Below are 46316 nucleotides of genomic sequence, written 5' to 3'. Positions count from 1 at the left end.
CCACAGTGGAGGTCAGCATGTCGCGGTTTTTGACGTGGGCCAGCTCGTGGGCGATCACGCCCGCCAGCTCGTCTTTGTCGAGCGTGTTCATAATGCCCTTCGTAACCGCCACCACGGCATTGTCGGGGTTGCGGCCCGTGGCGAAGGCGTTGGGCTGGTCCTGCGGGATGATGCACACCTTCGGCATCGGCAGGCCGGCCCGCTGGCGCAGGCGGTCGACGAGGTCGTACAGCTCCGGAGCCTCGGCCCGGCTCACCTCCTCGGCGCCGTACATCCGTAAGACGATCGAGCTGCTATACCAGTAGCTCACGCCGTTCATGCCCACAGCAATGAGGAAGGCGATCAGCATGCCGCCCGTGCCCCCAAGCGCCTGCCCAATGAGGGCAAAGAGCACGAGCATAGCCGCCATGAGAGCAGTGGTGCGAAAAGTGTTCATGGTGGGTGGCTATGAACCGTGTGAGACAAGTTTGATTGCACTCTTTAATATGCACAAGGCGCGTGCCGCGGTCCCTGAGCCTGTCGGGATGTCAGACGTTCTTGTAATGCGTATTACGTATTTTGTATTGCGGTGCCAGTTTCGGCATTGCACACGCAATACGCACTACGAAATACGCGCTACCCCAGCATCTCCGTCACCACCATCACGTCGTAGAGGGCGTGCGTCCAGGCGGCGACCCCAAAGCCGCGCCCAAGGAAGAGGGCGTTGAGGGCAAGGCCGAAGAGGAAGCGGAACGTGAACGAGGGCAGTGCAAACGGATCGCCGAGGGGGCCCACGTAGTGCACAAGGCTGAAGAGGGCGGCCCCCAGGAGCGCGGCGAGGAGATAGGCCCGGGTAGAGGTCTCCAGCAGCGCGCGGAATAGGAGGAACAGGCCGCCGACGAGCAGCACGCGGAAGACCAGTTCCTCGTAGAGCCCGGCCCCGATGGAGAGGGCCAACTGTGTCCACAGCGCGCCCTCGGGCGGCGGGGCGGCGGCAAAGAGGGCTCCAACCAGCGACGACACGACGCCTGCCACCCCAACCGCATAGACAGCGCTCTCCCCAACGAGACCGATGAAATAGCGCGGCCGCAGTGGAACGGTGCGGTGTCGGTCCAGCAGGTAGGCTGTAACGCCTCCGCCCACCACGAGGAGCGCGAGGATGAGTCCCCCGGAGGCGCCCGTCATCGCTAGCAGGTCCTTGAGCAGGACCCCCGCCCCCACCCGTACCGTCCGGATGGCGTCGAGGTTGACGAGCACGATCATCGTTTCGTAGAGCGCGAAGAGCGGCAGGGCACTCAGGAAGCCGTATGTGGCCGAGCGGGTGGCCCGGTGGTAGTTTCGCCAGCCGGTAGTAGAGCGAGGCATGGACGAAAGGAAGGAGAAAGAAATGCCGAGGTCGCAAAATTTGAACGAGTGATGCGTGAGGAGTGATACGTGAGTTGTCCCCCTCACGTCGCAGGTCAAGCTTCACGTCTCACGCTTCACGTCTCACGCTTCATTCCGGCCGCCCCTCTATCCAAACAATCCGCAGCGCCACCGTCGGCGTCGCGTTGGGATCGATGCTGAGTTGCTCCGCCACCGCCGCCGACACGTCAAGCAGCACGCCGTCCTCGAGCGGACCCCGGTCGATGACACGGGCGAAGGTATGCCGGTCCGCGTCCGGCCTGGATAGGAGGACCACGGAGCCGTAGGGCAGGGACGGATGGCTCACCACAAGCTCGTCGGGATCGTACGGCGTTCCGCTCGCGGTCAAACGCCCGGCGTACGGATCGGGAAACGCGGCGACGGGTCCACTCGAGTCTGGGGACGCCCACTCCCCAGGCGAGGGCACAGAAGGGGCAGCACGACCAGGCAACCGAAGTCGCTGCCCGGGCGTGATCGACGTAGTGTCGAGGTCGTTGGTCGCCCGAAGGGCCCGCACACTCACGCCATACTTGCCGGCGATGTCGTAGAGGGTTTCTCCAGACTCTACAACGTGAGTCGGAGGGGCGAAGCGCTTGGGTAGTCGAAGCGTGCGTCCTGCAGACAAAGGGGCTGCGACACCGTCGTTCAGGGCGTAGAGGGTGTCGGCCGTGGTGCCGAGTCGAAGAGCAAGATTCACGAACGAGTCGCCCGCCTCGGCTTCGTGGCGTCCGTAGAGCGGAGGATCCTCGGCGGCGCCAGTGTCGGGCTTGACCGGCTCGTCGGAGGGGGACGGGCGGTTGGGAGGGGAGGGCTCGGGGGCGTCGTCCTGCTGGGGAGGGCGAACGCGAAGCGTCTGCCCCACCTGCAGCGACGGTCCTTCCAGGTCGTTCCAACGCTGCAGGGCCTCTACCGACACGCCAAACCGCTGAGCGATGCTGTAGAGCGTGTCGCCGGACCGGACCACGTAGGTCGAATCCGGCTGGGCCTGAGCGTGGCCCGTGTGCGGGAGGGCTCCCACCATCAGAACCGTGCCGAGGAGAAGAGCGGCGACGCGCATCGGAGTGTCAGAACGGTCAGTCGAACCCGATTCCCTCAGCCTTCAGCTTCGCGTCCTGGAGCTCAGAAAGCGCTTTTTGTTCGCTCTGCTCGCGGGCCACCTCAATGCCCTGCTCGTACGTCTGAAGGGCCTCCTCCTTGCGGCCGCGGCGCTCGTACAGTTTTCCGAGGTGGTAGTAGGTCCCCACGTAGTCGGGATGGGTTTCCACCAGCCCCTCGAACAGCACGAGGGCCCGCGCCGGATTGTCCTGCTTCAGATGCTCTTGCGCGAGAGCGTACTGCGTAAACGGGTCTTCCGGGTCCTCCTCGTGGAATTCTTGGAGCTGGGCCAGCCGGGTGTCGCTCATGTCGAAACGGGAACGGTCACAATTCGCTCCTCGAACGCAGGGGCCTCGTCCCGTCAGGGCAAAGTTCGCAGGGGGGAGGAGAAACAAAAGCGTCTTTCAGGGAGGCCTGTGCTGCCCTACGGCTGAGCGTTTCGGGAGTTGCGGGCGAGACGCGCACTCGAAGGGCGAAGGAAAGCGATGGGCCAGACGTGATCCTGGATCCCCGAGAATCAACGGCTGGGGATGATCCTCCCGCCGGGGATTTCAGTCGGAGGAGTCACTGCTCGAAGCGAACCAGGAGGTGAACATTCTCTGCCGCCCGCTCGACGTGGCTCTCCGTCTGAAATGCGAGCACCACGACGCCGCTGTACGCCACCACGCGGTCGAAGAAGTATTCGGCGGTCGTTGGGAGGGCCCTCTCGTCTGCGACGTCGGGCGTGTCTGCGTGAGAGTGCGTGAAGAGGGCATCGGCGGAATCGAAGTAGAGCAGCGCCGACTCCTCGGCCGCGTGGTCGAAGGCTTTCCGCAACGCATTCTGCGTTTGCATCCGCCGCTCGGCCAGCAGCGAGGGCACCCGAAACTGGTGCACATTGGCGGTGGTGTGGCGGGTGAGCGTGGCGAGGGCCTGCTGGCGCATCTCGCGGGTGCCTCCATGGAACAGAATCCGCGTTCCTGATTGCTCCTCATCATCGACCAGGAGCTGGCGAAGGCTCTGGTCGAAGGCCTCCGTCCCGTACCGGACGAGAGACGAGACGTCTGCGTCGTCGAGGGAATCGAGAGGAGGCATGATGGGCCGGAAGCGGTGGGAAGACGAGTGGACTGTTTGTAAATTGTGAAAAGCAGGCTTGTTCCTCGCTCGAAGCGTACGTCGGTGGGGAAAAAGCCTGGTCTCTCCACTCCCGCGCTCCCACGCCCCTCCGCTCCAACTAACCGGTGCTCTGCATGGCCGCAGCAACCCCGTTGATGCTCAAGAAGATCGCATCGCGGAGAGCATCCTGCTCCGCCGGATCCTCGCTCGCCCGATAGCGCTTCATCAGTTCGATCTGGAGAAGGTTGAGGACGTCGGTGTAGGGGTTTCGGAGCCGAATGGACTTCTTGAGAACGGGGCTGTTGTCGAAGAGCGCGTCCTGACCGGTGATCTGGAGAATGGCGGATCGGGCCTGCTCGTAGTCGTCCGCGATTGCGTCGTGGAACGACACGTCCATGTCGGTGAGGGCATCGTACCGCTCGGCCACGTCGAGGCGGGCGCGGGCCATCTCGCGCTGAGCACTGTCGAGAACGGTCGCGAAGAAGGGCCAGCGGCGGTACAGGGTGCGGAACGTGTCGAGGGCCTCGGGCTCCTCCTCGATGAGCGTGGCGAGGGCCTGCCCGGTGCCGTACCATCCCGGTACGATGTAGCGCGTCTGGATCCAGGCAAACACCCAGGGAATGGCGCGAAGGCTTCCGAAGTCGACCTCGTTGCCAGAGGCGCGCGAGACGGGCCGCGAGGCAATGGGCAGGCGGCTGATGTGCTCGATGGGGGTGGCCTCAGTGTACCACCGCCACCCATCGGGATCGTCGATGAGGGCCCGGTAGGCCGACATGGCACGGTCGGCCAGGCGATCCATCAGGGCCGCCACGTCCGAGTCCGTCGAAACCTTGTTGGCCAGCGGGGAGGAGTTTGACTGGGACGTCTGGGCCTCAGCCGTGGCCGTCACGGTCGCGTTGACGACTTGCTCGAGGTGCCGCCGCGCAATCTCGGGCAAGGCGTAGCGGAACGAGATGATCTCGCCCTGCTCGGTCATCCGGATGCGACCGTTGTGGGCGACGGGCGGAAGCGCTTGGATGGCCTGGGAGGTGCGCCCGCCCCCCCGGCCCACCGTGCCCCCCCGGCCGTGAAAGAGACGCAGGTCCACGTCGTAGTCGTCGCAGGTTTTCCCGAGCGCGTGGATGGCCTTGTGGAGGGCCCAGTTGGCCATCCAGTAGCCCCCGTCTTTGTTGCTGTCGGAATAGCCCAGCATGATCTCCTGAAAGTCGTCGCGGCCCTCCAGATGGGCCGCGTAGACGGGATGTGTGAACAGCGTCTCCATCCGGTCGGCGGCGGCGCCGAGGTCGTCGATCGTTTCGAAGAGAGGCACCATGTCGAGCGGACACCGGTAGGTATCCTCTACCATGCCCCCGAGGCCCGCCTCCTTCGCGAGGAGCATTGGCTCCAGCAAATCGCTCACGGTGTGCGTCATGCTCACGACGTAGCTGCCCACCGCGTCCGGGTCGACGGCGTGAATGGCCCGAATCACCTCAAAGACCTCCATCATCTCGGCGGCGTCCTCGGGCAGCGCCTCGTGGTCCCCGGTGAGCGGACGGGGATTCTGGAGCTCGCTCGCCAGCACGTCCAGCTTGTCGTCCTCCGAGAGGGCCGCGTAGTCGTCCACGACGCCCCCGACCTCGAGCAGGGCCGCCACGGTCGCCTCATGAACGCTGCTGTGCTGGCGCACGTCAAGGGCGGCGAGGTGAAAGCCGAACGTCTTGACGAGTGTCCGTAGGCGGTGCAAGGGGCCGCTGTGCCCCGCATCCGCGAGGCCGTTTTCCCGAAGGCCGTCGGCAATCAGGTCGAGGTCGGCAAGCAGATCGTCGGCCGTGTACGCGCCCTCCATGCGCTCCACGTCGGTGTCGTCGATCTGGCCGAGGAGGGCGCGCAGTCGGGCCTCTACGTAGCACAGCTTGAGGCGGTACGGCTCGTGGCGATACTGGCGACGCTGGCCGTCGGCCAGATCCGTCTCCTGAGCGTCCACCTCCAGGGAGCGCTCCAGCGCGTCGGAAACGGATACCTGGCGAGTCGAGAGGCTCAGGTCGTCCCGAAGCTGGTCGAGTTCGTCGAGGTAATGCTCCAGGGTCGTTCGCCGCTGGCGGGCAAACGTCCACCGCGTGACGTCGGCCGTCACGTTCGGGTTGCCGTCCCGGTCGCTCCCGATCCAGGACCGGTACTTCAAGAAGGCGGGCAGGTCGACGGTCGTGTCGTAGTGACGCCGCAACGCCTGCTGCACGTCCCGGTGGATGGTGGGGATGGTGTCCCAGATGGACCCGTGCAGGAAGTAGTGTCCCTGCTCCACCTCTTCCTGGACGGTTGGGCGCTCCGGACGCACCTCGTCCGTCCCGAGGAGAAACGCGATCTGGCTGTAGAGGTGGTCCAGGGTCTCGGCCCGCTCATCGGGGGTGGCGTCCGAGTGGCGGAGGGTAGAGAGAAGATCGGCGATGTGCTGCTGCTTGCGAAGCACCGTCCGGCGCCGGGCCTCTGTCGGGTGGGCCGTGAGGGTGGGTTGGATGTCGAGCTGCTCGAACAGGGCGACCACGTCATCAAGCGAGTGGCCCTCGTCCTTCAGGGTCGCCACCGCCGCGTTGATCGACTCGGGGCGCGGCTGGGCCTCAGGGCGGCCGTTGCCCGAACCTGGACCAAGGGGCCAGTCGGCCGGGCCGGACCGTCGGGCCCGCTCGCGGTTGATACGGATGATCTCCTGGCGCTCGGCCTGGTTGACGAGGTGGAAGAAGGTCGTGTACACGTGCAGCAGCCGTTCGAGCGTCGATCGATCGAGGCGCGAGATGCGACGGGCGGCCTCCTCCCGCGGGGCCGGATCGTTCCCCTGCTCAGCCTCCTTGCAGAGCGTGCGGAGGGTTTCGACGTGGTCGAAGAGGGCGTTCCCGTCCTGCGCCTTCGCGGCCTCCCCGAGCATGGCGCCCAGGAGGTTGACCTGTCGGCTCAGGGGCTCAGAAATGCCGGTGCCCTCCGTTTCTAAATCGAGTCCATCCCAACGAACCATGACGACTTGGAGAACGGGGAAAAAGCGATGCATTCCCCAAGGTAGAGATGCAAAGAGAGGGGCACAAGCGGAGGGCGCTCCGGACGAACACTACCAGAGTGGGTCGGACCACGAAATGAAGTAGCCGAGCGTGAAGACGGGCCCCGCCGGAAAGTTGCGCCCGTGCAGGGGGATACGGGCCCCGACCTCGACCGCCCCGGGACCCACCTTCCACCCGAGAGTGGGAATCAGCTGCGTCAGTTCGCGCTTCTCGTTTTCGAGGACCAGATTGAAGTCGGTCCGGACCGGTGGTTGGCCGAAGAGCCCGTCGACCGCGAGTTTCCACCGGAACCGTCCCAGCGCTCCCCCCGCGGCGGCGAAAAATAGCCACTCGTCCCCCGGCTTTCGTTGAATCGTCTGGTTGGGCTCGCGCCAGCGATAACCGACCCAGCCCATCACGTACACCGGCCACGGATAGAGACTCTTGCCGGCCTCCAGGAGCAATTCCCAGTCCCGCTGTCCCTCCGACAGCGGAATTTGCTGCGCGCTCACGGCAAAGTCCCCGACCGGAAACTTCGTTCCTCCCCGAACCGCAACGGCGAAGGGAAGGTCATCGGCGCCGACGAGCGAGGGCCCGACCCGAACGAACAAGCGCGGGTCGCTGATGCCGTTGCGCTGGCGGTCGCGAACCGAGTCGTTGAATTCGAGTCGCCGATACGGAACGTCGGCCCAGACGTCGATTCCCCGCCATACGCCGAGGGCTCCCGTAAGTCGGACGGTCGTGGTGATGGAACGGGCTTGATCATCGAGCTTGAGCGACCTCCGGTTCCCGTTGTTTCCGAACTTCGTGTCGGTGTTCTGGTGGGTGACCTGAAGTTTGACCCATCCCGTGCCCGGCGATTCTACCCACTGCCCCGCCGCTGGACCTGCGGAGAGGCCCGTGAGCAAGAGAATGGTGGAGACGGTTCGAAGAGCACTGCGCACGACGAATCACCCGGAAGAGTTGGTCCACAATCTCGTCTCAGGCTGAAACCCGGCCCACGCGAACCAGAACGCCACGTAGGCCCTGTCGACCGGATCGAGCTGATCGCCCGCACGCGGCCCCTCGATTGCGCGTCCGTCGACGGTCCATACGCTGCCAGTGGCGTCGTCGACGATGCGGCCGTCCTCAACGGAGAACGTAGACGATGTTTCGAAGGCCATCGCGCCGCGGGCCTTGCGGCTCCAGAACACTGTCATCTGCGTACCGCCGGCCGTCACGGGTACGACGCGCACCGCCGAGCCGTCGTCGAGCGCGCCGAACGGCAGGGCGACGCCCCCATCGTCCCCGACCGGAATGCCCAGCACGCGTTCCTTCGGGGGACGGCGGTCGTCGACGGGCATCTGGAACAGAGGATCGCTGTTCAGGCGCTCGTAACCCCCGTAGGGATACGCTGACGGCCTGTAATCTCGGGCGTAGCCGGTCTGGCTGGATACGACCTTCGTGTCCGGGTGTAGGCTCCGCCAGCGACTCCACCGCATCTCGACGACCGGTATCGTCTCGAGCGTGGTACCGGTTGCAACCCCACAGTTGGCCTGGCGGTTCATCTGAGGCCAGAGCGACTCCTTGTTCCGCCGGTCGTACATCACAAGGTTGTTGTTGAACAGGAGGCCGGAGACGCCAAACTCGGCCCCGTCTACGCCTTCCCGGTCGAAGGCAAGGCTGGATCCGGTCAGCGGACAGTACGTGACCGCGAAGGTGCGGCCCAGCCGGTCGTTGAAGTTTATGATCTCGTGGTGCCACAGAATGTTGTGGGGCACGGCCAGGGACGTGTCGCCTACCAGAAGACCGATGACTCGACTCGTGTCGGCGAGGTACTGGGCCGTCCCGGCACTGGGATCAACGAGCGGGGGATTGGTGAGGGCGGGAATGCCGTCCTTCCCGACGCCTCCGTCGACAAGACGGTCGGCAGGAATCGTACAGTTTTCGAGGTTGAACCCACTGTCAGAATCTTGTTCTTGGGGGCCCGAAGGACCGGAATCGCAGCCCCCAAGCACCAGGCTACCGAGTATGAGGAGGCAGACGAGCAGCCGAGAATTCACCGCTGAGGCTTTCATAACGCTAACAGGAAAATGAAACGCAGTGCGAAGGGAGAACTCGGTCCAACGTGACGATCCTAGGAGGGGGGAGTCCAAAGTCGCGTGTCGGGATGGAAGGCAGCCCAGGCGAACCAGAAGGCCACGTAGGCGTCGTTGACCGGTTCGAGACGGTCTCCCTTTCTGAAGCCCACGACCGCCCGTCCATCGACGGTCCACACGCTGCCCGTGGCGTCGTCGACGATGCGGCCGTCTTCCACAGAAAAGGAGGTGGATGTCTCGTACGCCATGGCCCCTTGCGCCTTGCGACTCCAGAACACAGTCATCGCCGTACTGTCGACCGTCACCGTCACGACGCGCACGGCCGACCCATCGTCGAGCGCGCCGAACGGCAGAGCAAGGCTTCGGCCGTGTTTTTCACCCGACTCGACTGGGATGCCCAGGACCCGTTCCTTCGGGGGGCGGCGGTCGTCGATCGGCGTGCCTTCAAAGAGGAGCCGTTCGTTCTGGGGGGCTCTGTAATTGCCGTACGGGTAGGAGACCTCATCGAAGTCCTCGAGGGGAAGTACTCGTGTATCGGGGTGCAGGGCCTTCCAGCGTCCCCACGTCATCTCGATGGAGGGGAGCATCGAGAGCTCGGTGCCGGTCGCGGCACCACAGCCGGCCTGACGGTTCATCTGGGGCCAAAGCGACTCTTCGGCCCGCCGGTCGTACATCACGAGGTTGTTGTCGAACAGGAGGCCGGAGACGCCAAACTCGGCCCCGTCCACCGCGTCACGGTCAAGGACGAGGCTGGAGCCGGTGAGGGGACAGTGGGTGACCGCGAAGGACTCTCCTCCCCAGTCGTCGAAGTTAGCGATCTCATGGTACCAGAGGAGAGGAAGCGGAACGGCAAGCGGTTTGTCGCCAAAGAGAAGTCCGATCACGCGGCTTGAGTCAGCAAGGTATTCGGCACTCTCGGCTTCCGACTCGACAAGCGATGGTTGGTCGAGGGAGCGAATGCCGTCTCGACCTACCCCCCCGCTGATGAGGCGATCAGTCGGCAAGGCGCAATTCTCGATGTCGAAATCGCTGAGGTTGAGCGAGTCTGCGGACCGGTTCCCCTGAGTGGAGTTGACGTCACAGGCCGAGAGGAGCAGTCCCCCAACGAGTAGAAAACCGAGGACATGCCCGGATAAAGCGCCACGGAATGCCATGACGTGCGTGAGAGAGTGTAAGTGTTTGGGTAACAAGGGAGGCGTGCCTGCCAAGCTAAAATATGCTTCAGGTCACATCCTGAAAACCGGTGCCGCAAGACCGTCGGAGAACGAGCAGCGACGCCCGCTAAGACGCGCCGCCGTAGAGGGCAGTTCCGGGGCGGAATGCAAACCAGGCGAACGCAAAATAATTGCCATACTGGACCTGCTCGAGCTGGGCCCCCTCCAACGGACCATCGACGGCCGTTCCGGTGACTGTCCAGGTGCTTCCGGTCTCCTGGTCGCGGAAGTGACCGTCGCCTACGTAGGAAAAAGTCAGGGTCTTCCCCTCCACTCGGCGATCGAACACACCAGTCGACCCGACCTCTTTCGACTCTGCAATCTCGGCCGCGTCAAGGGCCGAGACCGCTCCCGGCGCGTGGAACACGACCAGCGGGCGCCCAGCGACGCTGTCGTGAATCACTCGCTTCTCCTCCGTCGTCGAGTGGGGATAGGCTTTGTGGGCGTCCCCCACGCTCACCGCCACGACCTTCTCCATGGGCGGGAGGCGGTCGTCGACGGGGCCGTCGAAGGCAAAGGGACGCTTGTCCACGTCGTCGTAGCCGGCGTACGGGTTGCGACCGTAGGGCCGATTGTAGCCGGTGTCACGCGAGAGAACCCTTCCGCCCGGGTACGTTTCGGCAAACTGCTTGAAGGAGATAATCTGCGAGGGCAGCTGCTCGAGGGTTGCACCCGTCCGGGTTCCCACGATTGCGTTTCCGGTAAACTGCTGCCAGAGGGTCTCGGACTTGCGGTCGTACATCACGAGGTCGGAGTTCCGGAGCAGGCCGGAGACCCCAAACTCGACGGCCTCTCCGTCGAGCGTTCGCTTGAACACGAGGGCGCTGTAGCAGAGGGGACAGAAGGTCACGGCCACTGGCGTGCCCGCGATCTTGTCGTTGACGATTTCGTGGTGGGTGAGGATCTGCAGAGGATAGGCCCTGGCGACGCCCTTGTGTTGGAGAGCGATGACCGGCTCGTCCGGATGAATCCAGTCGCTCGCTTCGTTGACCCGGACGAAGGAGGGATTGTCGATTGACGGAATGCCGTCCTTCGGTGGACCCCCCGCCTTCAGCGTCGAGAGGTCGATACTGCGCTTCGAGTAGTCCGTGTCAAACTGCTTGAGGGCCGAAGGGGCATCCGCGGGGAGGGGCGATTGGGCCTTCGCTATCGGGCTTCCAAGGAGAACTCCGATCCCCACCAGACCTAGAAAAAACCGCGACCAACGCTGCACTGGACGAAGGAGGCGTTTTGACAAAGGTTGCGAAAGCGGAGTGCGACTCGCGGATTTTACACGACGTTCTTTGGGGGCGCTGGACTGGAAAGCGTTACGCACCGGATTCTGTTGCGGGGCCGCGGCTTCCTACAACTGGTGACGCGTCGACCCTGAGTCGACATGCCGTCACCGAGGGGCAGGCCAGGCGGCACCAGGGTTTGATGACTCGGAGCTGCGCCGGGCGAGGGGGGCGGGACAAGCGCGTCCCCACGGTTTTCTGCACTCGTCTCCTCGGAATTCTTCGTTTCCCCTTCAGGACGGCACTCCCGAGACGTATATCCGTGTACGTGCTTGTCTGTAACGTTGCCGGGCGTGCTCCGACCACTGGCAGGGCCTGCCTGCTTCTGATTCCTGGTGGGCCGCCTGTTTCTGTACTGATGCTCGAGGCCGTCGCTCCGCTCCATGATTAATGCCCTTGCCCGCTACGCCAACTGGCTTCACCTGCAGTGGCCCGCCGGCAAGCCCGAGAAGCTGCCGAAGGTCGACGATCACTTCCGCACCAACCTCGACGGCGTCTACGTCGTGGGCGACCTCGCGGGCGTTCCGCTGCTCAAGTTCTCGGTCGACGGCGGCGCCCGGGCCGTGCAGGACATCGTCACCCGGGGGCTCGACCCTGTGGAGCCGACCGGGGAGAACGGCCCGTACGACATCGTCATCATCGGGGCGGGCGCCAGCGGCATGGCCGCAGCCCGCAAGGCAAAGACGAACGGCCTCTCCTACTGCGTCCTGGAATCGCAGCGGCGATTTGCCACGATCAAGGACTTCCAGCCGGGGAAGCCGATCTACACCTACCCGAAGGAGATGACCCCGGAGAGCGACCTGGAAATTACGGCGGACGTGAAGGAGGCGCTCGTGGACGAATTGGAGGCGCAGACCCACGACATCCCCGTGCGCCACGCCGAGGCCCATCGCATTGAGCCGGACGGAGATGGCCACGCGGTGGTCACGGAGGAGGACACCCGAATCCGTGGGCAGCGCGTGATCGTGGCCATCGGGCGCAGTGGCAACTTCCGCAGCCTCGATGTGCCGGGGGAGGAGAAAGATCACGTTCACCACCGCCTGCACGACCCGACCCGATGCTGCCGCGACCAGGCGGTGGTGGTCGGCGGCGGGGACTCCGCCGCGGAGACGGCCACTGCGCTGGTGGAGGAGGGGGCCGACGTCACCCTCTCCTACCGGCGCGACGAGTTCGTGCGGCCGAAGGAGGAAAACGTGGACCGGCTCTACGAACTGGCCACCTACCACGAGGGGGAGGGCTCTCTCACCCTCAAGATGCCGACCGACGTGGAGGAGATTCGGGACGACGAGGTGGTCCTCTCCGACGAAACGGGCGAGACGGAGACGGTCGGGGCCAGCCACGTCTTCGCAATGATCGGGCGGGAGGCGCCGCTCGACTTCTTCCGCCGCTCCGGCATCGAGCTGCGCAACGACTGGGGCGAGGTGCCCGATTCCCTTCGGGAGGCGATGTCGGGCCTGTCCTGGCTCAAAGATCTCCGCTGGGACCGGATTGCGGCGTTTGCGGCCTTCTTTCTGTTCATGGCGGCCGTCTACAGTTGGAAGGACGGCGGAGTGCTGAACCGCCTGGCCCGGGCGGCGGAGATCTTCCCGTTCGGCTGGAACCCAGAGACGAAAGGCACCGGGCTCGGGGAGGTCCTGCTCGGGTCCATGACGAAGCCTTCCTTCTACTACACGCTGGCCTACTCGGCGATCGTCGTCATCTTCGGAATTCGGCGCATCCGGCGGCGGAAAACGCCCTACATCAAGGTGCAGACCCTCACCCTGATGAGCATACAGGTCCTGCCCCTCTTCATCCTCCCGGAAATTATCCTTCCTTTCCTGGGGCAAAACGGCCTGCTCCCGACGCCCGTTCTCGACGCGCTTTTCCCGACCAGTGAGTACGCCGTCCACGGCCGGGAGTATTGGCGGGCCTACGGCTTCATCCTCGCCTGGCCGCTCATGGTGTACAACGTGTTTACGCCGGATCCGCTCTGGTGGTGGCTCGCGATCTGCTTCGTACAGACGTTCGTGCTCATCCCGGGCATGATCTACTTCTGGGGGAAGGGGGCCTACTGCGGCTGGATCTGCTCCTGCGGGGCCCTCGCCGAGACGCTTGGCGACCAGCACCGCGAGAAGATGCCGCACGGGCCGGGGTGGAACAAGCTGAACCTAGCCGGGCAGGTCATCATGGTGATCGCCTTTGTGCTTCTGTTCCTGCGCATCGGAGGCTGGGTTTGGCCGGGCAGTTGGGCAGACGCGGCCTTCCAGGCGGGCCTGAACGGAAATTGGGTGGGGCTGGGGCTCAACTACAGCTGGATGGTGGACACGGTGCTGGCCGGCATGGTGGGGTACGGCGTATACTTCTGGCTCAGCGGGCGCTTCTGGTGCCGCTTCTTCTGCCCGCTGGCGGCGCTGATGCACATCTATCACCGGTTCAGCCGCTTCCGCATCCTGGCGGACAAAAAGAAGTGCATCTCCTGCAACGAGTGCACGAGCGTGTGCCACCAGGGGATCGACGTGATGTCGTTCGCGCAGAAGGGGGAGCCGATGGACGACCCGGAGTGCGTGCGCTGCTCGGCGTGCGTGGAGACGTGCCCGACCGGCGTGCTGGAGTTTGGGCAGGTCCAGCCCAACACCGGCGAGGTCATCCACCGGGACGCGCTGGAGGCCTCGCTGACGCGGATCCAGGAGCACGAGAACGGCACTGCGGCATGAGTCGCGTTCCGCGCTGAACATCTCGCGCCGGGGGAAGAGCAAGGATCTCGAAGGGCCTTCCCTGCACGTCGGCCCAGTCCCACGCTCTTGCTCCTTCCCCTGCGTCCTCGCCCTCCACTTGCGCATGGATCGGCGGAGGAGGGCACGAGGCCGGGCTCAGCATCGTGGAGACGATGGCAAAAGCCACAGGTGGCTCGTGTCCGTGACCGAGGGACGAGCGGGCGGAGCACGGTTCGAAGTCACGGGGACGGTACGATCGATTGCTCGCACGTCGACGTTCTGGGCTCTCCCTGCAGGCGCCCCCCTGACGGGCGAGGGCTGCGAACCGCGGACGGCTAGCCGCTCATGAGTACCGGAAGGCGACGGTCTGCCGTTGACCGTCGTTTCCGAGGCAGACGCAGTCCTGAGTACCTAACTCGCAGGATCGACGTGCACTCCAACGTTCACGCAGAAATGTACCGGTCCTCGTCGGGTGGATCTGCAAAACCCGGAATCATGCCGCCGACGGCGTCTGGGAGGGACGTAAAGATCAGCGGTGCCGCGCTAGGCGCCTGTCCCCCACGCTCGATGCGACACACCAGTCGCCTAAGCCACCCGCGAACGGGGGCGGACTACGATGTGTCCGCGTCGTCGCTATCGTCCTTTTCGGCTGGGCCGTACTCGTCGTAGTCGTTTACGTGAAATCCTTCCCCCTTGAAGATGACTCCTGGCTGGTCGGTGATAATTCGCTCAACATCCTGACCAGTGTCCGGGCACGTTTCGAGGGGATCCTCAGTGATTCGCTGCTGCACCTCGAAGGTGCTCCCATCTTCGCGGCGGTATACGTAGGTCGGCATGAACGCGATTGGTCGTCGGTTGGAGGAAACATGCGCAGAGAGCAGCCGGAAACCCGGCTCTGAAACAGCAACCTCCCGAAGATTCCACGGAACGTTTTGTTTCCGGGAGCGTCCCGTGGAATGCGATCTTTCAAATACATCTTCCTCCGTGAGTGGACGGCAAGGGGAAGATCCCCCTGCTGGGAGGCACATGGAGGTGGGTTGAACCTCTGTGAACCTCGTCGCCTCTCGGAACCCGAGACGACTTCGATGTTAGATATAAATAGCACACAAACCTGACGGTCCGGTAGTTCAGTTGGTTTAGAATGCTGCCCTGTCACGGCAGAGGTCGCGGGTTCGAGTCCCGTCCGGACCGCCCAAGCCTCCGGTTGTTGCCCAGCCGGGGGCTTTTCGTTGTGGGGCCTCGGGAGCCTCCGTCCGTGCTCGTCTGCCTCGCCGGGATGCCTCAGGACGATGAGAAGCGGTCGATGAGCGGGGGGGCGTCGGCGAAGAGGGGCGGGGACGGGAGGCGGTGCCGGCGGACCACGGCCCCGATGAGATCCCCTGAGACCCGGAACGGGTGCAAGGCCCATTCGGAGGCCGGGATGTCCGGAGAATAGTCCGCATCGGCGTCGTTGAGGGCCACGGCGGTTTTGTTCTCCATGGAACACTCAATCGTGTCGGGCGCCCGGCGGAGCCCTGTCCCTGTCGCTTTCAGGAAGGCCTCCTTGCAGGTCCAGAGGTGGATGAAGACCGCGGCCCGATCAGTTGCCGGCAAGGCGTGCCACCGCCGCCGTTCGGCGTCCGTGAGCACCCGCTGGGCGAGATCCTCGGGGGCATCGGCACGATCTTGGGGCTCGACGTCAATTCCGACCGGGTGCTCTCGGCTGAGGGCGACCACGATCGTGTCTGCTGCGTGGGCGACGTTGAACTCGAGTGAAGAATCGTTCTCGAACTCGCCGTCCAATCGCGGCTTGCCGTTGGGATCTTCGACAATTGAGAGCTCCCGAGGGGCGCACCCAATGCGAGAGGCCAGGGCAGCGCGGGCGAGGCCGCGTCCCGCAAGGTGGCGGTGCTGATCGGCCTCGAACTGGAACTGGCGGGCCCGGTCGTGCTCGGCCGGCACTGTGAGTGGTCGGAGGGCCTCGAACGGCGCGTCGTCCAGACGGAGGCGCCAGATCTGAACCGGGGCCGCAGACGTGTCCGGTTCCGGGAACGGAGGGCTTCGCCAGTCAGGGTCGCGCAACATCATCGGCTCATGCGAGAGAGTGTCCGCCAGTCCGTGCCTCTTGCGCCCCCTCGCTGTGGGTGGCAGGGATCGCAACTCGCGTGCGTGGTAATCGATCGTCGGTCGGGTCGTGTATGCAGAACCGTCCAGCGCGGTTCGCACGGCCCCACCGCGACCCGGGCCGAGGCCAGCATGGATGCCGCCGACACGAAGAACGATCCGTCCGTGATCGACAGCAGCTGCGCTGCCCGTGCGCGCAAGTCGGCTTTTCGATACCTGCGTCGACAGGGGGCCTTCGCGGTGACAGAGGACGACCACGACTGCGATGCGGACAGCACCAACAAAAGCTGCCCCCGAGGAGGAGCAAGAAGATCCTCCGCTAGTTCTGGGACCTCACAGGCGAGATTCTGGTGGGCTGAGACGGGAATCTGCTGCGCACGCATCGTGGATGTGGGCGACAGGCAGCTGCAGGTCGTCCATGCTCGATGTACGCTGCAATTGGGACAAGCCGGGGCTAGGGAACGCGACATTCTCGGCGCAGAGCAGTGGCAATGGCCTGAGCAGCAGCTCCGAACGCCAGCCGACCTTCGGCTTTGTGTTGGGGAACAGAAATGTATTGGGGACAAGCGTCGGTCTGGGCCCCAGAAACGGCCGTGTAGCGCCTGTTTCTCGGCCGGGAGGGCAATGCCCAGGTCGGGACGCTGGGCGGCGGCATTGCGCGGCGTGAGAACGGAATGTTCAGGAATCGCCGTTTTGCCAGAACATCGTCCTCAGAGACTGACGCGCAGCGCCGCTCAGGAGCATTCATCGGGGGTTGGAGGGGGGGTGCCCGCGGAGGGACTCGAACCCTCACGTCCTCTCGGACAACGGATTTTGAATCCCCCTCATATTGTATTGTAAGTTACTACACAACAACGGTTTATGAGAAATAGAGGCTGATCTGTTCCCCAAATATCCCCCACAGACCTGCTCTGTACCGATTTCGAGGCTCCCCTGTCGGACTGGGCCACTCCAACTGGACCACTCCGCGAGAGGAGGTGCGTGTATTTACGCTGAGAACATGTCTGGTGTCTGGAGGTAACCTTACGACACCAGCCGGAGTGGTGGAATTGGTAGACACGTCGGATTCAAAATCCGGTGGGGTTTGCAGCCCCGTGTGGGTTCGAGTCCCACCTCCGGTACAATCTGGGGAAGACCATTCGGGCATCAACGTCCTTTCTCCGTCACTTCCGTGGTATTCAAATCCTGGGTGCGCGGTGGCTTCTGTAAAATGGGTCGGTTGCCGCCTCGGTGAAGGTGAGGAGAACAAGTCACCTCACCGGTGTCCTTAACTTTACGTCGCTTATCGTAAAATCTGTGGATATTGGGGCTTCTTCCTTTGGGGATGAGAGAAGAATAGGGGCCTTTACGTGGTTTTGTGTATCGGCGCAAGCCGTCATTTACCGATTGCATAGATTCACCGTTACCACTACGTTGTACTCGGTCAGGACCAAATCCGTTTTTAAATACTGAGTCTCCTGCTGTTGGAGATAGCTGCGATACGCCACTCCCCATCTCAAATTTTTCGTCCAGATGTGAGTGAGATAGAAGAAAGATTGCGGAGTTTCGAGCCCGTCGAACTTAATGGAGAGGCCTCTGCTGATACTGATTTTGCCGACCAATTCCTGAAGGTCTTCACGCGAATGGCCAAAGCGCAGTGGAAGACCCAAAAGAAGGCGGATCTCTCTGCGCAGAAGGTAGAGGAATATCTGGACGAGCACGGGGACCTCATCGACGATCTAAAGCGTCAGCGCGCCGACCTCGAAGACGAGAACGAGCAGTTTCGGGGGTTCATCCTTGAGGTTGTAGACTTGATTGAGGGGTTCCGTGAGACTGCGCAGGCAAGCGAGAACTCAGACATGCGCTCTGCGGCTGATACTATGCGCCGAGCGCTTCAGAGTAGCATGGAAAAAATCGGTCTACAGCCAATTCCCACCATCGGTCAAGTTCCGGACGGTGCCTATCACTTTGTCCTCGACACGACCGACCCCGAGGACGAAAGTGAGCGAGATAAGATCGTAGAAGTCGTTGAACAAGGATACACCCTTCGCGGAGAAGTACTTCGCAAAGCGAAAGTCATTGTCGCAAAATAACTCACATCACGAATTACATTATCACGTCTTATGGCCTTCATTGGAATCGATCTCGGCACGACCACTTCTGAGGCGGCAGTCTTTGAGGAAGGAGATGGTCCTCGCATCCTCAAAGATGATCGAGGAAATGAAATCGTAGACTCTTACTTCGGTATAGACCCGAAAACGAATAAGCCCGCAGTCGGCGAGAAGGTTAAAAATATCTTCCAGTCGTCCCCAGAGCTTGCAGTGGAGCAGATTAAACGCCAGATGGGGGACGACACGGAAATCCCATTTGGCAGCAAAGAAATTGAATCCCAGAGGCTATCGCCAGAGGAAATCTCCGCCCACATTCTCCGCCACCTTAAGCGTTCGGCTGAAAGCCAGTTGGACGAGGAGGTAGACCGCTGCGTCATCACAGTACCAGCGAACTTCCCGGATCCTGCACGCCGAGCTACCCAGCAGGCTGGAGAAATCGCGGGTATGAATGTCGAGCGGATTATAAACGAGCCGACTGCTGCGGCACTGGCATACGGTCATGAAGAAGGGATAGAAGACGAGAATGTAATGGTCTACGACCTTGGGGGCGGGACCTTCGACGTGTCAATCGTGAAGCACATGGACGACGTGCTTGACGTGGAGGCTTCTTCGGGTGATACGGAACTCGGCGGGAAGGACTTTGACGAAGTGCTCCTGTGGCACGTCGCCGATAAGTTTGAGGAGGAGCACGGGATTTCCATCGAACCAGACTCAGGCAACTACTACCGGCTTCTGTTTGAGTGTGAGGCGGCAAAAAAGGAACTCAGTTTCAATCGTCGTACATCGATCCACATTCCCTTCTTTACGGTGAAAGATGGGAACCCAGTTGACTTAGATGTTGAAATCACTCGTTCAACCTTCGAGGGGTTGATCAGCGATAAGATCGACGCCACGGAGGCGTCTATCGATAAAGCTTTGGGGGACGCGGGGTTGTCCCCCAGCGACATTGATCAGGTGATTCTGATTGGAGGAAGCACACGTATCCCGTATGTACAGCAGCACGTGGAGGAGGTAATGGGCCAGTCGCCTAAGAAACGGATCGATCCGGACAAGACTGTCGCTCTTGGGGCTGCAGTACAGTCGGCGATTATTGACGGAATAACGGACACCGTGATCATGGACGTATGTCCTCTTTCTCTGGGAACGGTCGCTGTTGAAATGCAGCAAGGAGGTGTACGGCCCGGTAAGTATATTGAGATCATCGAGACGAACTCGAAGGTGTTGCGTCCTCATAAAGACACATTTGAAACAATACACGAAGATCAGCGAGCCGTCGATTTTCGTGTCTATCAGCGTGCGACCGAGTCTGACTCGGAGCGAGCTGAGATTGAAGGAGAGCCGAACGTAGAAGGGGGGTTTACGAAGTTGCTTGAAAAGAAAATCGACCTTCCCCAGATAGGAAAGCGTCAAAAGATGGAGGTGAAGTACGTCTATAACCCTGACGGCATGTTGAATATAACAGTCTCACTCCCGGAATCTGGCAAGAAACTTGAATTGCAGACACAGGCGGGAATGGATGAGGAGCAGATTGAGAAGTCGCAGGAAAAGATAGAAAAAGCTTGGAAGGGGACCAAATATGAGGCACTTCTTCAGGCGGCAGAGGACGAACTTCAGAGCGGTATGGAGCCTGAGAAAGAAGAGCGCCTCCGTTCACTAATGACGGACCTTAAACGTGCGGTTGCCGCAAATAATGAAGACAGAGCCGATGCACTCGAAGAAGAAATCACCGACGTGCTCTTCGAGCTTAGCTAAAGATCTCTCTTCAGGGAAGCCGTCCAGTTATGGCCTGTATCGGGATCGACTTCGGTGTCGCAACTTGCATGGCGGCGGTCTACGACAGTGACGGACCGCGCGTCATCAAGGATAAGCGTGGCAATGAGGTCGTCGACGCGTATTTTGGGATCGACCCGGGGACGAACAAACCAGCAGTCGGCGAGAGGGCGAGGTCGATCTTTCAATCGGACTCGGGACTTGCCGTCGAGCAAATTCAGCGGCGGATGGGCGAAGATGTGGAGATTGAACTTGGGTCCAAAGAGATTAGATCCCAGAAACTGTCCCCAGAAGAAATCGCGGCGCGTTTATTCCGCCATCTCAAGTGCTCAGTAGAGGCGCAGTTGGAAGAGGAGGTTGACCGTTGCGTGATCACGGTACCAGCCAACTTCTCGCAACCCGCCCGGCGGGCTACCCAGCAGGCCGGAGAGATCGCAGGAATGACTGTCGATCGGGTTATCAATGAACCGACCGCCGCGGCCCTGAAATACGACCATGACGAAGGGTTAGAGGGGGAATATGTGATGGTTTATGACCTCGGGCGCGGGTTTTTCAGCGTGTCAATCGTGAGACGGACGGAGGATGTAATTGACATAGAGGCGTCCGCTGGGGACGCTCATTTCGGTGTGAAAGACCTGGACGAGGCGCTCCTGTGGCACGTTGCTGAGAAATTTGAGGAGAAGCACGGAATTGGCGTTGAGCCAGAGTCAGGGAACTACTTCCGACTTCTGTTCGCGTGCGAGGGTGTTAGGAACGAGTTGGTACATAGCCAAGAGACCTCGGCTCACATCCCATTCTTTGCCGTGAAGGATGAAGACGCGGTAGACCTACACGTAGAAATCAGCCGGTCGGAGTACGAGGATCTAATCGGGTCCCTCGTGGCTGAAACAGCATCTTCCGTCGAGAACGTATTGGACGCCGCCGCTCTTGCTCGGTCTGATCTTGGAGACGTAGTTCTGGTAGGCGAGGGAGCACGAGACCCATACATCGAATCATTTGTGCAACACACGACGGGCCATCGGCCTCTGAGCCAGATCGACCCGAGGAAGGTTGTCGCGTTGGGAGCTGCGAGCCAAGCTGCAATCATTAACGGGAGAACCGACACGGTCGTCATGGATGTATGCCCGCTTTCTCTCGGCACAGCTACTACTGAGATTCGGAATGGAGGTAAACGCTCTGGTCGATACGTCGAAATAATCGAGCCCAACTCGAAGATTTTGCAACCACATATCTTCACTAAAAAGACTGATCATCGAAATCAAGATTCAATAGAGCTTCCCGTATACCAGCGTGCAACTAAGTCTGACTCGGCGCAGGCGGAGATGGATGGTGAGCCCAATGAACAGCGAGGGTATACCTTGTTGGCTAACCTCGAAATTGATATGCCACCGGGGCCAGAGGGACAAGAAGTGAAATTCACTTTTGTGTACACCCCGGACGGGATGCTCGACATTACGGCAGAGATTGTAAAAACCGGAAAAGAGATTACCTTTCAGGCACATGCCGGGATGAACCAAGATCAGGTCGAAGAGGCGAGGGAGAAGATTGCGCAAGGCTGGAAAGAGTCCGAGTACTTTGACGAGGTGAGAGCCCTCCTTCAAGTTGCGAAGGACGAACTCGATAGCGACATGGAGACAGAGAAGGAAGAACGACTTCGCTCTCTGTTGGAAGTCATGAAGCGTGCCCTCGCCGATGATGATGGTGAACGGGTGCAGGTTCTTGAAGAGAAGATTACCAACGTCCTCTTCGAACTTCTCTGATCGTCTGAATCTGTCTCTTCTCTCTGCGCCACCAATCTACGTGCAATGGCCTCACCAGTGAAAATAACGGTTGCCGGTCTTACTGCTGTCGTCCCCAAATCTATCGCAGATCGAGAGGACGGGGAGGAGGCTGTTGAGGCCTTGTTGAGGGCTGCTGGGCCTCACTATAACGATGCGGTGCGATCCGTCCGGTCGGAACAGATTCCGGAGGCCCTTCAACAAGTTCGCACCGCATTGAGACTGTGTCCGTACTGCATTCAGTTTGTGGATTTCGGGCTGGCCTTGGCTATCCGGCACGGTGACTTCGAGTTGGCGAAGCGGCTGCTTACGTGGGCGAGAGAGGCAGAGATCTACGCAGAACTGCCCGATTACGAGAGTGCCCTTGATAGGTCTGTATCGGACTGGAATCGTTTTCTCAATGACACGTCGGCGCTTCGCAAGAAATATCAGAGCCCCGATCCCAGTGCATCGTACCGTGAACTTTTGCTCCTGTCCGAGCGCGCGGGTACAGAACTGAAGGAACCGCTTTCTCAACAGGAGCGGTCTTTTCTCGAAGAGCACGGAATACCTTTACCAGATGAAGAAGTCTCTTCAGGTTCGCAGGTAACGCAGAGATCAAGCTGGCAAAAGCAGGTCGCTGTTGTGGGTGTGGCTGGTCTGGTTGGACTCGCGGTTGGAATTGGAATATACGACGCCTACATCGGCGAGAAGACGAGAAGTACGAAGGTTGAGGCACTAACTGCGGAAATCGATTCGCTGCAAAAACGGACGAGGCAAGTTGAATCCATTTTCCGACGTACGGGGCGTGCTAACCTGTATCTCGCGAGAGGGAAGCCCCTGGCCGCAAATAAAGCGTGGGCCACTACAGGTAGTATCTCTGATGCGGCTGAGATCGAGGTTGCGAAGAAGTCTGTCCGGAGGGCAATCGATCAGGGGCTCTACGCTGCTGGTATCAGCGCGTGGGAATCGGAAGACTTTCGCAAGGTCGTGGAACTGCTAACTGAGATTAGTTCCGATACGGTTGGGAGCGAAATAGAGCATCGTTACATGCTCGGGATTTCTGCTCATCAAGTTGGTGAATCAGAGATTGCAGAAGAGAATCTCCAAAAGTTGCTTAAAATAAAGACTTTGGGGGAAGAGTACCCCCACTACGAAGCCCAGGCCGCCTATGCTCTGGTACAACTCCTTTCGGGCACGGAAGCCCAGAGGTACGCCAATCTGATCGCAGAAAAGTACAGTGACACTCTCTACTACAACTCTACTGTCCGCTCCTATATCTCATCTTCTTGAAAGACACACTGCTCCTCAGTGACACCTGACCAAAACCATTACGAGGTACTTGGCGTCTCCGAGGACGCTTCGGAATCCGAAATCGAGAAGGCTTTCTACCAGAAGGTTCGGGAGCACCCTCCCGAGCAAGACCAGGAAGGCCATGAGAGGATTCGGGAGGCTTACGATGTGCTATCCAATCCGGTATCGCGTCGGGAGTATGACAACTTGGCTGCCCACGGAGAAAAGATTGAGCAACTGAAAGGTGAGGCAGAACGGATCCTGAATCGGGAGAACCCGGACTTCGATAAGGCTATCAAGACCCTGAAGCAGGCCGTCGTTCTTGGTTCCGAGATCGGTTTGCTACGAAATCGACTCGGCCAGGCATATCTCCAGAACGGAAACCCGGAGGATGCTCTTCAGCAGTTCGACAAGGCCGTTGAACTGGACGAGACGAACACTGCGTACCGTTTAAATCGCGGTCATGCGCTCCAACGGATGGAAAGGCTTGGAGAAGCTGAGCGTGCCTTCCGTGGTGTATGGGAGGAAGACCAAGGAGATTATGCTGCTGCGAGGGCTCTTGCCGGAGTGCTGTTTAGTCAAGAGAAGGCGGAGGAGGCACATGAGGTCCTCGACACAGCGATATGGGCCGACGATAAGCTCGATTTCGAAGATTTCTTCTGCTACTACGATAAGCTCCAGCTTTACGTTGCCCAGGGAAAGACGGAGGTTCTGACAGACGAACTGGAGACCGTTAAGGGTTTGCCGGAAACTGAAGATGAGCGCAAGTATGCTGCGTTCATGCTGGCCCAGACGGGTCAGAGGTTAGTAGAGGTAAACGCTTACTGGCTCGCGCAGGAGTTCGTTGATGTGGCCGTAGAGTTGGATCCGGAAAATCCTCGCCTCCAAGCGGCGCAGGACTTCGTGCGGGAAAATGCGCAAATCGAGCAGAGCTTCGAGGAGATCGCCGAGTCCTCCTCGATCCACGACTTCGTGAAGCACGTCGTTGCCGTATTCTATCAGCAGTATCTGGGCGTTGTTGATGAGCAAGAAGCTGAAGAGCAGATTGAGGAAATTAATGCTGGGCTTCCAAACGTGATGGGGGTCGACCCTGACAACACGGAGATCAAGGAGTCTGTGAGGCACATCCGGGACCAATACCCTGAGGTCTTTCAACTAAACGAGAATGCCTTCGAAGTAATTTTGTCAATGCCGGATGCAACGGATCGCGTAGACGACTGTCCGCACTGTGGGGAACCAGTTCGATTCGGAAAAAACCAGACTGGGAAGGGTCAGTGCAGAAATTGCTTCAATGAAATTCAGATCTCCGGAAAGTCAATCGAGAAACCGAGTGCTGGATGCTTTATCGCTACAGCGGTGTATGGGAGTTACGATCATCCGAATGTGATCAGGTTGCGCAGATTCAGGGACGAAGTCCTTCGTCAGTCAATTCTGGGTCGGGTTTTCATTAGAGTGTATTATCGCTACGGACCTACTGCCGCTCGGTTTTTCGAAGGTCGGGGAGTTCTTCGACAATGGGGGCGCTGGTTTTTGAAGTCACTCATCGATAAGGTCCTGTCAGAATCATAGACAGATGGTCAGCAAGGTAGCCCACCAGTTACGAGCCTCTCAAGCAGCCATCCTGGCCACCATAACTTGCGTTAGGAGGATTAAGCGCACATTTCTGAGGACGCTACCTCCTGAGATTGGGATTGGCACAACACCCTCTTTTCTCTGAAAGACACTCCCTACCCAGTGACACCTGACCAAAACCATTACGAGGTACTTGGCGTCTCTGATGACGCTTCCCAATCTGAGATTGAGAAAGCATTCTACCAGAAGGTTCGGGAGCACCCGCCCGAACAGGACCAGGAGGGTCACGAGAGGATTCGAGAGGCCTACGATGTGCTATCGAATCCCGTATCTCGCAGGGAGTACGACAACCTCGCCGCCCACGGAGAAAAGATTGAGCAGTTGAAAGATGAGGCAGAACGGATACTGAATCAGGAGAACCCGGGCTTCGAGAAGGCGATCAAAAACCTGAAGAAGGCCGTCGTTCTTGGCCCTGAGATCGGCTTGCTTAGAAATCATCTCGGGCAGGCATATCTCCAGAACGGAAACCCAGGAGATGCTCTCGATCAGTTCGACAAAGCTGTCGAACTTGACGAGAAGAACACCGCATACCGTTTAAATCGTGGCCACGCCCTCGAAAGTCTGGATAGGCTGGGAGAAGCCGAGAAAGCCTTCCGCGGTGTGTGGGAGGAAGACGAAGGAGACTATGCTGCCGCGAGGGCCCTTGCCAGAGTGCTATTTCACCAGGAGAAAGCGGAGGAGGCACACGAGGTCCTCGATACAGCGATCTGGGCCGACGATAAGCTCGATTTCGAAGACTTCTTCTGCTACTACGATAAGCTCCGGCTTTACGTTGCGCAGGGGGAGACGGAGATTCTCAAGGACGAACTGGAGACCGTTAAGGACTTGCCGGAAACTGAAGATGACCGCAAGTATGCTGCGTTTATGCTGGCCCAAACGGGTCAGATGTTGGTAGAGGCGAATGTCTATCGGCTGGCGCAGGAGTTCGTGGATGCAGCTGTGGAGTTGGATCCGGAAAATCCCCGTCTTCAGGCGGCGCAGGAGTTCGTACGGGAAAATGCACAAATCGAGCAGAGCTTTGAGGAGATTGCCGAGTCCTCCTCGATCCACGACTTTGTCAAGCACGTTGTTGCGGTCTTCTATCAACGGTATTTGGGGGTCATCGATGAGGAGGAGTTTAAAGAGCGCACTGAGGAGATCGATGTTGGACTCCAGAATGTAATGGGGGTTGACCCTGACAACACGGAGATCAAGGAGTCTGTGAGGCACATTCGTGACCAATATCCTCAGGTCTTTCAGCTGAACGAGAGCGCGTTCGAGGCGATTTTATCCATACCCAGTGCGACACGTCGGGTGGACGACTGTCCGCATTGCGGTGATCCTATCCAGTTTGAAAAGGGTACATCAGGAAGGGGAACTTGTAGTGGCTGTTCTGGAACTGTCAAAATAAGCGGTGGAACCGTCAAAGACCCAACGCGCACTTCTCGAAAATCGACTTCGAGAACAAGTAGCACTAAAAGTTCAAGAAGCACATCGACATCAGGTCGCTCATCCAGCCGAAGTAAAGATAAGTCCTCAGGTACAAGTGAGTCCTCTACGCAGGAGTCAGGGAAGTCGTCAGATTCGAACTTCTTCGATTACGCATTCTGGGGAGCCGTCGTATTAGGGTTTATCATCCCACCCCACGTATGGGGGTTCTTCGTCCTAATAGCTGGGGTCTTTATATACGCAGTAAAAGATTAGCAGGTGAATCATCCCCCACTTTCGGTTGACAGTGGTTCAGCTTGTATAGAAGCTCCCTGTCCTCCTGGGCGAGACATAAATAGCTTCCTCGTGGTGGCCTCGAATAACCACCGCCAGATTTTATGCTTGATGGACGAAGGCTCTAACCAGCATACCAAGCTTCGCCTTCTACCTGTAGAGCGAAACTGAGGAGGGGAAGGGCGCTTCTACAGATCGTTATCGCTCCAGTCTTGCCGTTTTCTTTCGCGCTAAGTTCTGGAAAGCGAAACTTGTAGGGATGCGGGAGACAGGGTCTGAAGAGAGGTCGGAACCGACGACCGTGAGCCAGGACTTCGCGGATTCTTCCCCCCATAGCTTTACCGGTTGACGGTTGTACCCCTATGGGACCTGAAGGGCGTTTTGCAGGGCTTCAGTTGCAGACGTGTGCTTAAGGCGTCCGGTCGCCGGTTCATGTAGAGTGCGAAGATCAATTGAGCGGACGAAGAGATCGATGTTACCGCTCGTAAATTGTTTCCGGATCTCGTTTGGACTCGGGTAGAGCAGGATGATTCGGTCATACTGCCGATCCCCGGCCCTCGCGTAGGCGTGCATCTGGTAGAAGTCGCTTTGCGAAAGCCCTCCGTGAGGCCCCTCCCCGAGGCTCTTATACTTGGTATCGATGAGGGTCCGACGGCCCTTGTCGTCGATAACCGACAGGTCAACATGCATGGAAAACTCCCCGAAGAGCTTCCCAAGACCTTCCTGGACGCGTACGGACTGGATGGGGCGGCCTCCAATCGAAAGCCGGTCTTGAAACCGCCGGAGGAGCGTCGCGACAGCCGACTCGAAAAGCGTGTTCATGTTGAAGACGACCGCAAGTTGGTCGGTGGCTCCCGAACTGATGCCGACCGTCGAGTCCCGGAGGAGCAGGCGGCAGAGGTCCAGAAGCGGCTCGTAGCTTTGGTTTAGGCGATTGAGGTTGATTCGGTCGATTTCCTCGGCCCGGACTGGGCGGTCGGAGACCCCGTCCAAAACGTCCAGACAAGACCGGAGTAGACGCTGTGACCGGTGGCCCCTCGCTTCCCTAAGGAGGAGCCCACTGCACCGCTTGAGCACCTGGTTCATCCGGTGGTCCGGCGTATACACCTCGTAGCGGCACGGGTACTCGCCGGAGATCTTTTCTCGGCCGCTCTGCATCGCCTCAACGCGAAGACGCCCCCGGATAAAGCCGGTTTCGCGCTCAACCTCGACGTACTGGCGATCGAACTGGCGTTTGAGAAGGCGGTGGAGCGACTCCGCGAAGTGACGAATCCAGACCTGCAAGAACGCCCCTCCAATTTCGCGGAGCTTTGCGGTCCCAATTTCGGGCAGTTCGGCTTCACCGGTCAGGCGGAGAAGCATGACCAGAAAGCCGAGGTTCGCGTCGCTTTCCCGGTGGATCTTCGGGAGGACCTCGATGGTCTCCTCCGGTGTCTGCACGAGCCCAACAAACTGCTGGGTTTTGAGATGGCGGTGTAAGAAGCGGAAGATTTGTTTATCGGTGTCCGCCACTGCCGACCGAAGCCCGGAGACCGAGCTTATCCGTTCGTACGGGACCTCCTCGTGCTCGTAGGTCTGGATATGGCGGCGAGAATCGGACATCCGGAGGTGCTCGGGATAGGCAGATTAGCCATTGGGGATGAGAACCATGGCGAGAGCTACGTGAAGGTATTTCGGAGGGCGGTTTCCAGCTCACCCGTTGGGTACCTGTGGAACTCCCAGATCGGCTCGCCGCCTCCAACGCCATCGCCCAGCAGGTCGGTTGGCTCTTGGGTCCGAACAAACCCTTTTTGGGCTTCCGCGTCGTAGCGGCCCAGAACCCCGATGAGCCGCCGATGGTCTTCGTAGAAGTATTCCTGGAGAAGGGGGAGGACCTCCTGGTACCAGGTCTCCCGGAGATCGGCCATCGACTCAAGGCCAAGGAAGTAGCTGTGTCCGACCTGGTGGTCCCGGTCAACGAGGGCAGTAATCCGCTCGTTTAGCGTCTCGAATACCGTTGTAATCAAGCTGATCTGCGCTTCGCTCAGGGTAAAGTTGGAGTCGGACACGCTGCTTTCGGTATCGGCATCGAGGGCCTCGGTGAGTTGATTTTTGATCACGTCCGCCTCCGGCATCATCTCCTCAAATTGGAAGCGGCGACGGAGCGCCGCGTCAAGGAGCGCGATGCTTCGATCCGCCGTGTTCATCGTGCCGATGACGTACAGGTTCGACGGTAGCGTAAGCCGGTCCTGCGAGTAGGGAAGCCGGGTGCTCATCTCATTGGGCGCCCCTTTCCGCTTGTCCGGTTCCAAGAGCGTGATCAGTTCGCCGAAAACCCGGGAGAGGTTGCCGCGGTTGATCTCATCGATAATGAGGACATGAGGTTCAGCCTCGTCCGGGCGACTGGGGAGTAGCTCCGAAAATTCTTCCATTGACACCCTCTTCAAAGGATAGAGGGTCTTGAGGGTCAGGTTTGTGGAGCCATTCATCTCATAGATCCGCTGGACGGACTTGTCCAGCCATTTGACAGGTCGGACGTGGGGGTACTCGTCGTACTCCTCGTGGTACTCGTAGGGCCCAGCTACGACCCCAATAGCTCGGATCGACTCCGGGTCGTTGTAGACGGCCACATAGTCACCATCCTTCAAAACATTGACGAACTGATTGACCGAATCGATGCTGCCAGACTTGCTTGATTCGCTCTCCTCGTAATGCTTATCGAACACCTCTTTGATGGAGGCTCGGTCTGTATCGTTGGAAAAATTGTGCTCCTGGATCCACCCAATGGCTATCTCACCTTCTCTCATGCACCGCTCGAAGATGTTCGGGTTATCCTGGCGGCCGAGTGAGATTTTCCATATTTGAGCATTTTCTTTTCGGCGAGGTTGAGGATAGGGATTAACCGCGCGTTTGGTCAGGCGCTTCAAGATTCCATCCTGAACGACAGGGACTCCCTCGTCCGTGTCATACCGCAGCCCCTCGACGAACTCCTCGTAGGCGTAGGACGGGTGAAATGTCACAAATTCAATCTGTCCATCGTCGAGGTACTTGCGGAATCGCCCGGAAATCTTCTCGGAAGAGTCCTCCTGTCGTTTGCCCTCGATGATTTCGACGGCTCGGCGCTGGACGGAATAGGTTTTTCCGGTACCGGGAGGCCCATGGAGAATTTTGTTGAGGGGCTCATCTCGCCGGACTTCTCGTTTCTGTGAGGTCTCATCCCTTAAAAGTTCTCGGTTCAGCTTGTGGAATCGTGGTATAAGATTCCTGTAGGTGGAGAGCATCTTCTCAAGCTCAACACGCGGCTCTCCGGGCATGTCTCGAAGGTCTTCGTGCTCCTCGATGCCGGTCCGATCACCAGATGCAATGCCGTAGCGGAAGTGTTCGGTGTGGACCATGAAGGCAATTTGGTACGCTTCCTGGTGATCCTTTGCTTCATCTGGATAGAAGGCAACCCAGCAGTGATCGGTACCAAAGTTCTGGTTGTAATCGAATCCGGCGGTATGGTAGTCGCAGTCCGAGAGGTTTAGCTTCTCCCGGAGAAAGTCGGCGATGTCGCTCAACCAGGTCTTGCAGTCATGAACCCGGGGACGGTAATCGATCCCGTGCAGAATGGTGAAAAGTGTCCAGCTCTGGAAGGCGCTCCGTTCCCGGTCTTTTTGGTTGGCGATCTCGTCATGCAGTTCGGGGTAATCATCGAAGAAATCGACGTTTTTGGCGTCGATGTGGCTCTTAATCTCGTCGATGTCATCGGCGGAGACCCTCTTCCCATCGAGGATCCGCTCGACGACCACGAAGCGGAGAAAAACGACCGGGCGGATATGCCCTTCCGAGGTAAGGGACTCAGAGGCCCGGTCAAGGAAGGCCTGGAGATGCGACTCATCAAGCTCGTGGATAAAGTCGAGGAAGGCCTCTGGGCGTTCTTCGAATCGGCCGTAGCGCTCGGCAATTTCCTGTAGCGAAGAGGCTGCCTCGCGGAATCGATCAACGTCTGCCATGAAGCGTGGACGGGCGTTTGGAAATGGGGTTGTCTTGATTGTCCTATCTCTCAGCGTCTGCGATCGAAATCACTTCGTCTCGGATCCGTCTTCGAGACTGTGCTGGATGTCGCGGAGTCGGCGGAGAATCCCGAGCAGGAAACCAGTCTCAACGACACGCTTCCAAAATCCAGTACAGAAGCGTTCTCCCCGACTACAATACACCAACAGGCGCCGCAGCGTCTCAATATCGGCCTCCTCAATCAGCAGAGGGTTCTTCGCGTAGCGTTGTCCTTCTTCTCCGGAGTAGGGGCCCTCAAGCCACTCGTCCTCCTCTAACTGCTCAAGAAAGGAATGGAGAAGGTAGGGGTACTGCGCGTGCAACCCGCCGTCCATTGAGACTTCCCCGAACTCCTTTTCTGTCTCGCTATACGTCCGAAACTTCGGGATAAACCGAGTGAGCCGTCGGAGCCGCTCTACGTCGGGTCGCTCAGGCACGAGTGTGGTCACTGCTGGGATCGGAGGAAAGAGGCGTGCAAGTCGTCCGGTAGTGGCATTTGGGGAGAAAAGGTTCGTTTTTCCCCATCGTACGGGTGAGCAGTCACTTTTACCAGACGTTTCGCCAGAGGCGAGCCACGACGAAAAAGAGGGCCCTTATGCGAAGAGGGCCAGGACCAATAGGAGAATGACAAAGACCACAAGGCACCCGCCGCACCCTCCGCATCGCCATCGATGTACGTGTACCTCAATGCGCGGAGGTTGGGACACGGGACACCGAAGTAAACAGCGAAAGACCGACGTAGAGACCGCGGACAATCTTTCAATGGGAAGAAGAGACGGAGCGCACCACGCCTGTGACCTCCTCGTTGTAGCTCTCGATCTGCCCACTCCGCATCGCGTAGGCCAAGTGTTAAAGCCGGATCAGGGTCCGTCCGGAAACGTCGTGGGCACGGGCATGCACCTCTCCGATTTTGGAAGGGACCTCAAGTCGCTGCTGTTTCCTGGTGCTGACCACTTCGAACATCCCGCCGAAACCAGGCTATGGTCAGACTAACATGGTTGCAATCCGCCTCCTCAGCAACCATTTTGAAGCTGGAATCTACGTTTCCGATAAGTTCCCTTATGCGAAACGAACAGTGATTACACATGTCCCCTGAATCTGCCCAAGACGGGCCCTCTGTACCGACCACTCTTGCTCCCGAAGACGAGAATGCCGGTGGGGAGGAGGGTGGAGCGCTCAGTCCTGAATTGAAAGACCTCGCGGGAAAAGCCGTCGAGTACCACGAGTCTGCTCTGAGTGAGAACACTCGCAAGGCCTACCAGCGAGGCTGGGAGGACTTCCTTGCGTTTTGCGAATCGCACGGCCTGGAGGCGGCCCCGGCGAGCGAGCAGGCCGTCGCTCTCTACCTGTCGGACAGGGCCGAGGACCTGGCGACCTCAACCTTGTCTCAGCGCGTGGCCGCCATTCAGCATGCCCATGACGAGCGCGGGCTCATAAGCCCAACTCGTTCGAAGGGGGTCCAAAACGTTATGCGCGGCATCCGCCGGGAGAGCAACCGGACGCCGGAGCAGGCTCCACCGCTTCTAACTGAGCACGTCAAAGAGATGGTCGACACGCTGCCGGGAGACGCAAGCCCGCCGAACGGGACGGAGGCAGAGGCGGCCTGGCTTAGGGGTAAGCGGGATCGGGCGCTGATCCTGACGGGATTTGCAGGGGCGTTTCGGCGGTCCGAGCTTGCGGCGCTCCGCGTGGAGCACATCGAGTCTCGCCCCAGTGGGCTTCTCGTCACAGTGCCTGAGAGCAAGACCGACCAGGAAGGGGAAGGGCAGCTTGTGGCCATCCGACGGATCGAGGACTCGGGCTACTGTCCCGTCAAGGCGCTGAGGCGATGGGCATCCGTCGCGTCGATCGACGACGGGCCGATCTTTCGGGGCGTGCCCCGATCGGGGTTCATTTCGCGCGATGCAATCACGGGTCGCACCGTCGGCAATGCCGTAAAACGAGCAGCCGAGGCCGCTGGACTCCCTCAGGCCGATGATTACACCGGGCACTCCCTCCGAGCCGGGCACATCACTCAGGCGTCGATGGAAGGCGCGCCCGACGCGGCGATCCAGGCGCAGAGTCGGCACGAGAGCGACCGGGCGTTTCGGGAGTACGTGCGGCCTCAGAGGCTTTTGGAGAACACGTCGAGTGCGCACCTGGGGCTTTAACTCCCTATTCCGCGAAAGTAGGCCCGCTGAGAGCCGATAGAAGTCTCGATACCCTGTGAGCTACCCTTGAGTAGGTTATGAAAGAGATCCAGGCTGTACTCGCTACCACGCATGTCGACAGGCACGGTGAGAAGTTTGCCCGGAGTGCTTTACAGGGAATGGCCGAAAGGATCGAATCGAAAGTAGTCCCGATGGGAGTAGAGCACGATCCTCGTGTGCCTCCTCAGGGAAGGATTGTCGACGCCGAACTGCGAGAAAGAGAAGACGGCGAGTACGAGCTTGTTGGCGTGATGGAGCAATTTGAGGAAGGGGACAGGGTACCTTTCCTCGATCGGGAGATTCCAATTAGACAATGGGGCGATGACAGTCCCTGTGTCGTCTACGACCGCACGTACCGCACCGAACAGGACCAGGAGACGATCAATGAGATCGCAGACCTTCTTGGGGCAGAGTCTCAGAGGGAAGGGAAAAAGGCTTACGAAGTACTATCAGTCCTGACTATTGCCGGGAAGTTCGTCGCAGGAAGCATCGCCGCCGGATTTCTGGCAAAGGTTGGTGCCGACGCCTACGGCGCTTTGAAGTCAAAGGTCAAGGAATTGATGGACCGAAAAGCCGAGGAGACGGAAGAGTACCTCTTCAAATTCAATCCTGTCGTCAGGATTAACAGTCGACCGGTGGAGGTGGAAGTCGTTCTTACCAACCCCACCGATGAAGATATTGAGGCCTTCTTCGAGGAGGGAATCTGGGAGCTTGACGAGGCGATTTCGAAGCACGCCAGGGAGGAAGCGGTAAAGCGGGTTGTGTACGAATACGAGGATCGGACCGTCACGGTGAACTTCTGCGTGCGGAAGGACGGGGCACCTTTAATGCCAAAATCGCCCCAATCATAAGGGCCGGTAAATAACCTGCCGGGCGCAACCGAGTCAAGGCTCTGAAGGTGTGTAATTCGCGTTCTGCCAGATCTTATACTTAGGCAGGTATATTAGCCGATTGAGTGGTCTTTTCTCCGTTGAGCGAAGGGAGGATTCGACGGTGATCTCCATGCCCATGTTACTCCGCGAGGTCATGTCCGGTGTTGGATGGTCACATCCACGTCCGTGCTGTCGACCACTTCGGGGGCGGTGTCCCATGCAGGCAATCTGGGCTGTCTCGGGCGTTCTATCTTCGAACCGGCAGGCACAGGCGGTCACCCCGATGTCTATTGCCCATTCGACCCATTGATGACTCAGTATTCCGAGCCTACCTTCTCAATTAGGCGGCGCATCTTCCTGGGGAGATAAGGGGCGTACTCGTTTGCCCCACCCATCATATGCAAAGCCTCTTCCTGATCGTAGTACAAACGCGCTTCTTCGTAGTACGGGACTTGTAGGCGACGAAAGAAATCTACGAACTCGTCAAAGTCTCTGGGCTTCCGTTCCCCACCCTCCCCGTTGTGATACGGACCGAGGCTGAGATATGAGAGAAGCTTCGTCATACCCAGCATGCCTGTCATGCGGGCCAGCGACGTGGACAGAAGGTGATCATCTTGGAGACAATCCGGATGGTGGACAATCTTGAAACTATGAAGTCTTCTGTCATCATCTTGCTTCCAGATGGTGTACCCATTCTCTTTGCCATCAATCACCTCGCCACAGGTGTCGCAAATCCACTGCTCAAGGGGGTCTAACATAATTTTGGATTTTTTTGAAGTAAGCAGTTCGATAAAGGAGACGCGAAAATGTCGCAGGGGTTCAACTGAACTCTCCCCGCTAAAGAACCCTCCACATCCCAACTTGCATTCTTGATCGCCTTTATCACACCGTTACCACTGGAAGCTCGCCTCAACGGTCCGTCTTATCGAGAGGCCGCTCCCTGCTTCCCACCCGGCCTTGCACTCGCGAGCCTTTCTGTCTCGACCATGGGCTGACTGCGAATCTGGTTCTGGAGACCGCTCTGGCTCATACCCGGCGGCAAGCTGTAACTGGACGGACGCCTGAGTCCCTTCGGTCGGATTTTGAGGGTGGGTTTCCGGGGGCGAGTATCCTCCGCGCGGATGGCATACTCCATGACACCGAACCCGATGACAGTGCCAAGGAGAACTGGACCCGCCTGGCGCCCGATGAGCTTTGCTGCAAGGATAGCTCCTACGGCCGCTCCTCCCAGACGCACCAACCCTCGAAGTGCTCCTGGGCTCCTTGCGACCTGACGCCCGGCAGTCTCTCCTGCCTTTCCGAGGGCTTCGTCGAGCCCGCTGCCTTCTCGGGACTGGCCACTACTCTCGGACTGGCCCGTCGAGGGGTTTTGTCCGGAAGGGTTCTCCCTCGGTCGGCCGTTTTCGCGATTCCCCATTCCGTATCGGGTTTCTCCTCCTTCCGCGGAGACACCGGCGGCCTTCTGGGCACTCTCCGGGGAGGCCCCTCTCTCTGAGCCGGGCCGCGGAGTTGGGTCGGTGTAGCCGAGGAGGTTTCCCTCCTCGTCGACCACGGCGTCTCGTGAGGGGGACCAGGTTCCGTCGATGAGCCTCCCATTCTTGGTCCGTTTGCTTACATAGCTGGGGGTGACATCGATCTTGGAGGCGTACTCCCGTTGCGTGAGGAGGTCGTCTGTGCTTGGGAGATTGTCCTCGGTGGGGCGGCCGTTCTGGCTTGCGCTGCGGTTGGGCATGGGGAGGCCGGTTTTGGGATTCGAGAGGGGCGCTATTTGAAGAGCATCGAGCGCGGCCCGGCCACCGCTCCTGCGCAAGGGAGAGCTGGCGCTCGGGTTTCTGTCTTCGCGCGCTGGTTAAATCGCCGGAAGATGGGGGATGGTCCCGGGCTTGCCCGCCCCGGGCCGCAAGGTTCATAGAAACGGCTTCTGGCGCGCCTGACAGGGACGAAGGCAGCAACCCAAGCCCAACATCTCACCCGCCAGGCTGGTCCCTCTTCGCCCGTTGACTCAAGTTCACGGGAAACGATGAGTCAACGTTCGGAAGAATGGCGCAAGGGGATGGTTGAGAGGGGGACCGCATGCGGGTCCCTGAGCGCTCCCCTTGCACATCTTTCCAAGATCATGGTCAAGCCGCGTGAAAACAGCAGATCTCGACGGGTTTTTCGGCGCGTTGAATCAAGCTTGCTCCATGTTGCCTCGGTCAGGGTCGGAGGAAACTCATCGGACCAGCAAGACCGCCCGTGATGCAGGCCGCACGCCCGTGCCTGAGCTTTCACGATCAAGACCAGGTGGTTAGCAGTCTTTCAAACATGGACCTCTTTACCTCCACAAATATGGATCTCAGTTGATCCTCCGGCAGCGGCGGGCTGTTGAGCTGATTCCATCCTTTTACGTCATGCCACGCCTGCGTGGGATTTTCTCGTGCCTGCAACCGGTCATTGGCGACGAAGAGTGCGGCCCGTTTTTGACCAGTGTACGTCGGGTCAATGAGGGTTCCCCATTTCTCCCCCTGGGCTACGCCATTGGCCAGGCCGTTCAACACGCGAGAACGAACAGAACCACTGGCTGGATCATCGCCGAAAGGGGAGTGGCTCTGTCGGATGAGGAAGCCGATATCTTCTCCATCCCGGGCGCCTCCGGCATGCCTGTGTTCTGGATTTCGCCGATTTTGGCCAAGGTGCAAGAATGGAAACCACAGGAACTCTGCTTGCCGAGGAGCGGGACAGTCTTCCGGCCTGGTGTACTTGAAGTCCTGTCCAGAGGATGCCCGAAGAAACTCGTCGGGGCTTTCCCGAAACGTTCGACCGTCGGTGCCGACGACCCGTCGTCCCGACTCGGGGTCGGTCGATCCGATAACAGGAGCGAGACGACCCGGGTGGAAAAGCCGGTCATCGATTGCCTTCCGAACGACCTGATCTGTCGAGCAAATGTCGTCGAAAAAGCCCTTGATGACATACGCGGCAGCACGGGAGTTTTGGTAAATGGGGCTTCCTACTACCCCGTCCGGAATACGGATCTGGATGGAGCCGTTGCCCGAGCGGACGACGACTATATCGGAGGGGTCAATGTCTACATCTCTAAGGAAAGAAATCAGCCCCCGGGCTTGCCGCGCGCACCAGCGGAGATCCTTCTCAAGCCTCGGATTGAAATCGGCGATGAGCCAAGGGACTCGAACTGCGCAGCTCGGGCGGTCGGTGCGCATGACCTCCCCGGGCCGCCAGCGACCGATGCTTTTCTGCTTGGGACCATTGGGCCTCCGGATTTCACTCTGATCTTCGAAGCGGCGCTTACTGGTCGGACGGCGGTTGTCGTCACCCTGAGGATCCGTAATTGCTTGGGTGAAGCTCCGATGCAGGTTTTCCCCCCTGGCGACCCGCCATTCAAAGTTCGTCCAGATGTCTCGCGGGTCACAAGGCCTTGGGCCGGTACACTGAATGAAAAGAGGCGGGTAAGGTGCGAGGCGCCCCCGAGCTGCAATCTCCAGTTCCTTCGAGAGAGGCAGGCGCCGTCCTCGAAAATCCTGCATGGGGTCTACCTGGTAGTCGGCGGCTGGGTCGTGGACCGTAGGATTCTTGGCTACAATGTGGCTGGACTGGCGGATTATCCTCTTCACCCGATTGTGGAGACCGGCAAACCCCTCATCATCACCGAGCCGTTCTTTTGGCACAGCTTTCTTGAAGATACGGCGCCAGATGTCTATCGCCAACCCCCGAATGGCTGTGACGCTCCGGCCGCTCTGTTCCCCGCTGTTCGTTTCGCTACCGGACTCCGCGTGTCCAGATGGAGGTTTCCCTGCTTGGTGAGCCTTAGCGTACCCGTCGTAGACCCGTGTCTTCCGGTTGATGAAAGCGGCCCGAGAGAGCAGGAGGTGCTCCATTTGACCATCAAGCTCATTGGACCAATCGATTCTCTCCAGAAACGTCACTGGAAGGCCCACTGCACGGATTGGAGCATTGAGGCCTCCTTGCCCCGCTTGGCCATTGAGCCGAGGAGTTTTCGACGTATCGAAGAGATTCTGTTGCTTCGAATCTTTTCCTCTGTCAAAGCTGGGAATGCGCATGACTTTCATCTGGCTTGGCTTAGAGAGATTGTGTGAGGTAAATCCTGAATGGTCGGTTAGGCTATTGTCACCAGGAATCGGAGACTCTTCGAACTGTCGGGTGCTTAAGGCTTACTCCGTCTGCTCCACCTTCGGAGCCTGGTCGGCCTCCGAGGCGTCCCGAAAGAATCCGACCCATCTCTTTGCCGGTTTTGGGGTCATTCGGGCATATTCGGAGAGACTCATCACGATCGCACGTGTATGTCTCGGTCCTCGTGCTGAAGATCCAGTCCGCCTTGGACACCGACCATCTCTGGTCATGAATGCAGACTTCGTCACATCCGCAGTAGTCGAGTATGTCGGTTACTTTTTGATTTGACATGTCTGTAAATATCTGACTGTGAGCGTCGAGGGTAGTGTGTTGTGTTTTCGAGCATGGCATCAGGCCGAAGGGGAATGCCGAGGGGGGAGTATTGAGGCTTTCGCATTTCCGGTTTGGTAGTCGAAAACTGTTTTTAATCGCTTTCGACTGGGAAGCTCGGTCTGCACGACGGATTTGTCAGCTGCCTGCTCGAACCGCTCGCTCGGGTCGTCGTCCGTGGCCGAACCGTCGTCTTTGCTCCCGTCAGCGTTGTTTCCACCACTGTCTCCATCGTCGCCCGACGAACCGTTTTCTCCGTTCCCATCGTCCCCGTCCGGACCGTCTGTGTCGGCGGAATCCTCGTCTGGATCGTCGTCGGGACTGTCCTCATCGGGACCGTCTCCGTCTGGATCGGCCGGGTCGGCACCATCCGTGTCGGCGGAGTTACCGTCCGGATCGTCCCCGTTACCGCCGCTTCCACCCTTTCCAGGATCAGGCGGCGTACTGCCGTTGCTCGACTCTGAATCGGAATTTTCTCCGTCCCCGTCGCGGTCTGATCTGCCCTTATCATCGTTCCCGTGATTGCTCCTACCACTCGTTCCGCCTGATCCACTACGGATCGTCGGCGGATTAATTACGCCCAACTGTCCCCATGGCACCTTCGTAGTCGTGGATTGCCCGTGCTTCACCACGACGCACATCAGTCGATCCCCATCGCGGTATACCTTGAGAAGTTTTGCGCTGCCCTCGTCCACCACGGGCACGGTTGTCCCAACGCGCCGGGTGAAAGCGGCCTTCGCGGCGGCCAACGCTGCGTCCAGGTCCGGAAAATGCCCTTCCCCGCAGTCGACCGGCGGGGCTCTGCTCCGACGATTGCCGCGATTCGGGCCGCGGTTGCGACCCTCAGAACCGCCCGGATCCTGCTCGCCGTTACCGTTGCTGCCACGCCCGTTGCTATTAGGACTGGGGCTGGGGTCGCTTGGGGCTGGGTCGCCGTCGCGGTCAGATTTACTGTCTCCGTTTCCGTCGCTCTGCCCATTCACTGCTTCGCGTCGCCGTCGCCGCGCCTCCTTGCTGTTATAGCCCGCGCCATTGCCTCGGGAAGAGGTATACCGAGAATGTTTTGAGGCTGCCGCGTTCTCCCAAATGTATGCCCCCCTTTTCGCCGCGAAGCCCTCGGCATCCATCCCCTCGTCCTTCGGCATGCCGAAGCGTGCTCTCGCGTCCCAGTCGTCGCGGTCGTTGGCGCCGGAACTGCCCTCGTCATCTGGGCTTCTACCGTCGTTCCCCTTTGTCGCCGCGGTGTTGTCAGAAGGCTCGATATAGGTGTCGAGCCCGCGAACGTGGAAGGCCCGCATCAATTCGTAGCGGGTGAGCGAGGTATAGACGAGCACGTGTCCATGGTAGCGGTCGTCGGAGGGACGGGTCGCCAGCACTCCGCTGTAGTCCACCTCTTCAGCGCGGCGCCTCATGCCGCGCCGCGCCCTGTCCCAGAGGTTTTTGAGGACCTCGTAGCTCTCATCGGTGTCGAGCCCTGCCTCCTCCGCGGCGGACCGAATTAGGACGAACGAGACGAAGAAAACGCGACGTTTTCGGCCTAAACGCTTCCCGACGGAGGCGCAGTGGGCGATGAAGCGTTGGCGCCAATTGAGGTTATAGCCGCCACACCGGGGGCACCGCTCCTTCTGACTGGCCTTCTTGAACGAGCGGTCCTCGACCTCGCCGCTGTGCGTGTCGATTTCGCTGTATTCGACCTCGACACCGCCGCAGAAGCCGCAGGTGCACTCCTCCCGAGCTTCGGACGAGCCGGAAGAAAAGACAGAATGGACATGAGAGGGATCCTCATCCCCGTCTCCGGAACCGTCCGGACCGGGGGTGGATTCCCCATCGTGGTAAGTGTTTGCCGACACTTGCTCTCGCCCTGGTGTCGCCGTACACGGCACCGGGGCATTCTTGTTAGGGGCAGACCATTTAGAGGAGACTACCTATCTTTCCGCGCTTGACTGCGCTGATAAGCATCCACGGTGTCCGGATGGAATCTTCTCTGCCCCTTTACCCAGATTGGTTTCAGTCTCTCGGCGGCGACTATGTCTTCGACCGTCCGCTTGGAGACTCCGAGGATGTCGGCCACCTCTTCAATCGACAGGAGCGCCTCCATCTTCCGGTGCTCCTCCAGTAGCTTCTTGTTCTCCTCTCTGAACGCCTGAATAAGCGTGAGCGCAAGCCAGGCGAGCAACAGAGTCCATGCCGGAGGAAGCCCGTCCGGCAACTCTATCTGATCGTTTGCGGCCTCGGACTGCTGATCTCTCATCCTCATTGCAGGACATTGAGAAAGGGTGCAGCGTCAAGTAGCACCCGCAAGGTGTTTCGCCGACCTGCGCGATGCAAGACTTTGAGACTTGAAGCGACTTAATCTCTCCGACCTAAATTCTCCAGTGCATGCTTGGCAAAGTAGTCAGCGTTTTCGGGCCTCCAATCTCGTTCTCGCATAAAATGCACACAGTTAAGAAGTATTTTTTGCAGATTTTCGGCTTCTTCTCCTTCTGTTTCCGCCTCCCAAATGCCCAATTGGTCTAACGAGCCTCTCGTTGTCATATACCCTTTGTCAAGAGGGTATTTATATGGTATAATCTCTTTAAAGCACTCTTTATACGTGTCAAATTCTTTGATATGATATCCTGTTTTTCCTTTTACTGTATCAACCATAATGCCTATCGCGATGGCCCTCTTCCCATGTATACTCAAATCTGATACGTCTTCTCTGAGTCCACGTGGATAAAACTCCTCCCATGTCTGGACGGTATCGACCACAAAAATTTGGGTCAGCATTGCTTCCGCCAATGAGTGTCGGAACCGAATGAGGGAGAGCTTTTCATCGATTTCCCGGAGACGGTCTTCCAGCGCGCTGATCGTTTCGCGAAGAGTCTCCCGGTCGTGCGGACCGTCGTCGGCATCGTCAAGACTCTGATTCCATGACTTCTTGTCGTTACGAATCCGGGATTGCTTTTTCCTTAGCTCCTCGTCCCGTCTGTTTAACGTTTCGACCATCGATTCCAGGTACGAGACTGCCTCCATATTCACATCGCTGGGGCCGACCATATTTGTTTCTTTCTTATCGTCACCCAAGACGTAAGATCGGAGTTTTTTCCATTCTCTCCTCACGTGGTTCAGGGTATGCAGTTGGAAATCCACTGACACGTTTTCCTCTGTTTCTTCAGGTTGTGCAGTGCGTTCCCCATTCTCGTCGGGACTTTCGACCGATAGGCGAGGGAGCCTGATCTGAACCATCGAGCGTGCGTAGTGAAAGAGGCGTGTCTTCAACTTCTCATGTTGAGATTCTGGCAGTTGGGATTCCGGCATCACTGAGGTAGGGGAAAATGAAGGAGTGAGTCGAACTGTCTTGAATTAATCCAATAGACTCGTTATAATCCAATCTCGTTGTGACGAAAAAATTCGCCACCGTCTATGTCCGCTGAACCAAATGTCCTCCTCGCAACGAAGGCAGCCCGTGAGAAGGGGTGCACAGCACAGGCTATTTACAATGCATTGGACAGAGGGGACCTCAATGAAGTGCAAATGGGACGCCACCGCTTCGTCGTCAAAGACGAGAAATACGAAGACTACACTGTGCAGGAGACCGGGGGACGTGCGCATTCAGAATACCGCTCCGACTCTCCAGAGACCTGACCTGTCACCATGGCCACGTTTCGCAAAAAGGACGGAGAAAAGTATTACTCCATCCGATTCTACGATCCCGACCGCTCGCCCAAACGGAAGGAGTTTTCTCTCCGAATAACTCGAAAAAGCGCCGCCCGAAAGGAGACCAACAGATTGGAGGAAAAGTGGGAGAATGGCGAGTATGACCCCTGGAAGGACGGTGCACCTTCTGAGAACCTCAACGTAGCAGAAGCGGTCGAGGAATTTCTCGACGATAAGCAGGGGACTGTTCGAGACAATACTCACGATACGTACGAGCAGCAACTGGAGGCGTGGGTGGAGGAGACCACACCAGGCTTGATGTTGCAGGATGTGATGGAGGAGCATCTGCGGCCCTACCTGTTTCAGGCGGACACATCCAGAGCTACGAAGCGGAAGCGATACCGGCACTTGCGACTATTCTTCAACTGGGCCGAAGAGCAGGACCATATCGACGAGTCTCCACTCGGCGGGATTGACCAGCCGAAGAAGCAGGAGAAAAAGCCGGAGTATTTGACTCCCAGTCAGGTGGATACACTCCTGAGTACGATTGATGAGCACGCCGAAAATACAGAAGACGCTGTGGGTCGCTCTCCGGACGTGCAGTGGATTAAGGATGCGATTCGAATAGCGGTATCCACCGGTCTTCGCCGCGGTGAACTATTCAATCTGCGGTGGTCAGACGTTGACTTGGAGTCACGTATGTTATTTGTCCGGAACCGTGAGGGAGATGAGGAGGGTCAGGAGTTCACCTCGAAGTCCGGACATGAGAAAGCAGTTCCAATCCGGGGTGATGCCGAGGAGGTTCTGAATCGCCGTGTTGATGAAGGGAAGAGGGAAAGGACGACGTACGTCTTGACGAACCGCAACGACGAAGCCATCGAGCCCAATACCCTCACTCAAAGATTCAAGTTCTTCATTCGAAAGGCTGATCTCGACGACAAGGAGCGCCTCAGCCTCCACTCCCTCCGAGACACTGCCGGAACATGGCTTGCAATGCAAGGGGTCCCGCAGCGGATTATACAGGAGATACTCGGCCATTCGAGTTCTTCGGTAACAGAAAAGTATATGCACGCGCATCCGGAGTTTATGGGGCAGGCCATGGAGGAGACCTTTGGGTCCTGATGGAGGATAGAACCTTCGTAATCAGTGTCCGAGTCATTTGATAGGCCGTGTCAGACGAGCTTTTCCGAAAAGCCGAGCGGCTGCAAGAATTGCTTGTCGGTCGGGCCACTGGGGGCGCTCACGAAGACGATGAGTATCGAGCCCTGAGACGGCATCTTCGGGAGGACCCTCGTGCCCGGGAGCAGCTTCCGGACTTCGTCGAGCGCTGTCGGACGCTCCAACACTTCTGGTCGTTCATCAAGAACGAGTTCGGCACCTACAAGAAGCGCCGTCAATTTCTTTGGCGCGAGTTCTCACCGCTCCTCGACGCACTCGAAGAGGGGGGAAGCCCGTCGGACCCGGAGGTGGAAGCCGTCCTCGACACGCTCGACTCGAACCACGTCCAGCGCGTTTGGCAGAAAGCCCTTGAACGTCGAAAGAATGATCCGGAGGGAGCAATCACGGCGTCCCGAACCCTCATCGAGTCCGTCTGCAAGCGGATTCTGGAAGAGTTGGGTGTCGAGTACGACGAGAAAGATGATCTGCCGAATTTGTACCACCATGTCGCCGAAGAGCTAAATCTCGCACCAGGGCAATACTCGGAGCCCCTATTCGGTCAGATCCTCGGGAACTGTCAGTCCGTCGTTCAGGGACTCGGTGCGATTCGCAACGTGGAGGGGGATGCACACGGAAGCGAGAAAAGATACCGGGCTCAGCCTCGACACGCGGAACTGACCGTAAATCTCGCCGGGAGTATGGCAACATTTCTGGTCCGGACGTGGAAGGCCCGGGAAGTGCGTGAGTAGCCGTGGACGGCGTACTCTTATACCGGCGGATCAGCCCAACTTTATGTGTACCCGGAAGGCCATGCGTCCTCGTAGCGATGTCATTGCCATAGCACCACTTCTTTGCTACGTTACTGGCCCTTCAAATCGCATGGAAGGGATGCGATCTGAACACGTCGATCCGGGCCTCAGCTCGTCTCAGCGCACTGCGAAACCTCTCAAAGGGGACTATTATGTCCGAGCAAACTTTCTCTCCAGGAACCGTTATTTCCGCCCGTGATCGCCTCTGGCGAGTGGATCAGCAGGATGGGGATGTCCTCACCGCGACGCCTATCGACAGTGGAGGAGACGGGCAGCAGCGGTTCTACCTACCGATGGAGGAGGAGATACGCCGGGGCAAGCTCGACTGGCCCTCGCAAGAAACCATCGGGACGCCGCAAGCCCAGGACCTTCTCCTCCGGGCCCACCGGCTCAGTATGCTGCACGGCACGGCCCCGCTCCTGAGCCTACAGCGGAGCCGGGTCATCCCGAAGAACTTCCAACTCGTACCGGTGGTCATGGCGCTGGAGATGCGGAAGCGGGTGCGCATGCTCATCGCCGACGACGTAGGCCTCGGAAAAACCATCGAGGCGGGGCTCATCATCACGGAGCTGATGGCCCGGCAGTTGGCGTCGCGGATCCTGGTGGTCGTGCCCGCCTCGCTCCGAGAGCAGTGGCGAGAGGCGCTCGACTACTTTTTCCACCTGCCCGCCCGCATCATCTCGACGCGGCACCGCCGCGAGATGGAGCGGGAGCTGCCCGCCGGGGCAAGCCCGTGGGAGCAGTTTCCGGTGCTCATCACGTCGATCGACTACGCCAAGCAGCCGCGCGTCAAGAATCAGATCCTGGAGCAGCAGTGGGACGTGGCGCTCTTCGACGAGGCGCATCTCGCCGCCAAGCCCCACGAGACGGGGCCGAACCAATCGCAAACGACGGAGCGGTGGAAGTTTGCTCAGGCCGTCGCCTCAAGCGAACGCATTCAGCACCTACTGCTCCTCACGGCGACGCCCCACAACGGCTACACCGACGCGTTTGCGAGCCTCCTGCGCCTGCTGGACGACCGGCTCGTGGACGGCCCCTCGCACGACCCGACGATCCGGCGGGACCTGGCCCAGCGGCACGTCTGCCAGCGGCGACGGCAGGACGTGCAGGAGTGGTTCGGGGTCGATGCGGACCGAAACCCCTTCCCGGACCGCGACCAGGACGAGGTAATCATCCCCCCGACCTCGTACGAGCGAAAAGCAATCGAGGCCGTCGAGGACTACGGGCAACAGGTTCTCGAAAGCGCTCGGCGAGGAGGAGGCCGCGCGAGGAACCTGGCCAACTGGACCGTGCTGCATCTCCATAAGCGGGCCTTAAGTTCGCCGGAGGCTCTCCGCCAGTCTCTCCGCAACCGGAAGGAGAGCCTCCGACAGCGCCTCCAGGAAGAGCTGGGAGCCGACGTGTCGGTCTCGGAGGACGAGGCGAAGGCGACGGTCTTCGACGAGGACACTGGGGAGCGGCTCGACGACGAAGAAGCCGCCGAGCGGACCGAACGGTCCGTGTTTGGGGACGTGGCCGCGATTGAGAAGGAGATCGAGGTGCTGGAGGAAGCAATCGAGCAGGCCGACACGGTAACCCCGTCGCGGGACAACAAGCTCTCGAAACTCCTGGAGGTCGTTCTTCCACAGCGATTTCGGGAGGAGGACAAGGTGATCGTCTTTACCCGGTACGTCGATACCCTGGAGTACCTCGCCGAGCAGATCGGGGACTCCAACCGGTTTGCGGACACGGATGTCTTTACGATTCACGGGAGCCTCTCGGAGGGCAAGCGGCGCGAGGTCTTTCAGGACTTCGACCGATCGGACAAAGCCGTGCTGGTGGCGACCGATGCGATTTCGGAGGGCATCAATCTCCAGCACGCCGCCTCGCAAGTTGTCCACTACGAGCTGCCCTGGAACCCGAATCGTTTGGAGCAGCGGAACGGCCGTGTAGATCGGTTCGGACAGCAAAAGGACACGGTCTACATCCGGACGCTGGTCATGGACGAGACGCTGGATGCCAGCATCATGAAGGTGCTCGTCCGCAAGGCCGCGGAGATCCGGAAGCAGTACGGATTCTCGCCCCCGTACTTCGGGGAGGAGACCGACATCATGCAGCTCCTCACCCAGCACGACATCCAGATTGGTCCCCAGCAGCTCACCCTGTTCGAGGCCGGAAAGGAGGAGCCGTCGTCAAACGGCGATGTCCCGGAGGAGCTGGACGATCCCTTCTCGACGGACACGCTCGACCGAATCCGAGGAGACAGCTTCTACGGACAGACGCACATCCATCTCCCGGACATCGAAGAGCGACTGGAGGAGACGAAGCGCACGATTGGCTCGCCCGAGCAGATCGAGCAGTTCGTGCGGAGCGGTCTGAGCCGGTTTGACTGCCGGATCGAGGAGAATGACGACGATACCTTCCGCGTCGCATTGACGGCCCCGGAGCTTCGCACCGCCGAAGTGGACCAGGTCATCGAGCGGGCCACCTTCGACCCTGCCTACGGGCTTGACGATCCAGACGTGACGGTCCTGGACCTGGGCCACCCGCTCGTTCGCCGTCTCGTGGAGGTCGTAAAGCAGGACACGTTCCGGGAGGTGAAGGAGCACTACGGCCGGACCAGTTATTTCGTCACCGACGACGCCCCCGAGGTGACGGTCGTCTTCCACCTGTTGGCCCGCTACGCGGTCGCAAGTGGGGACGGGTCCCCGTCCTCGATTCTTGAGGAACTTGTACCGGTCGGACTGCCCGTCTACCGCGAGGGAACGCTGTCGGAGGAGCAGGTCCAGCGACTAATCGATGCGGACCCGAGTCCCCAGACGCGAACCGACGAGGAGGTCCGCAGGACCATCGACGATCTATTCGAGGACACCGATGACATTAGCGATCACCTGCGCGAGGCGGTCGACGAACGTCGGACGGAAATCGTGGAGGAACGGAGGTCGATACAGGAGGAACTGGCGGAGGAGGAGACGCAGGCGACTGCGTGGACGGAGGGCATTGCCGACATCGCGGAGG

At 59.4% G+C, this 46316-nt stretch carries 33 protein-coding genes and 2 tRNA genes; 16 read left to right on the top strand and 19 right to left on the bottom strand.

Annotated elements, in window-relative coordinates:
- The 10 genes from ABEL04_RS05025 to ABEL04_RS04980 all read right to left on the bottom strand — a co-directional run.
- Window positions 1-436 (bottom strand): M48 family metalloprotease (locus ABEL04_RS05025; RefSeq protein ID WP_375801293.1); only part of this gene is annotated, 436 nt, incomplete at its 3' end.
- 179 nt (window positions 437-615) lie between these two features.
- Window positions 616-1344, bottom strand: coding sequence for a type II CAAX prenyl endopeptidase Rce1 family protein (locus ABEL04_RS05020; RefSeq protein WP_375801292.1), 729 nt, complete (start codon window positions 1342-1344; stop codon window positions 616-618).
- A 130-nt stretch (window positions 1345-1474) separates the two neighbouring features.
- Window positions 1475-2440 carry a LysM peptidoglycan-binding domain-containing protein gene (locus tag ABEL04_RS05015; RefSeq protein ID WP_375801291.1) on the bottom strand — a complete coding sequence of 322 codons (966 nt, stop codon included), beginning with the start codon at window positions 2438-2440 and terminating at the stop codon, window positions 1475-1477.
- Window positions 2441-2456: 16 nt separating this feature from the next.
- Complete coding sequence (locus tag ABEL04_RS05010) at window positions 2457-2786, bottom strand: tetratricopeptide repeat protein (RefSeq protein WP_375801290.1); 330 nt, start codon at window positions 2784-2786, stop codon at window positions 2457-2459.
- 256 nt (window positions 2787-3042) lie between these two features.
- Window positions 3043-3552: a hypothetical protein gene (locus tag ABEL04_RS05005; RefSeq protein WP_375801289.1), complete on the bottom strand. Its 510-nt coding sequence runs from the start codon at window positions 3550-3552 to the stop codon at window positions 3043-3045.
- A 139-nt stretch (window positions 3553-3691) separates the two neighbouring features.
- Complete coding sequence (gene ppc, locus ABEL04_RS05000; RefSeq protein ID WP_375801288.1) at window positions 3692-6559, bottom strand: phosphoenolpyruvate carboxylase; 2868 nt, start codon at window positions 6557-6559, stop codon at window positions 3692-3694.
- A 90-nt stretch (window positions 6560-6649) separates the two neighbouring features.
- Window positions 6650-7522 (bottom strand): hypothetical protein, encoded by an 873-nt coding sequence (locus tag ABEL04_RS04995; RefSeq protein ID WP_375801287.1) that lies wholly within the window; start codon window positions 7520-7522, stop codon window positions 6650-6652.
- 6 nt (window positions 7523-7528) lie between these two features.
- A complete protein-coding gene (locus ABEL04_RS04990) occupies window positions 7529-8635 on the bottom strand; it encodes a DUF3179 domain-containing protein (RefSeq protein WP_375801286.1) in 1107 nt (368 codons plus the stop codon).
- Between the two features lie 59 nt (window positions 8636-8694).
- Window positions 8695-9810 (bottom strand): DUF3179 domain-containing protein, encoded by a 1116-nt coding sequence (locus ABEL04_RS04985; protein ID WP_375801285.1) that lies wholly within the window; start codon window positions 9808-9810, stop codon window positions 8695-8697.
- Between the two features lie 127 nt (window positions 9811-9937).
- Complete coding sequence (locus tag ABEL04_RS04980; RefSeq protein ID WP_375801284.1) at window positions 9938-11083, bottom strand: DUF3179 domain-containing protein; 1146 nt, start codon at window positions 11081-11083, stop codon at window positions 9938-9940.
- A gap of 444 nt (window positions 11084-11527) precedes the next feature.
- On the opposite strand from ABEL04_RS04980, the gene ABEL04_RS04975 reads away from it, so the two are divergent.
- Window positions 11528-13837, top strand: coding sequence for an FAD-dependent oxidoreductase (locus ABEL04_RS04975; protein ID WP_375801283.1), 2310 nt, complete (start codon window positions 11528-11530; stop codon window positions 13835-13837).
- A 611-nt stretch (window positions 13838-14448) separates the two neighbouring features.
- On the opposite strand, the gene ABEL04_RS04970 is transcribed toward ABEL04_RS04975, so the two are convergent.
- On the bottom strand, window positions 14449-14673 hold the full coding sequence (locus ABEL04_RS04970) for an FmdB family zinc ribbon protein (RefSeq protein ID WP_375801282.1): 225 nt from the start codon (window positions 14671-14673) through the stop codon (window positions 14449-14451).
- Between the two features lie 280 nt (window positions 14674-14953).
- Here ABEL04_RS04970 and ABEL04_RS04965 point away from each other — a divergent pair.
- A tRNA-Asp gene (locus tag ABEL04_RS04965) sits at window positions 14954-15028 on the top strand.
- Window positions 15029-15118: 90 nt separating this feature from the next.
- On the opposite strand, the gene ABEL04_RS04960 is transcribed toward ABEL04_RS04965, so the two are convergent.
- Complete coding sequence (locus tag ABEL04_RS04960; RefSeq protein WP_375801281.1) at window positions 15119-15904, bottom strand: 4'-phosphopantetheinyl transferase family protein; 786 nt, start codon at window positions 15902-15904, stop codon at window positions 15119-15121.
- A gap of 1070 nt (window positions 15905-16974) precedes the next feature.
- Here ABEL04_RS04960 and ABEL04_RS04955 point away from each other — a divergent pair.
- From ABEL04_RS04955 to ABEL04_RS04925, 7 genes are all read left to right on the top strand, one after another.
- Window positions 16975-17061, top strand: a tRNA-Leu gene (locus ABEL04_RS04955).
- A gap of 393 nt (window positions 17062-17454) precedes the next feature.
- Complete coding sequence (locus ABEL04_RS04950) at window positions 17455-18012, top strand: nucleotide exchange factor GrpE (RefSeq protein ID WP_375801280.1); 558 nt, start codon at window positions 17455-17457, stop codon at window positions 18010-18012.
- A gap of 30 nt (window positions 18013-18042) precedes the next feature.
- Window positions 18043-19782, top strand: a complete 1740-nt coding sequence (locus tag ABEL04_RS04945; protein WP_375801279.1) for an Hsp70 family protein — start codon at window positions 18043-18045, stop codon at window positions 19780-19782.
- Between the two features lie 29 nt (window positions 19783-19811).
- Window positions 19812-21560: an Hsp70 family protein gene (locus ABEL04_RS04940; RefSeq protein ID WP_375801278.1), complete on the top strand. Its 1749-nt coding sequence runs from the start codon at window positions 19812-19814 to the stop codon at window positions 21558-21560.
- Between the two features lie 45 nt (window positions 21561-21605).
- Complete coding sequence (locus tag ABEL04_RS04935) at window positions 21606-22850, top strand: hypothetical protein (protein WP_375801277.1); 1245 nt, start codon at window positions 21606-21608, stop codon at window positions 22848-22850.
- An 18-nt stretch (window positions 22851-22868) separates the two neighbouring features.
- The gene (locus ABEL04_RS04930) at window positions 22869-24419 is read left to right on the top strand and encodes a CFI-box-CTERM domain-containing protein (protein ID WP_375801276.1); all 1551 of its coding nucleotides are present in this window, start codon (window positions 22869-22871) and stop codon (window positions 24417-24419) included.
- 165 nt (window positions 24420-24584) lie between these two features.
- Entirely contained in the window at window positions 24585-26165 is a 1581-nt protein-coding gene (locus ABEL04_RS04925; RefSeq protein WP_375801275.1) for a DnaJ domain-containing protein, read from the top strand.
- A 378-nt stretch (window positions 26166-26543) separates the two neighbouring features.
- On the opposite strand, the gene ABEL04_RS04920 is transcribed toward ABEL04_RS04925, so the two are convergent.
- The 3 genes from ABEL04_RS04920 to ABEL04_RS04910 all read right to left on the bottom strand — a co-directional run bounded on the left by ABEL04_RS04920 (window position 26544) and on the right by ABEL04_RS04910 (window position 30634).
- Window positions 26544-27785, bottom strand: coding sequence for an McrC family protein (locus ABEL04_RS04920; RefSeq protein ID WP_375801274.1), 1242 nt, complete (start codon window positions 27783-27785; stop codon window positions 26544-26546).
- A gap of 56 nt (window positions 27786-27841) precedes the next feature.
- On the bottom strand, window positions 27842-30157 hold the full coding sequence (locus tag ABEL04_RS04915; RefSeq protein ID WP_375801273.1) for an AAA family ATPase: 2316 nt from the start codon (window positions 30155-30157) through the stop codon (window positions 27842-27844).
- A gap of 69 nt (window positions 30158-30226) precedes the next feature.
- Entirely contained in the window at window positions 30227-30634 is a 408-nt protein-coding gene (locus ABEL04_RS04910; RefSeq protein ID WP_375801272.1) for a DUF6508 domain-containing protein, read from the bottom strand.
- Window positions 30635-31282: 648 nt separating this feature from the next.
- On the opposite strand from ABEL04_RS04910, the gene ABEL04_RS04905 reads away from it, so the two are divergent.
- On the top strand, window positions 31283-32347 hold the full coding sequence (locus ABEL04_RS04905) for a tyrosine-type recombinase/integrase (protein ID WP_375801271.1): 1065 nt from the start codon (window positions 31283-31285) through the stop codon (window positions 32345-32347).
- A gap of 77 nt (window positions 32348-32424) precedes the next feature.
- Window positions 32425-33237, top strand: a complete 813-nt coding sequence (locus ABEL04_RS04900) for a hypothetical protein (RefSeq protein ID WP_375801270.1) — start codon at window positions 32425-32427, stop codon at window positions 33235-33237.
- Between the two features lie 335 nt (window positions 33238-33572).
- Here the strand turns inward: ABEL04_RS04900 and ABEL04_RS04895 are convergent, their stop codons facing one another.
- The gene (locus ABEL04_RS04895) at window positions 33573-34016 is read right to left on the bottom strand and encodes a hypothetical protein (RefSeq protein WP_375801269.1); all 444 of its coding nucleotides are present in this window, start codon (window positions 34014-34016) and stop codon (window positions 33573-33575) included.
- A 1581-nt stretch (window positions 34017-35597) separates the two neighbouring features.
- Here ABEL04_RS04895 and ABEL04_RS04890 point away from each other — a divergent pair.
- Window positions 35598-37349, top strand: coding sequence for a hypothetical protein (locus ABEL04_RS04890; protein WP_375801268.1), 1752 nt, complete (start codon window positions 35598-35600; stop codon window positions 37347-37349).
- A 384-nt stretch (window positions 37350-37733) separates the two neighbouring features.
- Here the strand turns inward: ABEL04_RS04890 and ABEL04_RS04885 are convergent, their stop codons facing one another.
- From ABEL04_RS04885 to ABEL04_RS04875, 3 genes are all read right to left on the bottom strand, one after another.
- Window positions 37734-39563 carry a hypothetical protein gene (locus ABEL04_RS04885; protein WP_375801267.1) on the bottom strand — a complete coding sequence of 610 codons (1830 nt, stop codon included), beginning with the start codon at window positions 39561-39563 and terminating at the stop codon, window positions 37734-37736.
- 71 nt (window positions 39564-39634) lie between these two features.
- Window positions 39635-39964 carry a helix-turn-helix domain-containing protein gene (locus ABEL04_RS04880; protein ID WP_375801266.1) on the bottom strand — a complete coding sequence of 110 codons (330 nt, stop codon included), beginning with the start codon at window positions 39962-39964 and terminating at the stop codon, window positions 39635-39637.
- Between the two features lie 98 nt (window positions 39965-40062).
- A complete protein-coding gene (locus tag ABEL04_RS04875) occupies window positions 40063-40779 on the bottom strand; it encodes a hypothetical protein (protein ID WP_375801265.1) in 717 nt (238 codons plus the stop codon).
- A gap of 339 nt (window positions 40780-41118) precedes the next feature.
- Between ABEL04_RS04875 and ABEL04_RS04870 the strand changes: the two genes are divergently transcribed.
- The 4 genes from ABEL04_RS04870 to ABEL04_RS04855 all read left to right on the top strand — a co-directional run.
- A complete protein-coding gene (locus ABEL04_RS04870; protein WP_375801264.1) occupies window positions 41119-41340 on the top strand; it encodes a hypothetical protein in 222 nt (73 codons plus the stop codon).
- Window positions 41341-41349: 9 nt separating this feature from the next.
- Window positions 41350-42474 (top strand): tyrosine-type recombinase/integrase, encoded by a 1125-nt coding sequence (locus ABEL04_RS04865; RefSeq protein WP_375801263.1) that lies wholly within the window; start codon window positions 41350-41352, stop codon window positions 42472-42474.
- 47 nt (window positions 42475-42521) lie between these two features.
- A complete protein-coding gene (locus ABEL04_RS04860; RefSeq protein ID WP_375801262.1) occupies window positions 42522-43259 on the top strand; it encodes an abortive infection family protein in 738 nt (245 codons plus the stop codon).
- Between the two features lie 212 nt (window positions 43260-43471).
- The coding region (locus ABEL04_RS04855; RefSeq protein ID WP_375801261.1) for a helicase-related protein at window positions 43472-46316 on the top strand (2845 nt) is incomplete at its 3' end.

The organism is Salinibacter sp., assembly GCF_042218895.1.
In the GTDB taxonomy this organism is placed as follows: domain Bacteria; phylum Bacteroidota; class Rhodothermia; order Rhodothermales; family Salinibacteraceae; genus Salinibacter.
Note: the sequence above shows the minus strand (reverse complement) of the source record. Positions and strands in the feature narration are given on the sequence as shown.

Excerpts from the sequence above, each read along its gene's own strand:
- ppc (WP_375801288.1), bottom strand. The coding sequence starts at position 6,559 with ATGGTTCGTTGGGATGGACTCGATTTAGAAACGGAGGGCACCGGCATT.
- ABEL04_RS04870 (WP_375801264.1), top strand. The coding sequence starts at position 41,119 with ATGTCCGCTGAACCAAATGTCCTCCTCGCAACGAAGGCAGCCCGTGAG.
- ABEL04_RS04905 (WP_375801271.1), top strand. The coding sequence starts at position 31,283 with ATGTCCCCTGAATCTGCCCAAGACGGGCCCTCTGTACCGACCACTCTT.
- ABEL04_RS04935 (WP_375801277.1), top strand. The coding sequence starts at position 21,606 with ATGGCCTCACCAGTGAAAATAACGGTTGCCGGTCTTACTGCTGTCGTC.
- ABEL04_RS04920 (WP_375801274.1), bottom strand. The coding sequence starts at position 27,785 with ATGTCCGATTCTCGCCGCCATATCCAGACCTACGAGCACGAGGAGGTC.
- ABEL04_RS04970 (WP_375801282.1), bottom strand. The coding sequence starts at position 14,673 with ATGCCGACCTACGTATACCGCCGCGAAGATGGGAGCACCTTCGAGGTG.
- ABEL04_RS04865 (WP_375801263.1), top strand. The coding sequence starts at position 41,350 with ATGGCCACGTTTCGCAAAAAGGACGGAGAAAAGTATTACTCCATCCGA.
- ABEL04_RS04975 (WP_375801283.1), top strand. The coding sequence starts at position 11,528 with ATGATTAATGCCCTTGCCCGCTACGCCAACTGGCTTCACCTGCAGTGG.
- ABEL04_RS04940 (WP_375801278.1), top strand. The coding sequence starts at position 19,812 with ATGGCCTGTATCGGGATCGACTTCGGTGTCGCAACTTGCATGGCGGCG.
- ABEL04_RS04915 (WP_375801273.1), bottom strand. The coding sequence starts at position 30,157 with ATGGCAGACGTTGATCGATTCCGCGAGGCAGCCTCTTCGCTACAGGAA.
- ABEL04_RS04985 (WP_375801285.1), bottom strand. The coding sequence starts at position 9,810 with ATGGCATTCCGTGGCGCTTTATCCGGGCATGTCCTCGGTTTTCTACTC.
- ABEL04_RS04895 (WP_375801269.1), bottom strand. The coding sequence starts at position 34,016 with ATGTTAGACCCCCTTGAGCAGTGGATTTGCGACACCTGTGGCGAGGTG.
- ABEL04_RS04990 (WP_375801286.1), bottom strand. The coding sequence starts at position 8,635 with ATGAAAGCCTCAGCGGTGAATTCTCGGCTGCTCGTCTGCCTCCTCATA.
- ABEL04_RS04945 (WP_375801279.1), top strand. The coding sequence starts at position 18,043 with ATGGCCTTCATTGGAATCGATCTCGGCACGACCACTTCTGAGGCGGCA.
- ABEL04_RS05020 (WP_375801292.1), bottom strand. The coding sequence starts at position 1,344 with ATGCCTCGCTCTACTACCGGCTGGCGAAACTACCACCGGGCCACCCGC.
- ABEL04_RS04960 (WP_375801281.1), bottom strand. The coding sequence starts at position 15,904 with ATGATGTTGCGCGACCCTGACTGGCGAAGCCCTCCGTTCCCGGAACCG.
- ABEL04_RS04880 (WP_375801266.1), bottom strand. The coding sequence starts at position 39,964 with ATGAGAGATCAGCAGTCCGAGGCCGCAAACGATCAGATAGAGTTGCCG.
- ABEL04_RS05010 (WP_375801290.1), bottom strand. The coding sequence starts at position 2,786 with ATGAGCGACACCCGGCTGGCCCAGCTCCAAGAATTCCACGAGGAGGAC.
- ABEL04_RS04900 (WP_375801270.1), top strand. The coding sequence starts at position 32,425 with ATGAAAGAGATCCAGGCTGTACTCGCTACCACGCATGTCGACAGGCAC.
- ABEL04_RS05015 (WP_375801291.1), bottom strand. The coding sequence starts at position 2,440 with ATGCGCGTCGCCGCTCTTCTCCTCGGCACGGTTCTGATGGTGGGAGCC.
- ABEL04_RS05005 (WP_375801289.1), bottom strand. The coding sequence starts at position 3,552 with ATGCCTCCTCTCGATTCCCTCGACGACGCAGACGTCTCGTCTCTCGTC.